This window comes from Flavonifractor sp. An91 (assembly GCF_002159225.1).
GTDB lineage: Bacteria > Bacillota > Clostridia > Oscillospirales > Oscillospiraceae > Flavonifractor > Flavonifractor avicola.
Genome location: NZ_NFHA01000007.1, coordinates 1 through 55,507, shown reverse-complemented (window position 1 = coordinate 55,507; position 55,507 = coordinate 1). Strand labels below are relative to the sequence as shown.

The window sequence follows — 55,507 nt, the reverse complement described above, 5'->3', positions numbered from 1 at the left end:
CCCTGCAACGAATGATCAATAGCATTAGATTGGAGGATACGACCATGGGCAAAGTGATCGCTGTCTGTGTCAGTGAACAAAAGGGTACCCAGAAGAAGAATGTGGGCTCCGCCCAGTTCGTGGAGGACTGGGGCATTCAGGGGGACGCCCACGCTGGCAAGTGGCACCGTCAGGTTTCCCTGCTCTCCCACGAGCAGGTGGAGGCCTTCCGGGCCAGAGGTGCCGTAGTGGACGACGGCGCTTTTGGTGAGAATCTGGTGGTGGAGGGCTACGACTTCAAGACCCTGCCCATCGGCACCAAGTTCAAGTGCAACGATGTGGTACTGGAGCTGACCCAGGTGGGCAAGCAGTGCTATGCCCACTGTGAGATCTACAAGGTCATGGGGGACTGTATCATGCCCCGGGAGAGTGTGTTTACCAAGGTGCTCCACGGGGGCACCATCTCGGTGGGAGATACCCTCACCATCGTGGAGGAGGGCTGAATATGCGGGTAGCCATCATCACCCTCAGCAACTCCGGCTATGCCGGACAGCGGGAGGACAAGAGCGGTCCCGTGATCCGGGAAATGGTGGAGGCGGCTGGCTATGAGGTGGGCCACACCGCCCGGCAGCCCTAAGGCGGTGCGGGAGTGCCTGGAGTTCATCCTCCCCGCCCTGGGCCACGGCCTGGAGATTTTACGGGGGACCGCGGGCAACTGCGCCCGATAAGTCCGCCTCCGTCAGCTCCATGACGGGTGGCCAGCTTGAAAAAAGGAAGACTACAACATGAAACTGATCGATACCCGGGACGCGGCGGGCCATGTGCTCTGCCATGACCTGACCCAGATCATCCGGGGGGTCACCAAGGACGCCCGGTTCCGCAAGGGCCATGTGGTCACCCAGGAGGATATCCCGGTGCTGCTCTCCATGGGCAAGGAGCACCTCTACGTGTGGGATAAACAGCCCGGCATGCTCCACGAGGACGAGGCCGCCTTCCGCCTCCAGGCCCTGTGCCAGAACGAGCACATGCACGCCACTCCCGTGAAGGAGGGCAAGATCGAGCTCATCGCCGATATCGACGGCCTGTTCCGGGTGGACGTGGCACGCCTCAACGCCCTCAACGGGGAGGACGAGATCATGATCGCCACCCGCCACACCAACACCGCCGTCCACCAGGGGGACAAGCTGGCCGCCTACGGCATTGAGGTGACGGAGCACTGCCTCCCCGGCGACGACAGGACCGCCATCACCGCCGCCGCCCTGGACTACAAGGCCAGGGGGGTGGGCCTGATCCTGTGTACCGGCGGCATGAGCGTGGACCCGGACGACAAGACCCCCAGGGCCAACAGGGACACCGGCGCGGAGATCGTGTCCTACGGAGCCCTGGTGCTCCCCCGCATCACCGCCGGGGTGCGGGTCAGCCGGGCCGACCTGAAGGCTCTGGGCACCGGCGGGCTGTGCCTGGGCTGTCCCCAGTGCCGCTACCCCGTCTGCCCCTTTGGTAAATCGTAAAACCGGAAACAGAGAGGTGCGAGCATGAAAACCGTTGCTGTACTTATGGCCGGAGGAAAATCAAGCCGCATGGGCAGCGACAAGGCGCTCATGTCCATCGGCAGCCGCCCTCTGGTCTCCATTCTGGCGGAGCGATGGCAAGGGGTATTTGACGCGCTGGCCCTTTCCGTAGATCATACGAAACGCTTTGCACACTTGGGGCTGGATGGTATTCAGATGGTGGAGGACGCCCGCCCCGGCGGAGGGCCTATGGCCGGGCTAGAGACCATTATGGGTGCCATCCCAGCCGACCGGTATTTTCTGATTGCGGTGGATCTGCCGTTTTCCTCCCCAAGCCTGGCTCATGTCATCTGCAAAGAAATTGGAAACTCTGACGTGTGTCTCATCCGGCGCCGGAACGGGAGGCTTGAACCGCTCTTCGCGCTATATTCCCGCCGGTGCTTTCCGCACATCGCGGCGTCTCTTGGCCGGGGAGAACGCTCCTTTCAGCACGGGCTGTTCCCCCATATCTCTGTTCGGGAAATCACGGAGGACCGCGGAGAGCGTGGTCTATGAAAAAGCACCTTTACATGAACGGACCTGTTGCAAAATGAATATGCTGCACAAAATCCCGTCATTCTGAGGAAACGGCCGCCCGGTGGGCGGCCGTTTTTCGTGGGAATCTGCCTTTCTTACAGGAATGTGGATTGTCACGCCAGTGTGCGCGCTGGCTCACAATGACAGGCATGTGCAAAATGTCAATTTTGCAACAGGCCCTATTTATGGACTCATTTTGCAGCGGGTCCCTGGTCCTGTATTCTGCTTTCCGTTGCCGGCTCTCTTGGCAGCCAACGCAGCATGGCTTACTTGCTGTAGTCGTAGAAGCCGATGCCGGTCTTGCGGCCCAGCTTGCCGGCCCGGACCATCTTCCGCAGCAGCAGAGAGGCGCGGTACTTGGGATCGTGGGTCTCGTTGTACAGGGTGTCCATGATGGCCAGGCACACGTCCAGGCCGATCAGATCGCCCAGAGCCAGGGGGCCCATGGGGTGGTTGGCGCCCAGCTTCATGGCGGTGTCAACGCCCTCCACGGAGGCCACGCCGGTGTATACCAGATCGATGCCCTCGTTGATCATGGGGATCAGGATCTTGTTGACCACGAAGCCGGGGGCCTCGTTAACCTCGACGGGCTCCTTGCCGATCTCCACGGACAGGTCCCGGATGGTGTTGAAGGTCTCATCGGAGGTGTGAGCGCCCCGGATGACCTCCACCAGCTTCATGACGGTAGCGGGGTTGAAGAAGTGCATACCGATGAACTTGTCGGGCCGCTTGGTGGCGGCGGCGATGGCGGTGATGGAGATGGACGAGGTGTTGGAGGCCAGGATGGTCTCGGGCTTGCAGATGCTGTCCAGCTCGGCAAAGATGCTCTTCTTGATGTCCAGGTTCTCAATGGCGGCCTCAACCACCAGGTCGGCGTCGGCAGCAGCCTTCAGATCGGTGGTGAAGGTCATGTGAGCCAGGATGTCGGCCTTCTTGGCCTCATCCATCTTGCCCTTGGCCACCAGCTTGTCCAGGCTCTTGTTCAGACGGCCCTCGGAAGCCTTGATGATGTCGTCGTTGATGTCGCGGACGGTAACATCAAAATCCTTCTTGGCGAAGACCTGAGCGATGTCCAGGCCCATAGTGCCGCCGCCGATCACAACAATCTTTTTCATAAAAACACTCCTTATTGTAAGGATTTATGTCCCATTATGCTGAGTCGCAAATAAAACATCTATTTCTTTTCCGCCGGAGCGCCTGTCCAAGTCACTGCACATCTCAGAAACTGTACCCATTTCTTTTTTGGTGGGAAACGGTCCTAACCCAATCCCCTGACTAACCATGTGCTCTGTCCGGCCAGTAGGTAAGCGCTGAAGCCGGGGTGCGCCCGGACAGCTCCCCCGGGCGCACCCGAACGTGATTCTCTCCGACTTGCAGAGGATGCTCCTCCTGGGCTGTGGACCTCCTCCATCTCAGGATACTGTGAGTGCCGCTACAGTATGATATATCGTCCGCTCTTGGTTTTTGGAGCCTTTGGGACATGCTCCGGATAACCCAGGGTAATCAGTGCAGCCAGCTCTCCCTGCTCAGGGGCGAACGCAGTACGCAGCTCTTCTGCCAGACCAGCTTCCAGCGGAGCGGTAAGCCAGCAGCTTCCGAGGCCTTCATTCCATGCCGCAAGCAACAGGTTTTCAATGGCCGCCGCCACACTCTGCAAAATGGTGGACTGGCTTCTGCCATGGGTATCCCCACCTGTCTGGAAGGCTAGGATGCAGACAGGCGCCCCTCCCAGCAGCTGGACAAAGCGTTTTGTCTCCAGCACCACCTGGGGATGGTTGGGAAAGCGCTGGGTCAGCTCCGCATCCAGGCGCTGGGTAGCCGGGCGCATTACCTCCAGAAGCCGGGCCATGGGCTCGGCGCTTTGAATTACGACAAAGTACCAAGGCTGCAGATTTAAAGCAGAGGGCGCAGCACAGGCCGCCGACAGGATATTGTTCAGTACGTTCTCCGGGATGGGCGCCGATTGATAATTGCGCACACTGCGGCGGGTCATAATCGCCTGTCTGCAATCCATATTCCACACTCCTTATTCGGGTTTTGGCCAGTATACAATAGACCTCCCGGGAAATAAGCCCCGTGTCCAACAGGCGGTGCCAAAGCGCTCAACCTCCGGCGCGCTTTCGTAGTTGAAGTTCTGTGGACCTATTGTTTTTTATGTCCGCAAGAGGTCTGACAGTTCCCTGATGAGGGCAGCCCGCCTTATCTGTTCCGGAAGTGCTTCTCGGTGCGCTTTTCTAAAAACGCTCCCATACCCTCGTTCTTGTCCTCGGTGCCGCAGCAGACGCCGAAGGCCTCGGCCTCAAAGGCAGAACCGGTGGCGATGTCGGTCTGCATGCCCATGCGAATGCAGCGCTTGGATTCGCACACGGCGATCTGGGCGTTGGCGCAAATCGCCTCTGCCAGCGCCACAGCCTTGCCCATCAGCTCCTCAGGGGGATAGACTTCGCTGACCAGGCCGATGGCCTTGGCCTCGGCGGCGCTGATGACCTTGCCGGTGAGGATCAGCTCCATGGCCTTGGATACGCCCACGATGCGGGGCAGGCGCTGACTGCCGCAGAAGCCAGGGGTGATTCCCAGACCTACCTCGGGCTGGCCGAACTTGGCTTTCTCAGAAGCCAGCCGGATATCGCAGGCCATGGACAGCTCACAGCCGCCGCCCAGGGCGAACCCATTGACTGCAGCAATAACCGGCTTGCTTAGATTCTCCAGCCGCAAAAAGACCTGGCCGCCCCGGGTGGCAAACCGTTTGCCATCTATGCAGGAGAACTGCTTCATTTCACCGATGTCGGCCCCAGCCACGAAGGAGCGGCCAGCGCCGGTGAGAATCACGACGTAGATCTCGCTGTCCTGCTCCACCTGAGTGATGGTCTCGTCCAGATCAGCCAGGACCTGACTGTTCAGCGCGTTTAAGGCCTCTGGGCGGCTGATTGTCAGAATACCAATATGTTCCCGTTTTTCAAGCGTTACAAATCCCATGATATTCCTTCCTCCTTAACATTTTCCAGCGCCACGGTGCCCAGATCGGCAGCGGGGGTATCCTTCAGGCTGCTCCCGAAGGAGCCGAAGGCGGTGCGGCAACAGTCTACAATGTATGTACAACCTCCAAATTTCCCGCAATCGCGTCCCATTGGCCCTCTGAGGGGCGATTGGGTTCTCCTCTGTTTGTCTGCGCTTTTATTTCACGCCCATCCAGCCGGAGATGACCATACGCTGCACCTCGCTGGTGCCCTCGTAGATTTCGGTGATCTTGGCGTCGCGCATATACCGCTCAAAGGGGTACTCACGGGTGTAGCCGTAGCCCCCCACCAGCTGGAGGCAGCGGCGGGTCACGTCGCTGGCCGCCTCGGAGGCGTACAGCTTGCCCATGGCGGCCAGGTGGCTGTAGGGCTCATGGTCCTGCTTGGCCTGGGCCGCCCGGTAGATCAGCAGCCGGGCCGCGTCCACCCGGGCCTGCATGTCGGCCAGCTGGAATTGGGTGTTCTGGAACTGGCTGATCCGCTTGCCGAACTGGATGCGCTGAGTGGTGTACTTGACGCACTCGTCGATGGCGGCCTGGGCGATGCCCAGAGCCTGGGCGCCGATGCCGATGCGGCCCCCGTCCAGGGTCATCATGGCGATCTTGAAGCCCTTGCCCAGCTCGCCCAGCAGGTTCTCCTTGGGCACCACGCAGTCCTCAAAGACCAGCTCACAGGTGGAGGAGCCCCGGATGCCCATCTTCTTCTCGTGGGCCCCCACCTTGAAGCCGGGGAAGCCCTTCTCCACGATGAAGGCGGAGATGCCCTTGTTGCCCTTCTCCTTGTCGGTCATGGCAAAGATCACAAAGGTCTCGGCATAGCCGGCGTTGGTGATGAAGATCTTGGAGCCGTTGAGCAGCCAGTGACCCCCCTTGTCCTCGGCCACCGTCTTCTGCATGGCCGAGTCGGTACCGGCGCCGGGCTCAGTGAGGCCGAAGGCCCCCAGCTTCTCGCCGCTGAGCAGGGGCGGCAGGTACTTCTGCTTCTGCTCAGCGGTGCCGAACTCGCTGATGGGCCAGCAGCACAGGGAGGAGTGGGCGGACACCATGACAGAGGTGGTAGCGCAGTGGCGGGCCAGCTCCTCGCAGACACCAATGTAGGTGAGATAAGACAGGCCGGCCCCGCCGTATTCCTCGGGGAAGGGAACGCCCATCATGCCCATCTCGGCCAGCTTGTGCCAGGTCTCCTCGGGAAAGCGCTCATTCTCATCGATCTCAGCGGCGATGGGCGCCACCTCCTTCAGTGAAAACTCATGCAGCATGTCCAGGATCTCCTGCTCTTCTTGGTTAAAGTGAAAATTCATTGTGTGCGCTCCTTTCCGTTTAAGCTCTGATATTTTTTTCACAATCCCTTAATACGGCTTTGAGCTGCCCGGCAAGAGGCAGCTCAAAGCGATATCCTATGAAACAGCCACGTGAGGAGGAAGGCAACACAGGGAAGGCTGCTTCACGCATTGGGAGGGGAGAGCCTCAGGCTCTCAGCTTTTTGATCTCCTCGGTGAGGACAGGAAGGACCTGGAACAGGTCGCCTACCACGCCGTAGTCGGCTACATCAAAGATAGGGGCGTCGGGATCCTTGTTGATAGCCACAATACAGTCAGAGCCGCTCATGCCCGCCAGGTGCTGGATGGCGCCGGAGATACCGCAGGCGATGTACAGCTTGGGCCCCACGGTCTTGCCGGTCTGGCCCACCTGGTGAGCGTGGCTGATCCACCCGGAGTCTACGGCAGCGCGGGAGGCGCCCACGGTGGCGCCCAGAACCTCGGCCAGCGCTTTGATGGGGGCAAAACCCTCGGGGCCGCCCACACCGCGTCCACCGGAGACGATGATCTCAGCACCCTCCAGGTCTACATTCTCGTCCCCCATCTCCTTCAGCAACTCCAGCACCTGCGTACGAATCTGCTCGGCCGACACCTTGATGTCCTCACGGATGATCTCGGCATGGGCCGCGCAGGGCTCGCACTTCTTGAACACGCCCGGACGCACGGTGCCAATCTGGGGCCGATGGTCGGGGCAAAGGATGGTTGCCATCAGGTTACCGCCAAAGGCGGGACGGGTCCAGGCCACGTTGCCTGTCTCTTCGTCGATGTCCAGGGCGGTGCAGTCGGCGGTGAGTCCGGTTTTCAGGCGGCAGGACACACGGGGCCCCAAATCCCGGCCGTTGTTGGTGGCGCCGATGAGCATGCTGGTGGGGCCATACTTCTCGACTAAGGTATACAGAGCGATGGTGTAGGCGTCGGTGGTGTACTGCTCATACTCAGGTCCGTCCACTACGATGATCTTATCTGCACCGTGGGCGGCGGCGGCCTCTACGGCGGCGTCGGTCTTGTAGCCCACCACAACTGCTACCAGGGCCCCGCCCTGCTTAGCAGCCATGTCCTTGCCGGGGGTCAGCAGTTCGATGCCCACGTTCTTGGCGCTGCCATCTTTATTGGTCTCTACAAATACCCAAAGGTCCTTGGTCTTGGCTTCCATAGTGCTTCCCCTCCTTTTTAAATGACTGCCGCGTCGCTGAGCACCTGGAACAGCTTCTTTGCGGAATCTTCGTTGGATTCTTCCTTAATCTTCATGCCGCCCTTCTTTTTCTGGGGCACAAAGGTCTTTTTGACGTGGGTGGGGGAGCCCTTGAGGCCGATGCGGGTGGTGTCTATCTCAGGAAAAGCATCGTCGCCGAGGACAGGGATCTGGGCCTTGTTGGCGGCCATCTTGCGCTTAATGGTGGGATAGCGGGGATCCCAGGCCGGCTTGGTGAAGGTCACCAGGCAAGGCAGGCTGACGCCGATGACTTCAACGCCGTCCTCAGTCTCCTTCTTCACCTTCAGACTGTTCCCGTCCAGCTCGGCCTCCAGGCCGTAGGTCACCTGGGGCAGGTCCAGATGCTCTGCCATCTCGGGGCCTACTTGGGCGGTGTCGCCGTCAATGGCCTGCTTGCCGCAGAAGATGGCGTCAAACTTGCCCTCAACCTCCTCGATCTTCTTTACCGCATTGGAGAGAATGTAACTGGTAGCCAGAGTGTCGGAGCCGCCGAAGGTACGGCCGGAGACCTGATATGCCTTATCCGCTGCGATAGCCAGGCACTCTTTCAGCACCGCCACAGACTGCGGCGGGCCCATGGTCACAGCGACAATCTTGGTATCCGGGTTCTTATCCTTGATCCGCGCCGCCGCCTCCAGGGCATAGCCGTCAAAGGGGTTGAGAATGCTGGGCACCCCGTCTCGGATGAGGGTATTCTTTACAGGGTCAATCTTGATCTCCGTCGTATCCGGCACCTGCTTGACGCAGACGAGTATGTTCATAGCTCTTTCCTCCCTCCTACTTTACGGCCAATCAGCAATAGTTTCCATGGCGCAACTCGCCGTCCTTGGCAATGACATCACGAACCAGGGTCAGGCGCTGCACAGTGCGGGGGCCTTCCTCCAGCCACATGCCGCGGGCATCCCGGTACATCCGCTCCAGGGGCCCATAGGGGTTGTCCTCAAAATAGCCGATGCCGCCCATGATCTCCAGTGCTCCGTCAGAGACCAACTTCACCGTGTCAATGCCGTGGAGCTTCAGCATGGAGGTAATCATCTCCAGGTCTTCCACACCGGCGTCGATCTGCTTGGCGCACTCGTTTGCAATCAGGCGCAGGGCCATCACCTGGGTGGCCATGTCGGCCAGCTGCTGCTGGATAGCCTGCCGCTGGGCAAGAGGCTTGCCAAAGGTCACGCGGTCCTTGGAGCGGGCAACCGCCATCTCCAGGAAACGCTGGGACATACCCAGCAGGCATACGCCGATGGAGGCGCGGGAGATAGCCAGCGCATGCATAAACACGGTCAAGCCCTCGCCGATCTCGCCCAGGCGGTACTCGTCTGGAATCTCCACATTCTCCAGAATTACATCACCGTGGCCGGCGCCGCGGCAGCCCATCATGTGGGGCATGTTCTCCACCCGCAGGCCCTTGGAATCAGCGGGGACGAAGAACGCGGTAAAACCGCCCTTTTTGCTCTTGCGCTTGCTCTCATCGGAGCAGGCGATGATGTAGTAGGCGTCACAGACATCGGTAAAGGAAATGAGGGTCTTGCTGCCGTTAAGTACCCACTTGTCCCCCTTCTGCTCGGCCTTGGTCCGGATATCGGCGCCGGAACCGCAGCCCTTCTCGGTCAGGGCAAAGGCTACAAAGTAATCGCCGGTGGCCATCTGGGGCAGATACTTGTTCTTCATGTCCTCTGTACCACGCTCACACAGGATCTCCCAGCTCAGGCCGTTGGCTACATGCCAGAACATACGCATACCGCCGTTGCCCCGGGCAATTTCCTCCAGCAGGGTGAAATACTGCTCAAAGCACAGGCCCATGCCGCCATACTGGGTGGGGATGGACAGGCGGAACATATCGTTCTTCTTACCGATTTCCCACATCTCCTTGGGAAACACATTGTCATGCTCACACTGAGGGGACAGAGCCTCCAGGTCCACCTCATTGACGCGACGGATCTTCATACGCAGGTCATACAGTTCCTTCTCACTTAGACGTACATTGTTTTCCATAAATATACTCCTTTCGCATCTTGTGCGTTAACATACTGTTATTCTGCGCAGACTTTTATCACCTTGTCCTGAAGCAGTTCCTCCACCTCTGCATCGGAGTAACCGGCCTGCTGAAGCAGGCTTGCGCTGTGCTCTCCCAGACCCGGACATTGAACGGCATCTTTCAGGGAGACGGGCAGGGTGGAGACCTGGATGGGAAGGCGGGTCTGCAGGGTCTTCCCGGTACGCGGGAAGTCCACATACTCCATTAATCCGGTTCCGGAGGAGAGGATTTCCCGGATTGCTTCCTCCTTTGTGTAGGCCACCATGGCGCAGGTGTCCATTTCCGCAAAAAATTCCTTCCACTCCAGCCTGGTTTTGGTTTTAAAGACCTTTTCCAGTTCCTCGTAAGCCCATGGAGCCTCCTCCCGGTGGCACAGTTTATACGGGATCAGGTCCTCCCTGCCTACAGCGGTCAGGAAGCGCACCCAGAATTTTTCCTCCAGCATACCGATGGAGACCTTGCCGCCATCCTTGGCCTCATAAATATTATAGGCCAGGGCTGGGTAGTCCAGCTTTTCCGTACACATCTTGTTGCCGTAGAAGTCGTATCTGGCATCGATGAGAGCGTTCCACCAGACGAAGGAATCGAACATCCTGATGTCGCAAAAAGCTCCTTCGCCTGTGTGTTCCCGCTGGAGCAGAGCGGCCAGAATGCTCTGGGCAGCCACCATTCCTGTGGAGACATCCACCATATGGATTGGGGTGATTTTCCCTCCATTCAGGGAGAGAAAGCCGGACAGAGCCTGGAAATTGATATCGTGCAGGGCCTTGAAGCTGCGGGGATCGTTCTGACCGAAGCTGCTGATGCTGCAGTGGATGATGTCCGGTTTGACTGCCTTTTCTGCATCATAGTCGATGCCCAGACGGGTCATAACGCCGGGGCGGAAGGTGTCGATCACCACATCTGCAGTCTTGACCAGGCGCAGATAGGCTTCCCGCCCCTTGGCAGATTTCAGGTCAATAGCGATGCTTTTTTTATTTCGGTTGAGGGCGGAGAAATAGTGGCTGACGCCGTTTCTCATGGGCTGTTCCTGCCGGCAGAAATCGCCGCCGTCCATGCTCTCCACCTTGATAACTTCCGCCCCCAGATCTGCCAACACCTGTGTGGCGTAGCCGCCCAGCAGATAGCGCGTGTGGTCCAAAACCCGCAGCCCGGCAAAATAGTTCTTTTCCATGGCGACCCCTGTGCGTTAATACAGCTTTGCCATCTCGCGGGCAATGACGATGCGCTGGATCTGGTTGGTGCCCTCGAAGATCTGGAAGATCTTGGAGTCCCGCATGATCTTCTCCACCGGATACTCCTTACTGTAGCCGTAGCCGCCCAGCACCTGCACCGCATCGGTGGCACACTTGACTGCGTTATCGCCGGCAAACGCCTTGCAGCAGGAGGCCTCCATGCTCACATGCTCCACGCCGGAATCCAGCAGCTTCATGGTGTTGTGGACCATGCAGCGGGCCGCCTCGGTATTCATCTGCATATCGGCCAGCATCATCTGGATGGCCTGATTGGCGATAATGGGCTTGCCGAACTGCTCACGGACCTTTGCATAGGCCGTGGCCTCCTCAATGGCATGCTGTGCAATGCCAACTGCGATGGCGGCATTGTACAGACGGCCCACATCCAGTCCATGAAGGGCAATCTTCAGGCCGTCGCCCACGTTGCCCAGCATATTGCCGGCTGGGACCCGAACATCGCTGAGATACATCGTCACCGTGTTGGACAGACGCAGGCCCATCTTGTTCTCGTGCTGCCCAATGGTCAGACCAGGGGTGCCCCCCTCCACCATGAAGGCCACGGTACCCTTGGAGCGCAGGGACTTGTCCACAGTGGCGATGATCACATACAGGTCGGCGTAGCCGCCGTTGGTGGCAAAGCACTTAGTCCCGTTGAGGATGTAGTCGTCCCCGTCCTTCACTGCGGTGGTAATCAGCCCGGCGGGGTCGGAGCCAGCGTTAGGCTCGGTCATGGCAAAGGTACCGTGGGCGCCGGGGATGATAATGTCGGCGGCCCGCTGCTTCTGGGCGTCGTTGCCGCCCACCAGCACATCGGTCAGGGTCAACGCGGTGCTGAGCACAGTAATGGCAAAGCCCGGATCAACCCGGCCCATCTCTTCCAGGGCCACCGCCATCGTGGTGTAATCCAGCCCCGCCCCGCCATACTCCTCGGGGATGGGAAGGCTGTGCAGGCCAAGCTCAAAAGCCTCTTTATAGAGCTCCTGGGGGAACTCGCCGGACTCGTCGTATTTGGCAATCTCGGGTTTGACCCGCTTCTCCATAAAATCCCGCACCAATTCCTTGATGGACTGCTGGTCCTCATTCAAAATGACTGCCATTTTTTGTGCTCCTTTCTAATCATCGTCTTGCTTTACCGTGCCGGGGGGCTGGACATCCCATAAAAAATGTGCGATAATGTCAAAAGATGTGGTTTGCCCCTCTGCTTCTCTATGTAAATTGTATGGTAGTTTGGCGAAAAAGTACAGGCACATTCACGCCCCCGATGTCCGATTCTTGACAGCCAAAATTAGTCTGTCCAGTTTATTACACGCATTTCAGATGTGTCCATTTGTGGACAATCATCTGTGATTGTCTATGGTTTGGAACCTCCACACCAAATGCCTACACTCACTTTTTTGAAGGAGGCAGTCGTATGGCCATTAACATAAAGCACTATCTTGCCGATGCACTCATCGAACTCTCGTTGGAACGTCCCCTGTCCAAAATTACGGTGCGTGACATCACTTCCAAAATCGGCGCCGGTCGTCAGACCTTTTACAATCATTTTAAGGACAAAAACGACCTCATTTACTATATCTTTCTACAGACGCTGGCTGGAGAGCGGGACATTTTGGAGACCTCCGGTTTCTATGCTTACCTGGTGGCGCTCTATGCCAAGGCGCAAAAGAACAGCCATTTCTTCAAAGAAGCTGTCAAGCTGACGGGGCAGAATTCCTTGGCGGAGGCCATCTATAATCAGACATACAAGTACTATAAGCGCTGCATCCAGAGGTATTCCGGTCAGACGGAAATAGATGACCAGATGGAATACGCACTGCAGTTCAACGCCTGCGGGGCCAGCAACCTCTATATCAAATGGGCCGAAGCTGGCATGCCTGGCTCCGCAACAGAACAGGCCAGCTATGCCCTGCACTGTATCCCGGAGTGCATCAAGCAGTATCTTCCCCTGGCTGACAAGGGCAATGATGAACTTTCTGTCTGGCCTATAGACGTACTCCAGAAGCCCTCTTAATTCCCGTTTTCCCCCAGCTTCAGGCGCATCAGACCGTGAAGGTTGCAATAAGCATAGACGACCATACCGCGTTTACATTGAAATTGGCAATGTTCCCGCCCCATCCGGCAGATCTCTCTGTCGCAGTATACAAAGGCGTCCTCATCTGCCAGAGAAAAGTTGGCAACGGCCCTTCTGTTCAGGGGCAGGTACTTCAGCTGCCCGCCCTGATAGGTACGCAGATACATCCACTCGATCCTGTGGTCCTTTCCCATAGGATGGCTCCCGCTATCCACAGCAAAGCGGATGGCATTATGCTCAAACCCCCCAAAAACCGTGAACGTGATTCTGTGCTGCGCCAACAGCTCCGCATCCTGACACAGAGGCAGCGGCTCCAGGGCGGCACCGCAGCAATGTATCACCGGCAGTTCTGCCTGGTTGGTCTGGTTTACGACAGTCACGGCGCCGCAGGCGCACCGGAAAAATACCGGCTCCACTGTGCGGAAGGGAGGGCGGTGGCTGATCAGGCACCGCGTACTATAGTGCTGCTCAGATGAATCTCGCATAATGTCTCTCCTCAATTTCGACAATACCCAAAATACACCTGCCTGCCCTGCGGGGAAGGGGGTATAAGACTGTCCCAGGTTTTGTGTAAACTTTTGATAAGTGGCCGGGCCATTTAGAAGAAGCGTTACACAAAACCTGGGACAGTTTGTATGGGATTGATTATTATCGGATATAAATCTTGTTGGGGTCTACCACCGTTCGCAGGACGCGCAGGTATTCCGGGTCCGGTTCCGGCGTGATTTCGTATTCACTGGGGATGATCAGGTCAAAGCCCGTATTCTCCTTGAGCTGCTCGATGGTGACGCCGGGATGCAGGGACTGGAGCTCCAGCTGACCGGATTCCGCCCCGGTCTTCATAATGCACAGGTTGGTAAAAACAGTCACACCCTGCGTGGCTGGAATACCCGCTTCCACCCGGGAATTACCGCCCCGATAGGCGCCAACGCTGGTGACAAAATCCACAGCAGCGCAAACCTTGCGGGCCTCGTGCTTCTGGATAATAAACACATTTTTGGACAGGTTCGCAATATCCGCCGCGCCGCCGGAACCGGTAAAATGGCGAATACTGCCGTCCGGATTGCGGATCAGGCTGGAGTTCAGATTGCCGAACCGATCGCACTGCAGCGCTCCCAGAAAGCCAACATCCACATGACCGTTGGCCAGCAGTTCGCCCAGGGCCTCCATGAATCCGGCATAATAGTCGCACTGATACCAGATGCGCGGGTCAGCCAGGCCAACGCCGGTGTCCTTCGGATAGGGGTTGTAAACGCCCAGCTCATAGAACATATTCAGGCCGGGTGCATGGGTGTACTTTGCCAAAAAGCATGCCATCTGAGGAAGGCCAACGCCCACGGCCACATTCATCCCGTCTTTCAGCCGTGTAGCCGCAGCAATACACATCATTTCATTGGTTGTATATTCCATAGTTCAGCCTCCTCCCGTCTTACTTGCCAGGTTTGGCCAGGTCCTGGATACGATAGCTCTTGGTGGAATCCACCTGCAGCTCCGCCAGCCGCTTCAAGCCGCCAACCTTTTCAATGAACTCGTAATGGTCCTTGGTACCATAGACATACTCCTTCATCATAGCGTCAAAGGTATCCTGCCTCTGATTGGCAGCGGCGTAATGCCACATGGCCTTGGCATCGAAGTCCAGCTCCCCAAAGATGGCTGTGGGGTAGCAGCCCGCGGGAAGAATGGCCGCAGCATAGGTGTATGCGCTGGGGATACGCACCTCCTCCGGGTGGGCCTTGACGTACTCATTGGAAACAAGGCGTTCGGCGGTGACGATGAGCTTCTTGCCGGCCTTGGCCAGATCCAGATCCCAGACGGCGCCGTGGATGATGACATTGCCGGTCTCATCCACCGCGTTGGCATGGATCACACAGTAATCAGGACGGCAGGCCTTCAGGAAAAGCCAGTCCTCGCCGGTCCAGGGGTCTTTACCCATGCGTACGGAGTCATCCTGATTTTCCAGCAGGATCTTTAACATATCGGTGCCCAGCAGAGCCTTGGTGGCTACAAAGGGGAGCCCGGCCGCGCCAGCCTGGAACATCTGCGCCAGGCTCAGAGCGGAGTATTCCTTTATGACAGTTGGCTTATTGCCGTTTTTGATGCTTTCATTAACGCGGTCCAGCCTGCCGAAACGGTCCAGGGACCCACCTGCATAGCTGTACTCCCTGACGCAGCCCGCACCTACCAGCATATCCGCTTCCATAGTGCCCATGATAGAGTAGCAGGTGAGATCCTTCTTTCCCTGGCGGATCAACTCAGCCGCAAAGGCCATGGGGCAGCGGGTGATGATAAACCCGCCCAGGCCGATGGAAGCACCATCCGGAATCTCACGAACGATATCACTCAATTCGCGGAGCTTGCTCATCAAAAAACTCCTTTCGCTTCCACAACGTCGTCATTGCCCATCTTGCCCAGGCCGATCTTACAGACGTCACCTTCCATGGCGATAGGGAGCGCCTCGGGAGTAAAGCCGGTTTTCAAATCAATGGCCTTCATCAGAACATTTACCAGAGGGCAACACACAGGCTCAGTCTCCTGCTTGATCTTATCGCAGATGGGCTTGAATATGCACTTGTGCACTTCCTCGTTGATCTGGAACTCGTCCTCGGTGGTCTTCACATCCTCGGCCAGTTTCTCTGTCTTGAAGAGGGCGATGATTTCCTCAGTGTCGGAAGGGTCTTTCAGATGCCTGGCAAAGAACTCAGTGCCCACCAGAGGCAGACGGAACCTGACCGCCATGCCTCGCTCATGATAAAACTCTCTCCAGGTATCGTACAGGACTTCGTCCTTCAGTTCATCAATAAAAGCCATGGTTATGCCTCCTTATTCAGCTTCTTTGGTTACCGGGGCATCGTAATAGGGGACGCCAAACTTCTCCCTGAACACAATCTCGGACAGGTCGTGGCGGGGACGGGCATGGGGATACCGAGTGGGCTCACCGATGGCAAGGATAGAAAAGCTCTTGTAATTGGAAGGAATGCCAAAATGCTCGTTCAGGATCCTCTCGTCGCGCACGTCCAGCGTTCCGGCGCCCACCCAGCAGGAACCCAGTCCCAGACTGGCAGCGGCCAAACTCATGTTTTCGATGGCGGCAGAGACATCATAGGGGGCATCCCACACATCCAGCCAGCCAGAGATGATGATAATTACGTCGGCCTGATTGACGAAGGCCGAAACATCGCCGCTGGTCAGCTTCTTAAACGCCTTTGCACGCTTTTCAGGATCCTTCAGCTTCGCAAACCGCTCCATGATGTGCCTTGACAGCAGGTCGGCAGTAAAGCGACGGCCGCTGGCGCCTTTGCCCAAGCGGGACAGGAAATCCTTGTTCTCCTTGTCGCGGACAACAGTGAATCTCCAGGGCTGATGGTTCTCTCCGGAGGGGGCTTGCTGACCTGCTTCCAGGATGGTACGCAAATCCTCTTCAGAGACCGGCGTGTCAGTATAATTGCGGATGCTGCGGCGCAGATGGATCAATTCCATCGCAGATTCCCTGGAAACAACAGAATCGCTCATAATAGCTTCCTCCTTTTTACAAATACTTGGTGTTTTTGTGTGTTGGATGAGTCACTTACGCAAAACATGGTAACGCTCGTCCTCTTTATGCTGCTCTCTGGCCTTTGCCCAGGCATCCTCCCGAAGCGCCCGCATATCCACTTTCCCGTTTGGCATGAGCGGGAAGGCTTCATACACCAGGAAAAAGACCGGAATCTTGTACTTGGCCAGTCTGACCTTCAGCATAGAGCGCAGTTCTTCCTCACAATAGGATTCTGGCTCGTCCAGCATCAGGCAGGCAATTACTTCTTCACCCAAAATGGGATGGGGTACACCTACGACTCGTGCACTTAGCACAGGCTCATAACGCATAATCTCCCTGCCGATCTCAACAGGCGTGATGTTTTCGCCGCCGCGGATGATGATGTCCTTGATACGCCCCACAACGGAGACACGTCCCTCCTCATCCATGACGCCCAAATCCCCGGTGTGCAGCCAGCCGTCACTGTCAATCGCCGAAACAGGCTGCTCGCCAAGCCGGGAAAAATACCCCTGCATAAGATTGTATCCCCGGGCGACGATCTCCCCCTGCTTGCCCGCAGGCAGAAACCTCTGCTCCCCTGCTTCCCAAATCTTCACTTCAATGTTGGGATAGGGCCTTCCCACACAGCGGGAAACGGTCCTGGGGCTGTCGGAATACTCGCTGTTACAAAGGTTGCAGCCTTCTGTCAGGCCGTAATTACGCAAGATGTGGGCCGCGGGAAACGCCTCCCGGATGCACTCATATTGGGATTCCGAAATGGTATCTCCGCCAATCGTTAACAGCCGGAGACTGTCTGTTTTAAAGTGATGAAACGCCTCAGAGGACATCATACACAGGAAGTTGGTGGGCACCCCGTTCAGGATGGTACAGCGATGGCGCTCTATCCAGTACAGGATGTTTTCGCTGCTGAAGCGGGAGAGCAAACAGAGGGTCAGTCCGCAGTAAAAGGATGTCAACAGACTTGCGCACAACGCAAAGACATGAAATAACGGCTGGGACATACAAATTCGATCATCGGAAGTCATATTTGCCCGCTCCGCAGTGGCAATGGCATTATTGACCAGGGAATAGTGGGTGTGTTGGACACACTTTGGCCTTATCGTCGTGCCGGAGGAGAAGAGCATACAGGCCAAATCATGACAGTTCTGCTCACCCAAGATCCGTTCACGCTTGCCTTCTCCCTGCCCCAGCATGCTCCGAAGCTCCAGTGTCTCTTCCCGGATATCCACAAGTCCCTGCATGCCCGCCCCCACCTGGCTGGCAGCTCTTTGGGGCAGACGCTCATCCATTTTCAGCCCGGGGGTATTGCCATAGCAGAGCCAGCAGAGGTCGCTGATGCGCATAACCTGGACCAGCTCCCGCTCTTTATAATTGGAATTGAGCAATACAGGCACTGCCCCCAGCTTTTGAAGCGCCACAAAGGTCACAATCCAGGTGGCGCTGTTCTCACTCCACAGCCCTACACGTTCGCCCCGGGCAATACCCTTGTCCGCAAAACGCTTTGCCATCATATTAGACAAAACATCCAGGTCGCGCCAAGTGTAAGTGTCCTCTTTATAGATAACAGCCGGTTTTTGCGCAAAGCGCCGCACTGCCCCGTCAAACAGCTCAGGAATGGTACACGCGATGAGTCCCATAAGCTCTCTGCCTTCCATTTCTTCTGCCTCGCATTGTACATATTTGCCTGGAATTATACCTCCGTGATCGCATTTGCAGCACATCCAATCTCGCAGACGCCGCAGTCGATACAGGCTTCCTGGTCAACCTGATAGTGATCCTCCCCCTCGAAAATTGCATCCGCAGGGCAGGTAGATGCACAGGCACCACAGCCAATGCAGTTATCATTGATTACTCTGGGCATAGTAAACTGACTCCTTTCTGCTGAACGAAACCACAATCCATATGGACACAGTTCCTTTTTTGCGCTGGGCCGAGACTGGACAGTCGGGAAACGCGGCTGTCGGGCGACCAAGCCGATGTCCTGGACAAACGACCTGGCGCCCGATTCCGCTTGGGGGAATAAATTGAATTCCTATGCACTACATGTGAGCCAACTACAGGCTTACGCAAAGTGTTAATTTAACTGCTCGTTCACAAACTTGATAGACTTCATAATCTTGCTGTCGCGCTCTTTGCGGGCCGCAACGGGGTCATCATACTGATAGAAGCCGTTGCCAGTGGGACCCTTCAAGCCGGTATTGCCAGCGGCGATCATATCCCGGAGCAGCTGAGGCGCCTCTGTCTGGTTGGAAAAGGTGGGGGCCAGCAGATCTTCCAGATGGGCAAAAATATCCAATCCGCAGAAATCACCCAGTTTGAAGGGGCCTTCAAACGTGTAGCGGACACCGAAGGTGGCTACAATGGCTTCGTCAATATCTTCGGGCGTAGTCCAGCCCTGCTCGACCATGTAGCAGGCCTCACGTACCAGAGCGAAGGTCATACGGTTCAGGATAAAGCCGGGACAGGGGACATTCAGCTTGGCAACGCGCTTTCCGTGGGAGCGGACCAGCTCTTCCACCTTGTTGGCAATCTCATCGGAGGTCTGGGGTCCTCTGGGCATCTCCATCAGGGGCATGATATAAGCTGGGACAAAGAAGTGGGTAATCAGGACACGCTCAGGGTGGCTGACCTCAACGATATCATAAATATTGAGCGTAGAAGTATTTGTGGACAGAACAACGTCCGGACCAACCAGCTTGTCAATTTTTGAAAAGATCTCCTTCTTAATAGCAGGGTCCTCCGCCACTGCCTCAATCACGAGATCGGCCCCCTCCACCGCCTCTTCCAGCGTAAAGACAGGGTGCAGATTTGCGATGGCGGCGGGAACGGCCTTCTCATCGTACATGCCATTTGACACCAAAGTCACATAGTCATTCTTGATCTGGTCCAGGGCGATATTCATTGTTTTTTGAGAGCGGGTATAAAGGTTGACAGAATGGCCATTCATTGCAAAGAACATTGCAATACTACGGCCCATGGTGCCGGCACCAATTACTGCTATGTTCCAGTCCTTGACGTTTGCCTTCATGTTCTTTCCTCCTGTAATATGTTTATTTGCCTGATGAGAACGTTATGGGTTAGCCCATAAAGGCACCACCGTTGATGTTGATGGCCTCTCCTGTGATCCAGGATCCCTCCTCCGTTGAGAGGAACAGGATCAGATTTGCAATATCCGTCGTGCTGCCCCATCGGTTCAGCTTGATGGTGCTCATCAGTTTTTCCTGGACCTCCTTGGAAAAGTCCCTGAACACCGCGGTGGGAATTGGCCCGGGGCAGACTGCGTTGACGCGGATACCGGAGGGTGCCAGCTGCTCTGCCAGGCACCGCGTCAGACCTACGATGCCAGCCTTGGAAGCGGCATAGGCGACGCTGACCGCCCGGCCGGTCATACCTGCAATGGAACCGATATTGACAATCGCGCCGCCGGTCCTCTGCTTCAGCATCCGCGCAGCGGCGGCGCGGCAGCAGTAAAATGCACTGTCCAGATTTGCGGCCATCAGCTCATGCCAGACATCAGTGGGGTGATCTTCAATATTACAGGTGCGGGACAGCCCGGCGTTGTTGACCAAAATGTCAACCTTCCCCAGTTCCTTGTCCGCAACCTCAAACAGGTGTAATACCTCTTCTTCCTTGGCGACATCGCAGCGCACGGCAACGGCCTTGCGGCCATATGCGGCAATCTTCGCCCGCGCCTCTTCCAAGGTTGTCTCGTTGCGGCCACAGATCAGAACATCCGCGCCCTCTTTCGCATACAGAATCGCAGTCTCACATCCAAAGCCGCCATTGCCGCCGGTGATGATAGCAGACTTGCCTTCCAGACGCAACATAGCTGTCCCTCCCGTCTTTTCAATATATCGTATCAGCTTGCCTGCTTACTGATAGTTGTTCTTGCGCATCTCGCCCTTCTTCGCGATGACGTCGCGCACCAGGGTCAGGCGCTGCACAGTACGGGGGCCTTCCTCGAACCACATGGCCCGGGCATCCCGGTACATACGCTCCACGGGACCGTATGGATTGTCCTCGAAGTAACCGATGCCGCCAAAAATCTCCAAACAGCTGTCGGAAACGATACGGACGGAGTCGATAGCCTCCAGCTTGAGCATGGAGGAGATCATTTCAATGTCCTCCCCATTATCAATCTGCTTGGCACACTCGTGGGCCAGCAGGCGCAGGGTGTAGACACGTGTGGCCATGTCGGCAATGGTCTGCTGGATGGCCTGGCGCTGGATGATTTTCTTGCCAAATGTGACCCGGTCATTGGCACGGGCAATGGCCATCTCCAGGAAGCGCTGGCACATGCCCAGCAGGCATACGCCAATGGAGGCGCGGGAGATCGCCAGCGCGTGGAGGAACTGGTTCAGGCCCTCGCCCACGGGGCCGATACGGTAGCTGTCGGGTACGATCATGTTCTTCATGCGCAAATGCGCGTGGCCGGTACCGCGGCAGCCCATCATATGGGGCATGGGGTCAATGACCAGGCCCGGTGTGTCAGCGGGGACAAAGAAGGCCGTCAGGCCGTTCTTGCGGTTCTTGTCATCCGTAACGGCGATGGTGAAGAAGCAGTCAGCAATATCGGTGAAGGAGATCAGGGTCTTGGTGCCGTTCAGAACCCAGTTGTCACCGTCTTTGACCGCGGTGGTCTGGATATCGGCGCCGGAGCCGCAGTCGGGCTCAGTCAGGGCAAAAGAGCCAAAATAGTCGCCTTTAGCCAGCAGAGGCAGATATTTATTCTTCAGATGCTCGGGGCCATACAGACCCAGGACTTCCCAGCCAAGGCCGTTGGTCTGGTGGAAGAACATACGGATGGCGGAGTTGCCGCGGCCGATCTCCTCCATAATGGTGAACCACTGCTCATAGCACAGGCCCATGCCGCCGTACTGTACGGGAATGGTCATGCGGAACAGATCCAGTTTCTTGCCAATATCCCACAGCTCTTTGGGATATACGTTGCTCTTTTCCATCTCAGGAGACAGAGCTTCCATCTCGCCCTCCACGGACTGGCGGATCTTCATACGCAGTGCATACAGTTCTTCCTCACTGATTCTGACGTTGTTAAGCGGCTTGCTCATTTCAAATCTCCCTCTTTTCTGAAATTAAAAATACGGTCCTGTCCAGTTAATTGCGTACACGGATTGCCTTGCTGGCGGCCATCTCGTCGATCTGCTCATCGGTATAGCCGTACTCTTTCAGCACCTCGCGGGTATCGGTGCCAACAGGCTTGGACAGCTTCCGGCGTTCGGCGCCGTCGCCTACACAGCCCAGCCGCGGGGGAATATTGACGTAAATGTGCTCGTTGCCACTGGCAGTGGTAGCCCTGAAGAGTACGTTAGCCGCCCACGCTTGTTCGTCATCCACGATATCCTCAAACATGGCACACAGCTGAACCGGGATCCCGTCTGCTTCAAAACGCCGGAGCCATTCAGCCGCCGGACGCTTCTTCATCTCGTTGCCGATGATCTCTTCCAGCTCTACGATCTTACCGTTCTTCTGAATGGTCTCCAGGTCATTCAGCTCCGGATTACCCACCAGATCATCTCGGCCAATGCATTTCATAACCTTATCATAATAGTTAATCCACACTGGACAACCAAACTGAATCCAACGGTCCGCAGTGGGATAGGCAATATTGCCGGGGTTGGTGGCCTGCGCACGGGATTGGGGATAAGGGGGCACGGGGTCATCTCTGTGGTACTCAGAGGCCATGGTGGCCCAACTGTTACCAAACACGCCGGCGTGGAACAGACTGATGCCAACCTTGTCGCCCTCCCCAGTACGGAGCTTGCGGTACAGGGCGGCTGAAACAGCGCCCGCCAGCATGATACCGCAGATATTATCCCCAAACGCAGCCATGGGGATCAGAGGTTCACTGCCCTTTGGATACCAGGTGCCGGAAATACCGCCGCGGGCAAAGAAACTGACTGTGTCATAGCCAGGGGCATCCTTGTCAGGACCGGTATCGCCAAAGCCGGTCACCCGGGCCCAAATCAGTCCGGGATACTTGGCATGCAGGGTGGGCCAATCCAGGCCCAGGCTCTCCAGCACCTGCTCGCGGTAATTTGTCAAAAAGACATCTGCGGTTTCCAAGAGATGGTGTATAACTGCAACACCTTCCTTGGAGCGGGCGTTTACACTGACAAAACGTTTGTTAAAGGAAGTGGAGTCCATCGTCGGGCAGTCATCTTCCTCGATCGGCATACCATTAATCAGGCCCTGCTCACGATTGTGGTCGCCCTCCAGGCTCTCGACCTTAATCACCTCTGCGCCCCACTCAGCCAGCGCGCGACCGCAGATAGGCGCCGCGACGAACTGAGCAAATTCGAGCACTTTGATTCCTTCAAAGGGAAGCATCCTATCACCTCATGGCTCTCAGTATTTTTCAAAAATCGTTTGGACTTTTTGCATACATCACAGAAGGTTTGATAAAGAGCAAATGACCCCAACATCAATAAAGGTCCTATCTCTGTACGCTCCGTCACATCCTGTATCTGCTTGAAGCATTTCTGCCACAGGAACTGCAGCAGGGTGCTGAGGTGCTGCTCCAGCCCACTGTTCCTGTCAGGCTCAGCGAATCAGACAACCCACTTGAATACCACACTCACCAGGTACGGCCAAAGGGCCATCAGGAGCGACCATATACAACTGTTGACCAGGCCTGCCTTAAACAGCTGGGGGATGCTGTAATATCCCGTCGCGTAGGTCATAACGGTCAGAGTATCGACCGGCAGCAGCATGACACAGCCGGCCATACAGGAAACCATGAAGCACATGGTCAGTGGGCTGAAACCGGCAACGGCTGCCACAGCGATCATGGGCGGCAGCAGAATGCTGCACAGGGAGGGGGCGGTAGGAAGGATCAGGTGAACAAAATTCAGGAAGAAAGCCAGGAAAATCAGGAAAAGCAGCGGGTTCCAACCGGCAACATCGGCAAAGATCCGGTCCACCATCCACTGGCTCAGACCGGTGGATACCACGGCATTGGCCAGCGCCATAACGCTGCCGACGGTAAGTATGGCATCCCAGCTGATGCTGGCGGCAAATTCTTTGAAGGTAAACACATTGACGCCGGGGAGGAAGAACACGACCATCGCCATAGTGGCCACTACGGTCATATCCAGGACCGGGATCCAGCTTCCGGCCACCCAGAGGATAAGCGTCGCAACGATAATGAAAGCGGCTTTTTTCTCGCGGACATCCCACTTATCCGGAACATCGGGGGGATTTTTGATTTTCTCAATGACCTCGGGAGGAATTTCTTCGGGCTTGAAGATTTTGATCAGAGTGATCCATCCCAGCGGCAGCAGAATGATGCAGAGGGGCAGGCCATAAATCATCCACTGGAAAAATGTCATGTTGTAGCCCGCAGATTTCAGCAGCTCTATCCCGATCACATTGACAGAGCTGCCGGCGGGGGTTACGATGCCGCCGCACATGGCCGCAATGGGGATACCGATCATCAGCACCCGACCCATGCGGCTTTTGCCGGGAGTGGCACCCATACCCTCCAGAATGACAAAGGAAACCGACATCATCATGGCGGTAGTGGGGATATTTGACATTATCGTGGAGATAAGCGCTGTTGTGATCATCAAAGCCAAGATTACCATATTTGTTTTGGTTCCTGCAATTCGAATCAGAGCACGCAGCAGGCGCTTGGCCAACGGGGTACAGGAAAGGCCGCAGGAAATCGCAAAGGATGCCACCACAAACCACGTTGCTGTTTTCATGAATTGGGACAGCGTGGTTTCAAAAGGCATAATGTTGAGCCAGTAGATCATCGCCATAGCGAGAACGGAACCGATGCCAATAGGGAAGCTGTCAAACACCCAGATACAGATTGCAAAGAGCATAATGCCCAAGGTACGCCATGCTTCTAGGGACAGTCCTTCTGGGGCGGGCATCATTATAACCGCAGCCATAATAACAATGCCTAAACCAAGCCCGAGATATTGTTTGAAATATCCGTTTTTAGACATAAAAATTGCGCCCTCCTTATTCTCATCTCTTATGATGTTGAGGTCATTATGCTGGAAACCGACCTGTTTATGGCTGAATCAATATCAAAAAAGCCTGAAACGCTCCCCGTGTCTCTGATACGATCAGCTGTATACGGGGAACATATTTGCCCATAAAGCCTCAGAATCCCAGCCCGCTTTTCACAACTGCCAAGTGCTGAGGTATTTTATAAGGCATATTCACTGCTTATTTGTCAAGGTGCAGGCTTTAGTGATACAATTTTCGCCTTTTTAGCAATGCATTGCGGGCAGCCCATACAGAAGACACCACAAAAAAGCGGCATCACAAAGAGCTGCCAATAGCTTTGATGTAATGGTCACCTCAGGCCGGCGAGGGCGTTCCTTTGTTTTTATTATAGCTGCTTTATACACGATGTAAAGCGACACCTATTCTCCCGGTGTCAACATCTGGACATCGGATTATAATGCGTCATAAAAAAGGTATTTATTCCAAAAAAATTTGTTAAAACAGCACAAATTAGGCAGGGAGAAAGAGTATCAAAAGGAATTAAATGGAATAATAATGTGACTGTCGCTCGCTATTAAGTTTTCTTGATCTCACACTTGAACTGCCCCAAGTTGTGTGGACAGTACAAAAAAGAGCCCCTGGCAGGAAATATTAAACTTTAGGCGGAGCGGCGTCTCCCCAGTCTTTAACTGGATACGCTCATGATTGTAGAAGTAAATATAACGGTCAATCATTTCGTTTGCTTCAGCAAAGGTCCACGATGCTGTTGTCATAGAGGTCTCGGATCATGGATAGGTACAGTACGCCCTGCCTGGTGTGGATGTAGGAGATGTCCGTGCCCCATCTGCTGCCATTTCCTGCGGCGGCGGATTTCAGACAGCAAATCGTACTTCTGCATGATCCGCAGTACAGTCTTGGGGTCGCGGTAAATCTTTTGACTTTTCAGCCACCTCCACATCCTTCGGTATCCGTATGTACAAAAGCAACGTTCACGTTGCTGAGCAATCAGTTCCGCAAGGGCTGCATCCTTCTCCGGACTGCCAAGGCGATGGACAAAAGCATAGTAGCCGCTTCTGGATACTCCAAAGAATTTGCACATGACTGCCACGGGATACTCTGTTTTGTGACGATAGATGATATGATATTTTACCGTCGACCTCACTTCCTTCCTGTGAAGCGCAGAAAATCCCGCAGCAACTGATTCTCCATGCCAAGCCGTTGGATCTCATAGACCTGCTCTACCACAATGTCTTTGGGTACAGCATTTTTCCTCGGCCTACCCTTAGGGCGTGGTACGATTCCTGCCTCCAGCTTTCGTTCTTTCCTGCGCTCCCGTATCAGCAGTTGTTTTACTACATATTTATCCTTAAATCCATAGTACTCTGCTACTTCCCGCTGCGTTTTCCCCTCTGCCAGCATAGTTTTAATCTCTGGCAGCACCGCTTGAACATGTGTGTAATTTAAATTTCTCAGTTAAAATTTCTATACCCCTTGAAAACACTGGCGTTTCCAGCGTTTTCACCGCCTCGGTTTGGCCCTTTTCCCTCATTTTTTCCCTTGCGAGAAGAAATGAGGGAAACTTTTTTCAGGCCGTCCCTACAACCTTATCCAGCAGCCTTGCGGAAGTTCGCTTGGCCTCTCTGGTGGCGTGGGCGTAAATGTTCATTGTGGTACTTACATCAGAATGTCCCAGCAGCTCCTGCACATCCTTGGGTGCGGCCCCGTGAGAGAGAAGATTGGTCGTATATGTATGCCTCAACAGATGGAAGTGAAAATCATCCATATCCCCGATTTTCTTTCGGGAGTATCGGCACACACTGCTGACCGTTGCAGGGGCTTCATAAGCTCCATCGGGCCGCAGGCAGACGAAGGAAACCTGGGTGTAACCTTCTGGTGGTGTCTCTGTCCGGGGCAGGGAATAGACCTCATAGTAGGTGCGGTTTTTTTCCTTGACGATGCGGTAGTAGTTTTGTGAGTACAGCGGTCCATATTTGATGCTGTTCAGCATTTGCTCCTTTTTGGCATCCCGCAGGATAGCCGCCAGGGTGTCGCAGAAATCCACAGTACGGATTTTCTTGCGCTTTGTGGGGCCGATCTGCGTTTTCTTCCTTACGGAGTCATACCGCATACTCCGGCGAATGGTGAGACACTGTTCCTTCAGGTCGATGTCCTGCCAGGTCAACCCGCACACCTCACCGATACGAAGCCCGGCGAAATAGGCGATCTGGATAGGCAGTAACGCGGGATTGTGTTTTTTCTTCAGAAGCTCGTTCAGTGCCAAATACTGCTCATGGGAGATTGTCGGCGTTTCAACGGGAAGGTCGCCTGCGCCATCCTCAGTGAACAGCTCATATTCATCGTCTTTGACCCGTTTCACCACATACTGCATCGGGTTGAAGGTAATCAGCCTTTTGGGGAAAACCGCAAATCGGAAGGAGTTTTGAAGCACTGCCGAATACTGGCCCAGCGAGCCTTTGCTCAAAGCCTCAACGGTTTTTCCATCGGGACTTGTTCCTCCGAAGCTCAACAAATCCATATAGCTTTGCAGATGGTCGGAAGTTACCGTCTTGAGCTTGCGCTTACCAATGGGGTGCTTCTTGATACGGGAAACAGTGTTGATGTAGGCCGTCACCGTCCCATCACTCAACGAGCCGGGTTTCAGTTCTTCCTCCACCCACATATCCAGCATATCTCCCAAAGTGATGTTCTTGGCCTGCGCCAGAAACATCTTGGTTTCATAGTCCTCCATCGCCTTGCGGAGCAGAGACTCGGTTTCACTCTTGCTTTCCGTTCCCGGAAATTCTTTCTGGACACGGTTGCCGCTGGCATCCTCTACATAAAAGCGATAGTACCACTTCTTTCCTTTCTTTCTTACAGATCCTTTTGCCATAGCAAACTCCTTTCTATGCTGGCAAACGGAACCGTAGTGATGTGTCACCCTGATTATAGCAAAGGGTGGCCAATCTATCAAACATACCGCTTGCTAAATTTCAAGGTTTCTATATTTACTTCACCGCAAGGACCTGATTGCGGTCCAGTAGGTCGCGGCCCTCGTTGATCTGCATGAAGCAGCAAATCACATCCACACGGACTATGGACTTACGCCCAATCCGCAGGACCGGGATTTTTCCCCAATCCACAAGGCGGCGGAGGGTGTTGCGTCCAATGCCGGTATAGTCGGCAGCTTCTTCAATCGTCATGCCGATCTTACCAAAGCCCGCAGGCTGAACAGTGGAGTATCTTTCTGTATGAGTACGCCCGGAAGTCCCGGACGGAATATTCGCATAACAAACAGGCGAATTTGAAGTCATAATTGTTCGCCTCCTTCGAGAACAAAAAAAGCAGCCGGGCCGATCTGGTTGGAGCCGTTGTAACATACGGCGCACTTCGGCGCGGCTGCCTTGACTTTTCAGTAACTTCAAGCCCGCTGTATTTGCCACGCATCCCCAGCGGTGGGGATATTACAGGCCGCCCCTGGCAGGGCTGTCATAACTCCGCAGCATCGTTCAAAGCGTGTGCCGCAGGGTTCCCCCTCAAGTCTGTGGGAGGTCGTGAGAAAGTATCTTTAACCCCCGCGCTGTCATCGCGCCCGGAGTGCCTGTCCGGGTCTAAGGTATGCGTTGATCGCTCAGATAGCTTGTCCCATCACCTCCTTGAAGCTATCGTCCTGGCGGCGCACCTTATGTCGCTCATCACGCGGGTTTCGTACCTGCAATACCGTATATTCAGTTGTCATGGTTCTGTGAAGGGTGAGGAAAATGTGTCCTTCACCTATCACATTTTTTAAGGCCGTTTGTTAGGTATTTTTAAGAGCTTTCGCAAACTTTTTTGAAATTTTTTTCATTGCCCCATCAAGGGAGAGGGAGATGCTGGCCTTCGTCACTCCTTCGAGCCGGGCAATCTCGGTGATGGACTTCTTTTCGGCAAGGTACAGCCAGACCCGGCGATACTGCTTTGCGTTCAGAACGGCTTTCAATGCGGTCAGTCGTTTCTCCCGCAAAGCCTTTTCCTCTGCCTGGGCATCCGCCTTCAGAAGCTCGGAGAAAAATTCATCCTCGGCAGACCGAACCGCTCCGACCACATCCAAGTAATCATCCAGAGCCACACGATTATCGTTGAAGCTCCGGCCTTCCTTTTCTGTCTGGTGGTAGTCTGCATCTGACCAGGCTTTCCATTTCAGAAATTCTTCCTCACTGGAAAAGTCCGCGCGGGTGAGCCGGATGCGGCCGCTAACGCTTATGTATATAATGCTGTCCTGATCGTATTTGTTCAGGGCGTATTCGCTTTTTTTATCAAACATACTTGTCCTCCATTTCAATTCAGGGGTTGACGGGTGAATTGAAATGGGGACGGTGGAGAGCGGCACCCTACGGAGAACCGCAGGATAGCCACCCTGAGTCTTGAAGATGGTCAGGCCATAGTCACCGCTCTGGATCATGGCATACCAGTCCATCATTTGCGCGGATTGCGGGGTCAGTTCAATACCGATCTTGCTGGCCTGGTCGCAGATGTAGACAACCATGTTGTCATCAGAGGCGGTGCCGGTTTGATACAGGAAAGCGGCGGACAGTTTGACTCCATCCTTCTCACGAATGCCATCGCCATCGGTATCTACATATCCGCGTCCATCGTGGCCGGGGGCTGGACGGGAAACAGCTCAAGCCCTGGACGGCCACCTTTGAGGTATCGCCCACATGGACGGAAAAAAGCGCAAGAAAAAAGGCCGAAGCTTTCGCCGCGACCTTTGAAAAAGAGTGCAAAGAGGGCATGACTTCTGACAGCCGCCAGAAGTTTGCCGCCTACTGCGATTATGTAATTGGTCTGAAAGAGCAACGGGGTGTGAAGCACTCCACCGTTGTGAGATACAAGGAGCTGACAGGTCGGATTTACCCACAGATAGGGCATATCAAGCTGCGGGAGCTGCGGGCCGACCACCTGAACGATCTCTATACCCTGTTGGGTCAGGATGGACAGAACAAGCGGGGCGGCAAGCTGTCCGCAAAGACGATCCTGGAGCATCACCGGCTGATTTCCACGGTGCTGGAGCAGGCGGTGAAGGAGGGCCTTGTCCCGTTCAACGTTGCTAGCCGTGCCACACTGCCAAAAGCAGAACACAAGGAAGTAAACTACTTCCAGCCGGAACAGGTGGCGGCGATCCGGGACGCACTGGAGTTGGAACCTATGAAGAGGAAAATGCTTGTCCACCTGCTGCTTATCACCGGCGTACGGCGTGGGGAAGTGCTGGGGCTGAAATGGGACAAGGTGGACTTTGAGGGGAACCGAATCTATATTTGCAACAGCATCCTTTACTCTCCGGATATCGGCATCTATGAGAGCACGCCCAAAACGGAACGATCCCGGCGTTACATCACACTGCCTGCTGAGACAATGCAGCTACTCCGGCGGTATCGGGCATGGCAGGCGGAGGAACGGCTGCGGCTGGGGGAGTACTACCAGAATCAGGACTTCGTATTCTCTCAGGACAACGGCAAGCCCATGCACCCGGACAGCGTGACCGACTATCTCAAGAAGTTCAGCAAGCGCCACGGACTCCCACACATTAACGCTCATGCTTTCCGGCATACAATGGCCTCTATGCTGTACTTCAATGGGGTGGACAGTGTGAGCATTTCCAAACGGCTGGGTCATGCCCAGGTCAGCACCACGGCCAATATTTACGCCCATGTAATGGAGGAGGCCGACCAGCGCAATGCCGACATTCTGTCCAGCATCTTTTTGAAAAAGGCTTGAATTTGAGAGGCGAGTTGAATTAAAGTTGAATTTCTCGACACGCCTTATTTTTGAAAATGGCAGAAAAGTAATAAAAAACACCTGATTCTCGTGGAATCAGGTGTTTTTTCTGGTTGCGGGGGGAGGATTTGAACCTCCGACCTCCGGGTTATGAGCCCGACGAGCTACCAAACTGCTCTACCCCGCGATATGGTGCCGGAGACCGGGGTCGAACCGGCACGGGATTACTCCCACGGGATTTTAAGTCCCGGGCGTCTGCCAATTCCGCCACTCCGGCGTGGAGGGCTCCAGTCTCGCGTTTTCTGAGTGCCTAAATAGAATACCACAGAGGGGATGGTATGTCAACCCCTGATTTAAAAAATAAAGAGAAAAAATTGACTGCTGGATAAAAAGCAAAAAAACAAAAGAGACACGCTTTTGCGTGTCTCTTTTGGTACGGCTGAAGGGATTCGAACCCCCGACCTTTTGGTTCGTAGCCAAACACTCTATCCAACTGAGCTACAGCCGCATATCAACTGAGGTGTTTCTCTCTCTCGCTGAAAGCTTAATTATATTAGCACAGCTTTAGACAGAATGCAAGACTTTTTTAAAAATTTTTCAAAAAATTTCAGAGGGCCTATTTATGCCCCTCTTCCGCGATAATGCGCTCCAGACAGCCCATCAGATCTGCCATGGTTTCCAGCCGCACCCCCATGTTGAGAATATGCTCCCGAAGGTGGGGCGGCATGGAGTCAAACTGGGGCCGGATTGCCGGATCGATATACGCCATTCTATCACCTCCTGCCGGTTAGTCTGCATAGCTAGTATAGCCGGCAGGAGAAAAAAGGATACAGCGGGCATCAAAAAACGCGCCTCTGAAACAGAGACGCGGAAATTTTGGTCTGTCCCCACCGCAGGGAGCGATTGCCGCCCTGCGGTGGGACAGTGGGTAGTGCGTTGAAAAGAGAGAGAGAAGAGAGGAGGAGTAATGTCATTGTTATCTCTGGTATCCTGACAATCTCTATGATACCAGATTCCGCACCGAAGTGGTGAACCGTTTCGGAACTTATTGTGAACGAATTATGAACGCATGAGTATGTTACAGCAGTGTGATAAATTGGCTGTTGGCCCAGCCCACCATGCCGTCCAGTCGGACCACATACCAGTCCTCACATTGGTTGAGGATGGTAAGGCGGGTACCGTCATAGGCCCTGGCCAGCACAGCGGCGGTGGTGGAGGGTTTATCGCGGATATTCAGATAGCCCCAGGAGACGTCCACAACGGCGGGACGGGGGGACTGAGGCTCCAGGAAGGGCAGACCAAAATACTCCGTCAGGGAGAGGACGATATTGCGGGCAATGGTGTCCAGGTTGTTCTGCACCCAGGCGGCGTCGTCCGGGTTATCGTGATAGCCCAGCTCCAGGAACACCGAGGGGGCACGCACCCGCCGTACCTCGCCGATGGAGGTGGTAGACTCGGCCCGAACCTTATTGGGCAGGGGGTAGATGGTTTTCAGGCCATTGGCAATGAGCTGGGCGGCCCGCTTGCCCTCTGTGGAGCTGGGATAATAGAAAACCACGATACCCCGGGCCTGACCGTATTGCTCTTCCGGTGCGGCGTTGGAGTGGAGAGCCAGGTGGAGATTGTAGTTCCCGGCGTTGGAGGCCCGGATAGAGGACAGGGCGGTCATGTCCGGGGTGTTGCGGGAAAAACGGATGCCGGCAGCGGTGAGGTAGGGCTCCATAGCGTCTGCCAGACGATTCATCCACTCCTCTTCCGTGCCGCCGTTGACGTACAGGTTGTTCTCCTGGGTGGAGGGGGAGAGGTAGATAATGGGCATAAAAATAACCTCCTTTTCCCCATGCTATGCGGGAGAAGGGAGGCCTGCGCACCAGAAACAGTCCCCGGTGCGTAAAACGCACCGGGGACGGCGAAAGGATGTATGTAAATAACTCAGTCTACCTTGGGACCGGCGGCTACCAGAGCCTTGCCGGCATCGTTGGTGGTGTACTTGGCGAAGTTCTTCACGAAGCGGGCGGCCAGATCCTTGGCCTTGGTGTCCCACTCAGTGGGATCGGCGTAGGTGTTGCGGGGGTCCAGAATGTTGGTATCCACGCCGGGCAGGGCGGTGGGGACAGCCAGATTGAAGTAGGGGATGGTCTTGGTCTCCGCCTTCAGAATGGAGCCGTCCAGGATGGCGTCAATGATACCACGGGTATCCTTGATGGAGATCCGCTTGCCGGTGCCGTTCCAGCCGGTGTTTACCAGGTAGGCCTTGGCGCCCGACTTGGCCATCTTCTTCACCAGTTCCTCGCCGTACTTGGTGGGATGGAGCTCCAGAAAGGCCTGGCCGAAGCAGGCGGAGAAGGTGGGGGTGGGTTCGGTGATGCCGCGCTCGGTGCCGGCCAGCTTGGAGGTGAAGCCGGACAGGAAGTAGTACTCGGTCTGCTCCGGGGTCAGGATGGACACAGGAGGCAGCACGCCGAAGGCGTCGGCGGACAGGAAGATCACGTTCTTGGCGTCGGGACCGGCGGATACGGGCCGGACGATCTTCTCAATGTGGTCAATGGGATAGGAGACACGGGTGTTCTCGGTGACGGAGTCGTCATTGAAGTCACAGTGGCCGTTCTCGTCCACAGTGACGTTCTCCAGCAGAGCGTTGCGCTTAATGGCATTGTAGATATCGGGCTCGGACTCCTTATCCAGGTTGATGACCTTGGCGTAGCAGCCGCCCTCGAAGTTGAAAATGCCGTTATCATCCCAGCCGTGCTCGTCGTCGCCGATGAGCAGGCGCTTGGGATCGGTGGACAGGGTGGTCTTGCCGGTGCCGGACAGGCCGAAGAACAGGGCGGTGTTCTCGCCATTCATGTCGGTGTTGGCGGAGCAGTGCATGGAGGCCATACCCTTCAGGGGCAGGAAGTAGTTCATCATGGAGAACATACCCTTCTTCATCTCGCCGCCGTACCAGGTATTCAGGATAACCTGCTCCCGGGAGGTGAGATTGAAGATGGCGGCAGTCTCAGAGTTGAGACCCAGTTCCTTGTAGTTTTCCACCTTGGCCTTGGAGGCATTGTAGGAGATAAAGTCGGGCTGGAAGTGTTCCAGCTCCTCCTCGGTGGGCTGGATGAACATATTTTTCACAAAGTGAGCCTGCCAGGCCACTTCCATGATGAAGCGGATGGCCATACGGGTATCAGCGTTGGCGCCGCAGAACACGTCCATAACATATAGCTTCTTATTGGACAGCTCCTGAATGGCCAGCTGCTTGCAGGTATCCCAAGCCTGCTGAGAAGCGGGCTTGTTGTCATTCTTGAATTCATCGGAGGTCCACCACACGGTGTCTCTGGAGGTGTCGTCCATAACGATGAACTTATCTTTAGGAGAACGGCCGGTATAGATGCCGGTCATGACGTTAACGGCGCCCAGATCCGTGACCTGGCCCTTATCATAGCCCTCCAGCTCAGGCCTGGTCTCTTCCTGGAACAGGACCTCATAGGAGGGGTTGTGGAGGATCTCGGTGACGCCGGTGATGCCGTATTGATTCAAATCAATGTTTGCCATAATGCATGACCTCTTTCCCGTATTGATCTCTCTGGGGCTCCGGCGGGGCGGACAAGCCCCGGAAGTTACAAATCCCATGGGATAATCATACACAGATTTGGGCACAATGTCAATTCCCCTGTGCCAGGCGATTTTGCAATTTTCTTTCCCGGCAGTTTCAATCTGCCTTTTGAAGTACCAGGAACTTCAAGCTCCAAGCGCCCGAAGCGCACGGGCCAGAAGGGCAAACTCTTGGATGCCCAGCCGCTCGCCGCGGACCCCCTCAGGCAGTCCGGCGTCGGCAATGGCCTGCCGCAGCTGATCCTTGCCCAGCTTGTCGCCGAAGGCGGCAGACAGGCCGTTGAGCAGGGCCTTGCGGCGCTGGGCAAAGGAGGCGCGCACCACCCGGAAGAAGAAGGCGTCCTCCACCAGGGTCTGGGCCGGCTCCGCCCGAGGCACCATGCGGATTACCGCCGAGGTCACCTTGGGGGCGGGCAGGAAGCACTCCGGGGGCACTTCAAAGAGGTATTCCGGCGTGGTGTAATACTGACAGAACAGGGAGAAGGCGCCGTAATCACTCGTACCCGGCCCGGCGCAGATCCGTTTGGCCACCTCCCGCTGGATCATCACCGTGATGGAGGCAAAGCAGCCTGCCTCAATGAGGGCGGTGATGACGGGGGTGGTGATGTTATAGGGCAGGTTGGCGCAGGCCACCGGGGTGAGGCCGGGAAACTGTTCCGCAGCCAGGGCGGCCAGATCCAGTTTCATGGCGTCCCCGGGGATGACAGTCACATTGTCAAAGGGAGAGAGGGTCTCCGCCAGAATGGGCAGCAGATCCCGGTCCAACTCAATGGCAGCTACCCTGCCTGCCCGGCGGGCCAGCTGAACGGTGAGAGGACCGATGCCCGGTCCGATCTCCAGAGCGCCGCAGGTCTCGTCGGCGCCAGAGGCGTCGGCAATGTCCTGGGGCACCCAGCCCTGAATGAGAAAATTCTGGCCCATGCTTTTGGAAAAACGAAAACCGTGGCGGCCCAACAGGGCCTTGATGTCATTGCTGTTGCAGAGATCCATAATCCACCTCGCACACGTATTGACACCAGTATACGGGAAACAGAATGAAAATACAAGCCTACCGCCGGGGCAGCAGGACGGTAAAGGTGGTGCCGCTGTCCGGGGTGCTGGTCACGGAGATCCTGCCCCGATGGGTTTCGGTAATGCTCTTGGCGATGGCCAGCCCCAGACCGTAGCCACCCTGAGCTCGGTCCCGGGCGGCATCCGCCCGGTAGAACCGCTCAAACAGGTGAGGCAAGTGTTCCGCCGGAATGGGAGCGCCGGTGTTGTGGACGCTGAGGCGCAGCTTGTCCTGCTGGCGGGTCAGCGTAATCCGGACCTCCGGGTTGGGTGGACCGGCGTATTTCACCGCATTGTCCAGCAAAATACGTACCAGCCGCCGCAGCTGCCCCTCATCCCCGGTGAGTGTCAGCTCTGGGTCGATGTGGGACTCCAGGGCCACCCCCGCCTCAAAGGCCACCGGTTCAAAGGGGAGCAGGCAGCCCTGAACCAGCTGGCTCAGATCCACCTGGGTGGGATGGGTAGGCAGCCGGGCGCTGTCCGATTTGGCCAAAAAGAGCAGGTCCTCCACCAGCCCCTTCATCTGGCGGGCCTCCTCCTGGGTGTAGCTGAGCCACTTGGACTGGCTTTTCACCGTGTCCGACGGATGGGCCAGAACGATCCCGGTATTGGCCAGAATTACGGTCAGCGGTGTTTTCAGCTCATGGGAGGCGTCGGCCACAAATTGCCTCTGCTGTTTCCAGGCCTTTTCCACCGGCCGGAGGGCCAGGGAGGCCAGAAACAGACTGACAAAGAAAAAGGCGGCCATGGCCAGCAGCCAGATCAGCAGGCAGGTGAGAAAGAGGTTGCGCAGGGTACTGCGTTCCCAGGACAGGTCGGCGAAGGCGATACGGATGGTGCCGTCAGGCATCTCCTCCATCAAAAAGCGCAGGCCCAGATCGGCCAGCACGCCACTGTCCTGTTCCGAGTCCATGGCCTCCTGAGCGGCCTGGGCGGCGGTCTCCTCCGATACATCCACATGGCCGCCGTCGTTGATGGAGGTGACCTGTCCATCCTCCATAGTAACGGAAAAAACGGGCACCATGGAGGCATTGCGGTCCCGGTCCATGCCGTCCTGCTCCGGCGGCGCGCCGATCTCAAACCGAGGGGGCATCTCGTCGGCGTCCCGGTTCAGCGCCATATGGAGGGCGGCGGTTCCCTGATCAGCCAGCCTCCGGGCGTTGGAGGAGAGCAACAGGGCAAAGACCACCGTTAAAACCAGCCCCACCAGCAACAGGTTGATGAGGATAAACTTCCACCGCAGCCGCCGGATCATGAGACGGGCACCTCCAGATAATAGCCCACCTTCCGAACGGTGCCGATACTCACATTGGATTCCAGAAACGTGAGCTTTTTGCGCAGAAAGGAGATATATACCTCCACATTGTTGTCCTCCGCATCGGAATCCAGCCCCCAGACCCGGGCGATGATATCCTCCTTGGGTACTACGGCCCGGGGATGGACCATCAGCTGCCGCAGTACATCAAACTCCTTAAAGCCCAGACGCACCGACTTGTCCCCCTGCCGCAGACAGCGGGTGGACAGCTCCAGGGTCAGGTCCCCGGCGGTGAGCTGCTCGCCGATGACCTCCCCCTGCCGCCGGGTGAGGGCCCGCACACGGGCCAGCAGCTCCCCGATATCAAAGGGCTTGGTCATGTAGTCGTCAGCACCGTGGTCCAGACCGGCGATCTTGTCGGGCATCTCATCCCGGGCGGTGAGCATGAGGATGGGGGTGGACACATGGGCGTGCCGCAGGCGGCTGGCTACCTCAAAGCCGTCCAGCTTGGGCAGCATCACGTCCAGCACGATCACGTCGTATTGCTCCGTCAGGGCATAGTCCAGCCCGTCGGCCCCGTCATATACCACATCCGTCTGATAGCGCTGCTCCGCCATGATCTGGCCCAGGGCCTCCGCCAGCCGGCGCTCATCTTCCACAATCAAAACTCTCATAGGTAAGATCCTTTCCTGTTTGGTATGCGTATTTGCTGAGCCAAGGATACTGTTCCATCCTGAAATTTATCTGAAAATATTATAGAAAAATGGAAAGAAAAAAGGATTTACAGAGTGTTAACAATTCCAGCGCTGGATTTTTCAGGGTAATTTCAGATTGACAAATTATACTGACCCAGAATCCGGAACAGACGGGAGGACCCACCATGGAATGTGCAGAAATCATGCCCCAGGAGACCCCACAGGTCCCAAAGAAGGCCCGGCGTAAGTTTCCCATCAAGCGAGCCGTGGCCCTGGTTGTGGCGGCAGCCGTTGTGGTAGGCGGCGGTTTTGGCATCAAGACCCTTTTCTTTCAGAATGAAACTCAGACGGCCCTGACCGAGACCACCACCTATGGCAGCCTGTCCACGGTCATTGAAGGAACAGGTACCACCATGCCGGCGGACAGCGTTACTTATACCACAGCCTCCACGGCGGAGATCACTGGGGTCTATGTGTCCGCCGGTGATACAGTGGCGGCGGGAGACCTGCTCTATACCCAGGACGACTCTGAGTTGGATGAGGAGATCGAGGGCTATCAGGACGAACTGACCGAGCTGGAGAATACCCTGTCTGACGCCTCCGATCAGCTGTCTGAATTGAATGAGCGGCTGGCTGACCTGACTGTGACCGCACCCTTCTCCGGAAGAATCACCGATGTGACCGTCCGGGCGGGGGACAGTGTGGGATCGGGTACAAAACTAGCCACCCTGGTGGACGACAGCAAGATGACCCTCACCCAGTATTTCAGCTATGCCTATGAGGACCAGATCTATGTGGGCATGAAGGCGGGGGTATCCATTGCCAGCCTCATGACTACCCTGGACGGCACGGTCACCGAGATCAAGAAGGTGGACCGGGTCACCGCCGAGGGTACCCGCTGCTTTGCAGTGACGGTGACGGTGGATAATCCGGGGGCCCTCAGTGAGGGTATGACCGGCGCGGGCTACCTGCTGACCGGCAGCGGGGAGAAACTCTACCCCGCTGTGGAGGGCACGCTGGAGCCCTATGCCAGCGAGGACATCACCGCCACTGAGAGCGGCAAGCTGACGGCGGTCAACGTGGACGACTATGAGACAGTGGCCGCCGGGGCTGCCCTCTTTATCATTGATGGCTCCGATCTGGAGGACCAGGTGGAGACCACCCAGCGGAGCATTACCCAGACCCAGGAAAAAATCACCCAGACCCAGGAGAAGATCACCGAAGCGGAGGAAAAGCGCTCCGACTACCAGGTGACAGCGGAGATCGACGGGAAGATCATCATGGTGGGGGTGCAGGAGGGGGAGGCTCCCCGGCAGGCGGGGCAGACCGCAGTGACCCTCTACAACCTGGACTCCATGACCATCACTGCCAACATCGACGAGCTGGACATTGACAGCATCACCATGGGCATGGAGGTGGACATCACCCAGTCCGGGGCGGAAAGCGATACCCACTACACCGGAACAGTGACCGCCATCAGCTATGAGGCCACTAATACCAACGGCGTGGCCTACTTCCCCATCACCATTACCATTCCCAGCGAAGGGGCCCTGTCCGCCGGCGTCAATGTATCCTACACCATCACCGTGGGTGACGAGTCGGAGGGCGTGCTGGCCCCCATCGCGGCGCTGAAGAGCACCAGCGAGGGCACCTGCCTCTTTGTGAAGGCGGATACCCGGCCGGACAACGCGGTGGACCTGGAGGACGGCGTGGTGCCCGACGGCTTCTATGCCGTGCCGGTGGAGACCGGGGTGTCCAACAGCCAGTATGTCCGCATCCTCTCCGGCGTGGAGGAGGGGGTGGAGGTATTCACCCGTTATCAGCAGACGGCCCCCTCCGGCGGCGATACCACCAGCCAGAGCGGTGAGGAGCAGGGCGGCCAGGGGATGCCCGATTTCGGCGGCGAGATGCCCGACTTCGGCGGCGGGATGCCCGACTTCGGCGGCGGGATGCCCGGCGGTAATATGGGCGGCGGTATGAGCGGCGGCCCCATGGGCTAGGAGGTGGCGAAATGAGTTTGATCCGACTGGACAATGTGTATAAGATCTACGGCGAGGGCAGGGAAAACCAGGTCAACGCCCTGGACGGCGTGACGCTGGAGATCAACCAGGGAGAGTTTGTGGCCATCATCGGTACCTCCGGCTCGGGCAAGTCCACCATGATGAACATTCTGGGCTGCCTGGATGTGCCCACCCGGGGAGAGTACTATCTGGACAGCATCCTCATCAGCCAGCGTGGGCGGCGGGAGCTGGAGCTCATCCGCTCCCGAAAGATCGCCTTCATCTTTCAGGGCTACAACCTGATCCCCTCCCTCAGCGTGTGGCAGAATGTGGCGCTGCCCATGCTCTACCAGAAGGTGCCCCTGGCCCAGAGGAAGGCGCGGGCTATGGAGGCCCTGGAGCGGGTGGAGATTGCGGCCAAGGCGGACTACCGGCCCGGCCAGCTCTCCGGCGGCCAGCAGCAGCGGGTGGCCATTGCCCGGGCTATTGCCGCCCGGTCTCCGGTCCTGATGGCCGACGAGCCCACAGGCGCCCTGGACTCCAAAACCGGCGCCCAGGTGCTGGCCCTTATGCGGGAAATGAACCGGACGGGTACCACCGTGATCCTCATTACCCACGACAACGGCATTGCCGCCCAGGCCGACCGGACGGTGCGGGTGAAGGACGGGAAGATCGTCCACGACAGCCTGTGGGACGGAGTGTTGGTGGACCTGGATGTGCCGGCAAGGCGGGTGGCGCCGTGAACGCACTGGGTATGGCCCTGGAGTCCATCCGGGAGAAGAAGGGGCGCTCCTTCCTCACCATGCTGGGCATCATCATCGGCGTCACCGCCGTGCTGGTGCTGGTGGCTCTGGTGTCGGGCTACAACGCCGACATCACCGCCTACTATGAGAAGCTGGGCGTCAACAAGGTCAATGTCACTGTGACCTGGTACGACACCAGCCGCAGCGTGGACGTGATGAGCGCCCTGTACGACTACTGCGACCAGGAGCTGAGCGACACGGTAGAAGGGGTGAGCCCCGACGTGTCCACCTCACTGCCTATGAAATACCGCACCACTACCCTGGACAGCAGTACCGTATATCTGGGCAGCGATGAGTACGCCGTGTGCAATAACTATACCCTGGAGAGCGGCCGGGACATCAATGCCTTTGACATTGAACAGCGCAACCGGGTATGCGTGCTGGGGTCCTACGTGGCGGACAGCCTGTTCCAGTACGCCGACCCCATTGGGGAGACGGTGTATCTGGGGGGCGAGCCCTTTACCGTGGTGGGTACTTACTACCAGAAGGACGGGGGCACCGAGGGGTCCATGGACGATATGGCGGTGATCCCTTACTCCCTGGATCGGGCCATCCTCCAGAGCGATGATCTCACCTCTTTTACGGTGAAGGTGGATAAATCGGACAACATGGACGCCGTCATGGCGGACCTGGAGGTCTTTCTGGCCGATACGGTATCCTCCACCGTGGGAGAATATGATCTGGAAAACGGCAACGCCGCCATGACCGAGTCCACCGAGGAGATGACCTCCATGAGCGTGGTGCTGGGCGGCATTGCCGGTATCGCCCTGCTGGTGGGCGGCATCGGCATCATGAACATCATGCTGGTCACCGTCACCGAGCGTACCCGGGAGATCGGCATTAAAAAGTCCATCGGCGCTCCCCGGGGGGAGATCATCGGCCAGTTCCTGGTGGAGGCCGCCATCCTCAGCGGCATGGGCGGGGTCATCGGCATATTGCTGGGTTACGGCCTGAGCCTGATCCTGGGCAAGGCCATGTACGACCTGATCCTCCTCCCGGACAGTCTGGTGACGGCGGGGGCCTTTGCCTTCTCGGTGGTCATCGGTATTGTGTTCGGCATCTACCCGGCGGTGAAGGCCTCCAACCTCCAGCCGGTGGACGCCCTCCGGGCGGATTGAACAGAAGGAGGAGATTCCAATGAAACGCAAACTCTTGTCCCTGCTGACCGCGGCGGGGCTGTGTCTGGGGCTGACCGGCTACGCCGGGGCGGCCTCCTTTCCCGACGTGAGCGACGCCGACACCGCCCTGGCGGTGGAGGTGCTGTCCGGCCTGGGCATCATCTCCGGCGGCTCCGGCGGCAACTACTACCCGGATCAGGGGCTGACCCGTGCCCAGTTCTGCAAGCTGGCGGTGCTGGCCGAGGGCCACGGGGACTAGGTGACGAGCAGCGCCTACCGCACCCTCTTTTCCGATGTAGCAGGAAGCCACTGGGCGGCTCCCTACATCAATCTGGCCTGTGAGGAGGGCCTGGTATCCGGCTACGGCAACGGCACTTTCGGCCCCGACGACCCGGTGACGGTGGGCCAGGCGGTGACGGTGGCCCTGCGGCTGCTGGGGTACACCGCCGAGGACGTGGGCCCCTTCTGGCCGGAGGACTACATGGCTCTGGGAGAGCAGCTGGGGCTGCTGGAGGGGGTGTCCGGTGACCCGGACCACGCCCTGACCCGGGGTGAGGCGGCCCTGATGCTCTACGCCCTGCTGGGCCAGAGCGACAGCACCGGAAAGGACTACATTGACAACCTGTGCGCCTCCAAGGTGGAAAACGCCGTTCTGCTGGACACCGACGCTGAGAGCGGCGACGGGAGCGAGGGCATGGTGGAGGTGTACGCCAACCAGAACCTGTCCTGGTATGAACCGGCGGCGGAGCTGGATGGACTGACAGGCAGCCGGGGCACTCTGCTGCTGGATCAAAACGGACGGGTGACTGGCTTTTTGCCCGACGGCACGGCGCGCTATACGCTCAACCCGGAGAGTGTTACCGCCAACCGCATCAACGGCAGCTATACCGTCAGCGGCAGCACGGCAGTGGTGATGGGAGATACCCTGACCACCTTTGAAAATTGCTGGTACGATCTGGCTGGCTGTCCCCAGCTGACCCTCTACTACAACCAGTCGGGTAATCTGGAACTGGTGGCGGCCACTGAAGGAAACGGCTATGAGGGCGTTACCCTCACAGGGTACTATGAATCTGCCAGTCCCAACACCTCCACACCTGATACCATTACCATACTGGGGATGGAATTGGAGGTGGAGGAGAGCGCTGTGGACAGCCTGAGCGGCTGTTCGGTGGGGGATAAGATTACCGTTACCCTGGACGGGGGCGGTGCGGTGATCTCCGCCGCCGCGGGTGGGCAGACTACCCTGTACGGGGTCCTGGGGGAGGGACAGGTGGAGCTGACCTGCGGTCTCACCGCCAAGGGTACGGTCAGTGGTTCCGCCGGTGCGGGGGACCTGGTGAAGGTCACCTCCAGCGGTGTGGGTAAGCTGTCGGTGTCCCAGGTGTCCGGCGGCAGCAGCCTGGATCTCAATGTGTCGGAAAAAACCCTGGGCTCCATCCCTCTGGCAGATAACGTGCGGATCTACGAGCGGGCTGGGACCAGCGTGGTCACGGAGATCGACCTGGAGGACATCCAGAGTGCCACTGTGAAGGCCTCTGACATTGATTTCTACGCCACCGACAGCAATGGCCTTGTCAGCGTGCTGCTGCTGGATGACGTGACGGGGAATGCCTACACCTATGGCCTGCTCACTATGGGCAGCAGGACGGAGGGCAGCGGCACCATGACCTACACCAACCGTACCGTTTCGGTGGAGAACGGCAGAGGTACCACCCAGGAGTATATCACCGGCCAGTCCGGGCGTACCGGAGACATGGGAGGCATCGCGGTATCTTCCGAGGGAAAGGCGGTGTCCGTTGTCACCCTTAGTGAGGCGGAGGGTGTAGACCAGAGTGCCTTTGACAGCCTGGATGCGGTGGTGATCGACGGGGTGCGGGTGCCCATCAGCGACACCGCCCAGGGCTATAACAGCGATACCGAGCGGTGGGTCACCCTGTCCCAGGCCCGGGCCTACAGCGATACCTTTGCCGTGTACTACAGCGGCACCCTGGGGGTGGACGCCGTGGTTCGGGTGGTCGCAGCTGAATAACAGGAAAAGAGCGTGCCAAAAAACGGCACGCTCTTTTTTGCGCAGCTCTTGACAAACTGATATTTGAGTGATATTATTTTGATATCAAAAAGAGAACGGGAGGCGTTCTTATGGAAGAGAAGATTTTAACCGGCAAGAAAAAAGGGATGCCCATGCTGCTGCTCATTCTGGCGCTGTATGCGCTGGCGGTGGTGGGCATCGTGTGGGCCGCCGTCCGGGATGAGACCGGCGGCATGGATGTAGGAACGGCAGCCATCCTGATTGTGAGCATCGTCTGGGCCTGCCTGGGCTGGATTCTTCTGTGCGGCCTGAAGGTGCTCAAGCCCCAGGAGGCCCTGGTGCTCACCCTGTTCGGCAAGTACATCGGCACCCTGAAAGGGGAAGGCTTCTACTACGTCAACCCCTTCTGTTCCGGGGTGAACCCGGCGGCCCAGACCAAGCTGAACCAGAGCGGCGACGTGGACGGCGGCAGCAAGGCGGAGAAGAAGGCGGAGGCCCAGTCGGCCGGCAAGAAAATCTCCCTGAAGATCATGACCCTGAACAACAACCGCCAGAAGATCAACGACTGCCTGGGCAACCCGGTGGAGATCGGCATCGCCGTCATGTGGCGAGTGGTGGACACCGCCAAGGCGGTATTCGACGTGGACAACTACAAAGAGTACCTGTCCCTCCAGTGTGACAGCGCCCTGCGGAACATTGTGCGTATCTACCCCTATGACGTGGCCCCCAACGTGGACACCACCGGCGACGGCATTGCCGACGAGGGCAGCCTGCGGGGCTCCAGCGAGGTGGTGGCCTCCCGCATCAAGGATGAGATCCAGAGCAAGGTGGCTCAGGCCGGACTGGAGATCATCGAGGCCCGCATCACCTACCTGGCCTATGCCCCCGAGATCGCCGCGGTGATGCTACAGCGGCAGCAGGCATCCGCCATCATCGATGCCCGGAAGATGATCGTGGACGGGGCCGTGGGCATGGTGGAGATGGCTCTGGAGCGGCTCAGCGAGAAGCAGGTGGTGGAACTGGACGAGGAGCGGAAGGCCGCCATGGTGTCCAACCTGCTGGTGGTACTCTGCGGCAACCGGGACGCCCAGCCGGTGGTCAACTCCGGCAGCCTGTACTGATATGGCGGGCGACGGCAAGAAGCAGGTGCCTCTGCGCCTGTCCCCCAAGCTGTATGCCGCCATTGCGGCCTGGGCGGAGGACGATTTCCGCTCGGTAAACGGACAGATCGAGTACCTGCTTACCGAGTGTGTCCGGCAGCGGAAAAAGAACGGCAAATATGTGTCCGATGAGATCGACGTGCCCCCGGAGCTGGATATCGAATGAAAAAGAGGACGCGCTGCCATGCAGCGCGTCCTCTTTATACTGTGTCAGGCTTCGGCGGAGCCCAGCCGGACCTCCGGCATCAGCTCCTTGCTGATGATGGAGAGCATCTCCTCCAGCTTGGCGCACTCGTCGGGGGTGAACCGCTCTCTCATCCGCTCGGTGACCACATGGACATAGTCGTTGCTGATGTTGTAGTACTCTTTGTACTTCTGGGTCACCTGCAGGTGGTACTCCCGCTTGTCATGCTCCGACTGGATCTTCTGGACATAGCCCTTGCGGATGAGACTGTTGATCTTATAAGCCGCGTTGGGCGGCGAGATCCGCATGAAGGAGGCAAACTCGTTGATGGTGGGGGACCCCAGGGCCTGGATGGTCTCCATGGCGAAGGTCTCCACCGTGGTCAGGCTGGCCTCCCGATTCTGGAACCGCTCGAAGATCTCCTGATAAAAGTGAAGTTTAAATTTCGTATACACTATTTCAAATTTCTCTTCCAGCATACCCGCGCCTCCGCATTTTTGATCTTTTTCTTATTATAACAAACGGCGGAGGGGAGGGCAATCAGGAATCCTTACCCAGGGCAAAGGTGAGCTCCGCCGTGGCCGCCACCAGTCCGTTGACGGTGGCCTTGGCCTCCCCGATGCCCACCGGCCCTTTCTGCTTGGTGAGGGTACATTCCAGCTCCAGCACGTCGCCGGGGGTCACCTGGCGGCGGAACCGGGCGTTCTTGATGCCGCCGAAGAAGGCGATCTTGCCCCGGTTCTCCGGCAGGGACAGCAGGGCCACCGCGCCTACCTGGGCCAGGGCCTCCAGAATGAGGACGCCGGGCATGACGTGGTACTGGGGAAAGTGGCCCTGGAAGAAGGGCTCGTTGACGCTGACGCACTTGATGCCCTTGGCCCACTTGCCCGCCTCGCCGTCCACGATGCGGTCCACCAGGGCGAAGGGGTAGCGGTGGGGCAGGATCTCAGCGATCTGATTGGAGTTGAGTTCCATGGCTTAACCCTCCCACTTCTTGAACAGCACGCAGGCGTTGTGACCGCCGAAGCCCAGGGAGTTGGACAGGGCGTACTGTACGTCGGCATTCCGGCCCTGGTTGGGCACATAGTCCAGGTCGCAGGCCGGATCGGCCTCCTGATAGTTGATGGTGGCGGGCAGGTAGCCCTCCTTCAGGGTGAGGGCGGAGAAGATGGCCTCCACCGCGCCGGCGGCCCCCAGCATATGGCCGGTCATGGACTTGGTGGAGCTGACCGCCAGCTGGTAGGCGTGGTCGCCGAACACCGCCTTGATGGCGTCGGTCTCACCGGAGTCGTTCAGGGGGGTGGAGGTGCCGTGGGCGTTGATGTAGCCCACCTGCTCGGGGGCCACGCCGCCGTCGGACAGAGCCTGGGCCATGGCCCGGGCGCCGCCCTCCCCGTGGGGAGCGGGGGCGGTCATGTGGTAGGCGTCGCAGGTGGCGCCGTAGCCCACCACCTCGGCGTACACCTTGGCCCCACGAGCCTTGGCGTGCTCATACTCCTCCAGCACCAGAATACCGGCGCCCTCGCCCATAACGAAGCCGGAGCGCTGGGCGTCAAAGGGGATGGAGGCCCGGTTGGGGTCGTCCCCCACATGGAGGGCCCGCATGGTGGTGAAGCCGCCGATGGACAGGGGGGTGATGGCGGACTCGGCGCCGCCGCACAGCATCACCTCGGCATAGCCGTCCCGGATGTGGCGGAAGGCGTCGCCCACGGCGTTGGAGCCGCCGGCACAGGCGGTGACAGGGCAAGTACACATACCCTGGAAGCCGAAGGCGATGGCGATGAGACCAGCGCCCATGTTGGCAATGGTGGAGGGGATGTAGAAGGGGGAGGCCCGGTCAAAGCCCTTCTCGGAACAGCGGGTCTGCTCGGCCTCGGTGTTGCCGATGCCGCCGATGCCGCTGGAGACGATGACGCCGCAGCGGGTGCGGTCGATGGACTCCAGATCCAGACCGCTGTCGGCCACCGCCTCCTTGGCGGAGGCCATAGCCAGCTGGGCGTAGCGGGCCATGTGGCGCACTTCCTTCTTATCCAGCACGGAGGTGGGGTCCCAGTCCTTTACCTCGGCGGCCAGATGGACCTTCTGAGGGGCGGCGTCGTACTGGGTGATGGGGGCGATGCCGCACACGCCGTTACGGACGGCCTGCCAGGTGTCGGCCACGTTGTGGCCCAGGGGATTCACGGTCCCCATGCCGGTAATGACGACTCTGCGTTTTTCCATAATTGATCTTGTTCCTCCTCACATACCCATACCGCCGTCGACGGAAAGGACCTGTCCGGTGATGTAAGCCGCCTCATCGGAGGCCAGGAAGGCCACGGCGGCGGCCACGTCCTCGGGGGTGCCGGCCCGGCCGGCGGGGATGGTGGACAGCATGGCCTCCCGGGCGGCGTCGGGGAGGGCGGCGGTCATGTCGGTGGCGATGTAGCCGGGAGCAATGGCGTTGACGGTGACACCCCGTCCGCCCAGCTCCTTGGCCAGGGACTTGGTCATGCCGATGACGCCTGCCTTGCTGGCGCAGTAGTTGATCTGGCCGGGATTGCCCCGGAGGGCCACCACGGAGCTGAGGTTGATGATGCGGCCCCAGCGGGCCTTCATCATGGGCCGGGCGGCGGCCTTCATGCACAGGAAGGCCCCCTTCAGGTTGGTCTCAATGACCGCGTCGAAGTCCTCCTCCTTCAGCATCATGGCCAGGTTGTCCCGGGTGATGCCGGCGTTGTTCACCAGGATGTGGAGGCCGCCCAGCTCTTTCACGGCGGTGTCCATCAGGGCCTTCACGGCGGCGGGGTCGGCCACGCTGCCCTGAACGGCACGGGCTTCCACACCCAACTCCTTGAGGGCGGCCAGGGTTTCCTCGGCGGCGGCAGTGTTGCCGGCGTAGGAGAACACCACGTTGGCCCCCCGGCGGGCCAGCTCCAGGCAGATAGCCTTGCCAATACCCCGGCTGCCGCCGGTGACTACGGCGATTTTTCCATTCATGCTCATACAGTTATCCTTTCAAAGCAGCGGAGAGAGCCTCGATGTCGGCGACGGTCTCCACAGCGTAGGTCTTGATGGAGGGAGCGGTCTTTTTCACAAAGCCGCTGAGGGCCTTGCCCGGGCCGATCTCCACGATGGTGTCCACACCCAGCGCCTCCAGGCGGCGGATGGTGTCCTCCATGTAGACGGAGGACTGGACCTGCTTCTCCAGCAGAGCGGGGATGGTGTCGTTTTCGCCCATCTCATGGCCCAGGCAGTTGAAGAGTACCGGGAAGGCCATCTGGCCAAAAGTAACGCTCTGGAACTTCTCCCGCAGGGCGTCGCCGGCGGGGGCCAGCAGAGAGGTGTGGAAGGGGCCGCTGACCTTCAGAGGGAGACAGCGCTTGGCGCCCAGCTCCTTGGCAATGGAAGCGGCCTTGTTCACCGCCTCCTGGGCACCGCCGATGACCAGTTGGCCGGGGCAGTTGTAGTTGGCGATCTCCACCACGCCCGCGTCGGCGGCCTGATCGCAGGCCTGCTGCAGCTTCTCACGGTCCAGACCCAGTACGGCGGTCATGCCGCAGGGGATACCGGCAGCGGCGGAGGCCATGGCCTTGCCGCGGAAAGCGGCCAGGGAGATGGCCTGGGCGGGGGTAAACACCCCGGCGGCCTGGAGGGCGGAATACTCGCCCAGGCTGAGACCGGCGGCGTAATCGGGCCGGATGCCCATCTCATACAGGATGGCGGTCATACCGGCGGCAAAGGCCACCATGCAGGGCTGGGTATACTCGGTCTGGTTCAGCACCCCGTCGGGGTCGGTGAAGGAGACGGTTTTCAGGTCAAAGTCCACATCGGCGCTGTCCAGCACGGCTTTGAATACAGGGTAGGCCTCATAGAGGTCGGCCCCCATGCCGGGATGCTGGCTGCCCTGTCCGGCGTACAAAAAGGCGAGGCTCATACGTTCAGTCCTTTCACAACGGCCTGACAGCCGCTCATCATGTCCTCAAAGATGGCCCGCAGGGGACGGACCTCCTTTACCATGCCGGCCACCTGACCGGCCATAAAGCTGCCGGTGTCCAGGTCGCCGTCAAACACCGCCCGGCGGAGGGAACCCAGGGTCAGCTTCTCCATCTCTTCCAGAGGCAGGTTCTGCTTCTCCATGCGCAGGTACTCCCGGGCCATCTTGTTCTTCAGCACCCGGACGGGGGCGCCGCCGGTGCGGCCGGTGACGGTGGTATCGTTGGCCCCGGCCTTCACCACGGCCTGCTTGTAGTTGTCGTGGATGGGGCACTCCTCACTGGCCAGCAGGCAGGTGCCGATCTGCACGCCGCAGGCACCCAGGGCGAAGGCGGCGGCCATCTGGCGGCCGTCGGCAATGCCGCCGGCGGCGATGACAGGCACGCTCACCGCGTCCACCACCTGGGGCACCAGGGCCATGGTGGTCATCTCGCCCACATGGCCGCCGCTCTCGGTGCCCTCGGCGATGATGCCGTCAATGCCGTACCGCTCCAGCCGCTTGGCCAGGATGGGGGCGGCCACCACGGGGAACACCTTGATGCCCGCCGCCTTCCAGGCGGGGACGTACTTGCCGGGGTTGCCGGCGCCGGTGGTCACCACCTGGACGCCCTCCTCCACCACCACGCGGGCCAGGTCCTCGATGTGAGGATTCATCAGCATCAGATTGACACCGAAGGGCTTATTGGTGGCAGCACGGGCGGCCTGGATCTCACAACGCAGTGCGTCGGCGTCCATGCCGCCGGAGCCGATGAGGCCCAGCGCGCCGGCATTGGACACGGCGGCGGCAAAAGCACCAGTGGCCACGTTGGCCATGCCGCCCTGGATAATGGGGAATTCGATCCCCAGAAGTTCATTCAATTTCATAATATACTCCTTATGAGCCTTCCCCTGGGGGAAGGTGGCTGGCCGAAGGCCAGACGGATGAGGGAAGCGGTATGTATGATGGCGGACGGCCATAAAGGCCGCCCCTACGGGGTAGCGACTTTGCGTAGGGGCAACCCTTGTGGTCGCCCGTTTTTTTACGCCAGTTCCAGCAGTGCTCCCGCCCAGGTCAGGCCCCCGCCGAAGCCCACGCACAGGGCCTTCTGGCCGGAGGTCAGCTGACCGGAGGTGACCAGCTCATCCAGCAGCAGGGGCACGCTGGCGGCGGAGGTGTTGCCGGTGCGGGCGATGTTGCCGGTGCACTTGGCGGGATCTACTCCCAGCTTCTTCACCGCAAAGTCAATGATGCGCTGGTTGGCCTGGTGGAACACGAAGCGGTCCACGTCCTCCAGGGTGAGGCCCGCCTTTTTGAGCACCTCTTTGGCGCAGCGGGGCAGGGCCTCTACCGCGAAGCGGAACACCGCCTTGCCGTCCATATGGATGTAGGAGGGATCGGCGCAGTTGGCCCCGGGGACGTACAGGGCTTCCTGATTGCCCCGGCAGCCCAGCACTCCGCAGAGGGAAGGATAGTCCGCCCGCCACTCCACCACGGCGGCTCCCGCGCCGTCTCCAAAGAGAACGCAGGTGGAGCGGTCGGTGAAGTCGGTGATGCGGCTCAGGGCCTCCACGCCCACAATGAGGCCGTACTTCCGTTCTGAGGCGGCCAACAGGCATTCCGCTGTATGGAGACCGTACACAAAGCCGGAGCAGGCGGCGTTCAGGTCGAAGCACACCGTGTCCTCCGGAAAGCCCAGATCCCGCTGGAGGATGCAGGCGGCGGCAGGGGTGAGAAAATCCTGGGACAGGGTAGCCACGATGCATACCCCGATCTGTTCCGGGCTGATGCCGGAGCGCTCCAGAGCCTGTTTGGCGGCGGCCAGACACAGGGAGGTGTGGCTCTCGCCTTCGGTGCAGTGGTAGCGGCTGCGGATACCGGTGCGGGTGGCGATCCACTCGTCGTTGGTGTCCACGATCTTGGACATATCGTCGTTGGTCACCGCCCGGCGGGGCAGGGCGGAGCCGGTGCTCAGCAGTTTGATTCCGTTCATGGGCGCTCCTTTCTCAGGGCCTTGCTGCCCATTAAGCGGAATTTTTTGTAGCGCTGGGTGGCCAGAGCCTGACCGTTCAGCTTGTTCAGTGCCGCCAGCTCCTTGGCCAGGGCGGCGTCCAGGGCGCGGCAGACGGCATGGAGGTCGGTATGGGCTCCCTGGGTGGGCTCGGGGATCACGGCATCGATGACGCCCAGCTCCAGCAGGTCGGCGGCGGTGAGCTTCATCACGTCGCAGGCCTCGTCGCTGCGGGAGGAATCCTTCCACAGGATGGCGGCAAAGCCCTCGGGGGAGAGGACGGAGTAGACGGCGTTCTCCAGCATGAGCACGCGGTTGCCCACGCCCAGGGCCAATGCGCCGCCGCTGCCGCCCTCGCCGGTGACCACAGAGATCACCGGGACGGTGAGGGCGGAGGAGAGGGCCAGGGTGCGGGCGATGGCCTCTCCCTGGCCTCTGGCCTCGGCCTCCAGGCCGGGGTAGGCGCCGGGGGTGTCGATGAAGGTGATGACGGGGCGGCGGAACTTCTCCGCCTGCTCCATCAGCCGCTGGGCCTTGCGGTAGCCCTCGGGGGAGGGCATGCCGAAGTGGTAGGCCAGGTGTTCCTCCAGGGTGCGGCCCTTCCGGTGGCCGATAACGGTGACCGGCTGGCCGTGGAAGAGGGCCACGCCGCCCAGGATACTGCCGTCGTCGGAACAGAGCCGGTCTCCCCGCTGCTCAAAGAAGTCAGTGAAGAGGGCGGCGATGAAGTCGGCAGTACCCGGCCGGTCCTGATGGCGGGCCAGCGCCACCCGCTGGGCGGGGGTCAGGTTATTTGCCACGGTCGCTCCCTCCTTTCCCGTGCAGTTTCAGCAGCTGAATCAGGGTGTCCCGCAGCTGGGCCCGGGGCACGATGGCGTCCAGGAAGCCATGCTCCAGCAGGTACTCGGCGCTCTGGAAGCCCTCGGGCAGCTTCTCGCCGATGGTCTGTTCAATGACCCGGGGGCCGGCAAAGCCGATGAGGGCGCCGGGCTCGGCCAGCATGATGTCGCCTAGGCTGGCAAAGCTGGCGGTGACCCCGCCGGTGGTGGGGTGGGTGAGCACAGAGATGTACAGCCCGCCCTGGCGGGAGAACCGCTCCAGAGCGGCGGAGGTCTTGGCCATCTGCATCAGGGACAGAATGCCCTCCTGCATCCGGGCTCCGCCGCTGGCGGAGAAGAGGATGAGGGGCAGCTTATATTTTTCGGCGTACTCCACCAGCCGGGTGACCTTCTCGCCCAGGGCGGCGCTCATGCTGCCCATGAAGAACCGGCTGTCCAGAGCACCAATGGCCACTTTCTGGCCATTGATACGGCCGGTGGCAGTGACCACCGCCTCGTTCATGCCGGTACGGCGGCGGGCCCCATCCAGCTTGGCAGAATAGCCGGGGAAGGACAGAGGATCGTTGGAGGACAGATTGGCGTCCAGCTCCCGGAAGGTGCCTTTGTCCAGCACCAGGCTGAGGCGGTAATAGGCCCCGACGGGGTAGTGATGGCCGCACAGGGGGCAGACGTACCGGGCAGTCACCAGATCCTTGCGGCGGAAGGTGCCGCCGCAGGCGGGACAGGTCTCCTCGGTATGGGCGGGGGCGGGGGAACTGCCCCGGAGGGCCTTCAGGGAGAGCAGCTTCTGACGCCGCTGGGCAAAGACGTTGCTCATGCCTTAGGTTCCTCCTCTCCGCTGCGGCTCCAGGCCAGCAGGGTGTCCATGTTGGCCTCCAGGTAGCCGGTGTTATAGTTGCCCCGGATGAAGTCGGGGTGGTGCATGATCTGATGGAGCAGATCGGCGTTGTTGGCAGGACCCTCGATGATGAGCTCCTCCAGGGCCCGGCGCATCCGGCGGATGGCGTCCAGCCGGGTGGGGGCGTGAACAATGAGCTTTGCCATCAGGGAGTCGTAGTAGGGGGGCAGGGTGTAGCCGGTATACAGGCCGGTGTCCACCCGCACCCCGCAGCCGCCGGGTAGGTGCACGAAATCGATCTTGCCCGGGCAGGGGCGGAAGTCGTTGGCCGGGTCCTCGGCGTTGATGCGGCACTCGATGGCGTGGCCGTTGAGGGTGACCTCCTCCTGGGTGCGGGACAGGGGGAGACCGGCGGCAATACGGATCTGCTCCCGCACCAGGTCCATGCCGGTAACCAGCTCGGTGACCGGGTGCTCCACCTGGATCCGGGTGTTCATCTCAATGAAGTAGAAGTTGCCCTCCGGGTCCAGTACGAACTCAATGGTGCCGGCGTTCTCATAGTGGGCGGCCCTGGCGGCGGCCACGGCGGCGGCGCCCATGCGCTCCCGCAGCTCGGGAGTGAGGGCCTTGGAGGGGGACTCTTCCAGCAGCTTCTGGTTGCGCCGCTGGATGGAGCAGTCCCGGTCCCCAAGCTGGATTACATGGCCCTGGGAATCGGCCAGGATCTGGAACTCGATGTGCCGGGGGTTGAGGATCAGCTTCTCCAGGTACATCTCTCCGCTGCCGAAGCAGGCCACCGACTCGCTGCGGGCCTCCTCAAAGAGGGGGATCAGCTGGTCGGGCTCAAACACCCGGCGCATACCACGGCCGCCGCCGCCGGCGGCAGCTTTGATGAGCACAGGGTAGCCGATGGAGTCGGCCAGGGCTTTGGCCTCCTCGGCGGTGTCCACTGCTCCGTCGGAGCCGGGGACCACCGGCACACCGGCGGCTACCATCAGCTTGCGGGCGGAGGCCTTGTTGCCCATGGCCCGGATCACATCGCCGGAGGGGCCGATGAAGGCAATGCCCGCCTGGGCACAGGCGTCGGCGAAATCGGCGTTTTCCGACAGGAAGCCGTAGCCGGGGTGGATGGCGTCGCACCCGGTGGCCTGAGCCACGGTGAGGATGGCGTCCACATTTAAGTAGCTGTCCGCCGAGCGGGCGGGGCCGATGCAGTAGGCCCGCTCCGCCAGCTGGACGTGAAGAGCCTCCGAATCGGCCTGGGAGTAGACCACCACAGGCTCGATGTCCAGCTCCCGGCAGGCCCGGAACACCCGGACGGCGATCTCGCCCCGGTTGGCGATCAAAATACGCTTGAACATGGAATCACCCTTCCCGGTAACGAATGAGGGGGTCCCCAAAGGACACCAGAGCCCCGTCCTCCTGAAGAATGGCCTCGATGGTGCAGTCGCAGGGGGCGTGGACCTCATTCATCATCTTCATGGCCTCCATGAGGCAGACGGTCTGGCCCTTCTTCACCTTGTCGCCCACCTTGACGAAGGGCTCGGCGTCGGGGGCGGAGGCGGCATAGAAGGTACCCACCAGGGGGGCGGTGATGCAGGGACCATCGGGCTGAGCCGCCGGGGCGGGCGCAGCAGCGGCAGGTGCGGGTGCGCCCACGGGAGCGGCGGGAACGGCAGCGCTGCCGCCTTTGCCCAGCTCCAGGGTAAAGTCCTTGGTATTCAGCTTGAAGGTGGTGATGCCGCTCTGGTCAAAGCGGGCCATCAGATCAAAAATCTCTTGGTTGGTCATAGCGGCTCCTTTCGGAAAAAAGGCATCGGTTTGCACCGATGCCCGTTTTCTCCTCTTACTCAGCGTGATCCTCGATGTACTTCATCAGGTCGCCCACGGTCTTCATGTTGGGCAGGTCCTCGTCGGCGATGGTCACGCCGAAGGCCTCCTCCAGAGCCATGGACAGCTCCACGGCAGCCAGGGAATCGGCCTCCAGGTCCTCGGCCAGGCGGGCGTCGGGGGTCACCTTGTCGGCGTCGCAGCTCAGGGTCTCCACAATGATATCCTTAATCTTCTCGAAATCCATGGTAATGCTCCTCACAAAACAATTCAAAAATTTTAGTTAAATCATTTTACTTAAAAATTTTTAAATAAAATAATTTAAGCATATTTTAGCAGGCGGAAGTGATTTGTCAAGACTTTTTTTGGAAACTCCAGAGGATAATCTTCAGAACTGTTCAAATTCACGAAAAAAGCGCAAAAAAAGCGCCCTGCGATTGGATCGCAGGGCGGGGATTGGGGGTAAGTAGCCGCCCTGAAGGGGGCGGCGTGGGGCTCAGCAGCAGCGACAGCAGCCGCAGCCGCAGGAGGTGTCTTCCTCCTCCTGATCGGCAGCCCACAGGAAAGCCGGGATGGTGAGATAGACCTGACGGCCGCCGGCGGTGCCGGACAGGTCGGACAGGGTCAGGCCGGAGAACAGGTCACTGGAAGTGGTCCTGTTGTTCTCAGAGGCGCCGCAGCAGCAGCGGCAGCAGCGATTCCGGTTGTTACAACACATGATGAAGTACCCCCAATCAAAATCGTGACGGGCCTTTGCCCCCCACAGCCCAGTATACGCAGGGTGGGGACGGGAGGTACCGAAAAAGAAAAAAGCGAGACAACCGAAGTTGTCTCGCTTTGGCAGCGGGAGAAGGATTCGAACCCTCACATACAGAGTCAGAGTCTGCTGTGCTACCCTTACACAATCCCGCTATTTGTTTGCCGCTCTCGTGAGCGCAGATGTTATTATAGCAAACTACAGAGAAATGTCAAGAGGAAAAATGAAAAAAATAAAAAATTGTGGGCCGGATATTCCGGCCCACGAAAAAGGGGTCAATGACGGTTGGGATCACCGGTCTTATCCTGGGGCTGCTCCTGCTTCTTGCTCTGGGGATGCTTGCAGTCCTGGGGAGCGGGATTCTGGTTTCTGGACTTCTTCTGCTCGTTATGCTGGTTCTGCATGGTGCTCACCTCGCTTTCACCGTTCCTAGCTTGCCCCGGTGTTTCCTGATTTATACAAAAACTTTCTCATTTCAGGGATACCAACGGGCAACAAAGTATGGTATAATAACACGACAGAAGCTACTATATTTTGCCTGGGCCTGGCCTGGAGCTGTGTTTCAAAGGAGGGCTGCCGCTGTGAGATGTCCGTTTTGTGCTCACCCGGAGAGCAAGGTTGTGGACTCCCGTCCATCCGACGAAGGGTCCAGCATCCGCCGCCGCCGGGAATGTCTGGCCTGCCATAAGCGTTTTACCACTTATGAGACCATGGAGAGTCTGCCCCTGATGGTAATCAAAAAGGACGGCAGCCGTCAGACCTTTGACAAGACCAAGCTGCTCAACGGCATGATCCGGGCCTGTGAAAAACGGCCGGTGGCTTTTGCCACCCTGGAAGATATGGCCAATGAGATCGAACAGGTCCTGCAAAACGACATGGACCGGGAGATCCCCTCCGCCCGCATTGGCGAATTGGTGATGGAGCGGCTGAAAAAGGTGGACGAGGTGGCCTATGTCCGTTTCGCTTCGGTCTACCGTCAGTTTAAGGACATCAGCACCTTTATGGAGGAACTGAACAAGCTTCTGGCGGAGAAGTAATGACCTAATCCCCTAAAAAACGGCGGCTTGTCCGCCAAGTTTGACCCCAAACATGAGCGAGAGTGCGTTGGAAAAAATCCGACGCACCCTCGCTTTTTTCATCCCCTGACGCCGCAAAGCTGTTTCTGAAAATG

Annotated in this window: 58 protein-coding genes, 4 tRNA genes and 2 pseudogenes; 14 read left to right on the top strand and 50 right to left on the bottom strand. The window is 58.2% G+C overall.

Annotation, left to right across the window (positions count from 1 at the left end):
- Positions 1–44 precede the first annotated feature (44 nt).
- The 4 genes and pseudogenes from B5G42_RS06170 (at position 45) to B5G42_RS06155 (ending at position 2,045) form a co-directional block, all read left to right on the top strand.
- Positions 45–482, top strand: a complete 438-nt coding sequence (locus B5G42_RS06170; protein WP_087267958.1) for an MOSC domain-containing protein — start codon at positions 45–47, stop codon at positions 480–482.
- 2 nt (positions 483–484) lie between these two features.
- Positions 485–707: pseudogene (locus B5G42_RS06165) on the top strand (hypothetical protein).
- A 57-nt stretch (positions 708–764) separates the two neighbouring features.
- Positions 765–1,490 carry a molybdopterin-binding protein gene (locus tag B5G42_RS06160; RefSeq protein WP_087267955.1) on the top strand — a complete coding sequence of 242 codons (726 nt, stop codon included), beginning with the start codon at positions 765–767 and terminating at the stop codon, positions 1,488–1,490.
- Between the two features lie 24 nt (positions 1,491–1,514).
- Complete coding sequence (locus tag B5G42_RS06155; RefSeq protein WP_087267952.1) at positions 1,515–2,045, top strand: molybdenum cofactor guanylyltransferase; 531 nt, start codon at positions 1,515–1,517, stop codon at positions 2,043–2,045.
- A 287-nt stretch (positions 2,046–2,332) separates the two neighbouring features.
- Here B5G42_RS06155 and B5G42_RS06150 read toward each other — a convergent pair whose 3' ends face one another.
- The 10 genes from B5G42_RS06150 to B5G42_RS06110 form a co-directional block, all read right to left on the bottom strand.
- A complete protein-coding gene (locus B5G42_RS06150) occupies positions 2,333–3,181 on the bottom strand; it encodes a 3-hydroxybutyryl-CoA dehydrogenase (protein WP_087267949.1) in 849 nt (282 codons plus the stop codon).
- A 317-nt stretch (positions 3,182–3,498) separates the two neighbouring features.
- On the bottom strand, positions 3,499–4,080 hold the full coding sequence (locus B5G42_RS06145) for a nitroreductase family protein (RefSeq protein ID WP_087267946.1): 582 nt from the start codon (positions 4,078–4,080) through the stop codon (positions 3,499–3,501).
- A 185-nt stretch (positions 4,081–4,265) separates the two neighbouring features.
- The gene (locus B5G42_RS06140) at positions 4,266–5,042 is read right to left on the bottom strand and encodes an enoyl-CoA hydratase-related protein (protein WP_087267944.1); all 777 of its coding nucleotides are present in this window, start codon (positions 5,040–5,042) and stop codon (positions 4,266–4,268) included.
- A complete protein-coding gene (locus B5G42_RS18105) occupies positions 5,030–5,194 on the bottom strand; it encodes a hypothetical protein (protein ID WP_162611052.1) in 165 nt (54 codons plus the stop codon). Before B5G42_RS18105 ends, B5G42_RS06140 begins: the two co-directional genes overlap by 13 nt.
- A gap of 46 nt (positions 5,195–5,240) precedes the next feature.
- Positions 5,241–6,383: an acyl-CoA dehydrogenase gene (locus tag B5G42_RS06135; RefSeq protein ID WP_087267941.1), complete on the bottom strand. Its 1,143-nt coding sequence runs from the start codon at positions 6,381–6,383 to the stop codon at positions 5,241–5,243.
- 166 nt (positions 6,384–6,549) lie between these two features.
- Positions 6,550–7,554, bottom strand: coding sequence for an electron transfer flavoprotein subunit alpha/FixB family protein (locus B5G42_RS06130; RefSeq protein ID WP_087267938.1), 1,005 nt, complete (start codon positions 7,552–7,554; stop codon positions 6,550–6,552).
- A gap of 17 nt (positions 7,555–7,571) precedes the next feature.
- Entirely contained in the window at positions 7,572–8,375 is an 804-nt protein-coding gene (locus tag B5G42_RS06125) for an electron transfer flavoprotein subunit beta/FixA family protein (protein ID WP_087267935.1), read from the bottom strand.
- A 31-nt stretch (positions 8,376–8,406) separates the two neighbouring features.
- On the bottom strand, positions 8,407–9,606 hold the full coding sequence (locus tag B5G42_RS06120; RefSeq protein WP_087267932.1) for an acyl-CoA dehydrogenase family protein: 1,200 nt from the start codon (positions 9,604–9,606) through the stop codon (positions 8,407–8,409).
- Between the two features lie 38 nt (positions 9,607–9,644).
- Complete coding sequence (locus B5G42_RS06115) at positions 9,645–10,823, bottom strand: CaiB/BaiF CoA transferase family protein (protein ID WP_087267928.1); 1,179 nt, start codon at positions 10,821–10,823, stop codon at positions 9,645–9,647.
- Between the two features lie 15 nt (positions 10,824–10,838).
- Positions 10,839–11,981 (bottom strand): acyl-CoA dehydrogenase family protein, encoded by a 1,143-nt coding sequence (locus B5G42_RS06110; RefSeq protein WP_087267925.1) that lies wholly within the window; start codon positions 11,979–11,981, stop codon positions 10,839–10,841.
- A gap of 314 nt (positions 11,982–12,295) precedes the next feature.
- Here B5G42_RS06110 and B5G42_RS06105 point away from each other — a divergent pair, with 314 nt between their 5' ends.
- A complete protein-coding gene (locus tag B5G42_RS06105) occupies positions 12,296–12,895 on the top strand; it encodes a TetR/AcrR family transcriptional regulator C-terminal domain-containing protein (RefSeq protein WP_087267922.1) in 600 nt (199 codons plus the stop codon).
- On the opposite strand, the gene B5G42_RS06100 is transcribed toward B5G42_RS06105, so the two are convergent.
- The 16 genes and pseudogenes from B5G42_RS06100 to B5G42_RS18465 all read right to left on the bottom strand — a co-directional run.
- A complete protein-coding gene (locus B5G42_RS06100) occupies positions 12,892–13,440 on the bottom strand; it encodes a desulfoferrodoxin family protein (protein WP_087267919.1) in 549 nt (182 codons plus the stop codon). The two genes, B5G42_RS06105 and B5G42_RS06100, sit on opposite strands and share 4 nt — an antisense overlap.
- A gap of 163 nt (positions 13,441–13,603) precedes the next feature.
- Complete coding sequence (locus tag B5G42_RS06095) at positions 13,604–14,365, bottom strand: CoA-transferase subunit beta (protein WP_087267915.1); 762 nt, start codon at positions 14,363–14,365, stop codon at positions 13,604–13,606.
- Positions 14,366–14,384: 19 nt separating this feature from the next.
- Positions 14,385–15,317, bottom strand: coding sequence for a CoA transferase subunit A (locus tag B5G42_RS06090; RefSeq protein ID WP_087267912.1), 933 nt, complete (start codon positions 15,315–15,317; stop codon positions 14,385–14,387).
- Positions 15,317–15,763, bottom strand: coding sequence for a hypothetical protein (locus B5G42_RS06085; protein ID WP_087267908.1), 447 nt, complete (start codon positions 15,761–15,763; stop codon positions 15,317–15,319). Before B5G42_RS06085 ends, B5G42_RS06090 begins: the two co-directional genes overlap by 1 nt.
- A 12-nt stretch (positions 15,764–15,775) precedes the next feature.
- Positions 15,776–16,465: a nitroreductase family protein gene (locus B5G42_RS06080; protein WP_087267905.1), complete on the bottom strand. Its 690-nt coding sequence runs from the start codon at positions 16,463–16,465 to the stop codon at positions 15,776–15,778.
- A gap of 51 nt (positions 16,466–16,516) precedes the next feature.
- Positions 16,517–18,124 (bottom strand): class I adenylate-forming enzyme family protein, encoded by a 1,608-nt coding sequence (locus B5G42_RS06075; protein WP_162611054.1) that lies wholly within the window; start codon positions 18,122–18,124, stop codon positions 16,517–16,519.
- A 53-nt stretch (positions 18,125–18,177) separates the two neighbouring features.
- Positions 18,178–18,348: a DUF362 domain-containing protein gene (locus tag B5G42_RS06070; protein WP_087267899.1), complete on the bottom strand. Its 171-nt coding sequence runs from the start codon at positions 18,346–18,348 to the stop codon at positions 18,178–18,180.
- A 213-nt stretch (positions 18,349–18,561) separates the two neighbouring features.
- On the bottom strand, positions 18,562–19,515 hold the full coding sequence (locus B5G42_RS06065; RefSeq protein WP_087267896.1) for a 3-hydroxyacyl-CoA dehydrogenase family protein: 954 nt from the start codon (positions 19,513–19,515) through the stop codon (positions 18,562–18,564).
- Between the two features lie 49 nt (positions 19,516–19,564).
- Complete coding sequence (locus tag B5G42_RS06060) at positions 19,565–20,314, bottom strand: SDR family NAD(P)-dependent oxidoreductase (protein WP_087267893.1); 750 nt, start codon at positions 20,312–20,314, stop codon at positions 19,565–19,567.
- Positions 20,315–20,359: 45 nt separating this feature from the next.
- Positions 20,360–21,556, bottom strand: coding sequence for an acyl-CoA dehydrogenase family protein (locus B5G42_RS06055; RefSeq protein ID WP_087267890.1), 1,197 nt, complete (start codon positions 21,554–21,556; stop codon positions 20,360–20,362).
- Between the two features lie 46 nt (positions 21,557–21,602).
- Positions 21,603–22,835 carry a CaiB/BaiF CoA transferase family protein gene (locus B5G42_RS06050; RefSeq protein ID WP_087267885.1) on the bottom strand — a complete coding sequence of 411 codons (1,233 nt, stop codon included), beginning with the start codon at positions 22,833–22,835 and terminating at the stop codon, positions 21,603–21,605.
- 221 nt (positions 22,836–23,056) lie between these two features.
- Entirely contained in the window at positions 23,057–24,460 is a 1,404-nt protein-coding gene (locus B5G42_RS06045; RefSeq protein WP_087267882.1) for an SLC13 family permease, read from the bottom strand.
- A gap of 1,165 nt (positions 24,461–25,625) precedes the next feature.
- Positions 25,626–25,886, bottom strand: a complete 261-nt coding sequence (locus B5G42_RS06035; protein WP_242961145.1) for an imidazolonepropionase — start codon at positions 25,884–25,886, stop codon at positions 25,626–25,628.
- Between the two features lie 166 nt (positions 25,887–26,052).
- Positions 26,053–27,357 (bottom strand): tyrosine-type recombinase/integrase, encoded by a 1,305-nt coding sequence (locus B5G42_RS06030; RefSeq protein WP_087267877.1) that lies wholly within the window; start codon positions 27,355–27,357, stop codon positions 26,053–26,055.
- 115 nt (positions 27,358–27,472) lie between these two features.
- Positions 27,473–27,667, bottom strand: coding sequence for a helix-turn-helix domain-containing protein (locus B5G42_RS18645; protein ID WP_072849340.1), 195 nt, complete (start codon positions 27,665–27,667; stop codon positions 27,473–27,475).
- A gap of 1,184 nt (positions 27,668–28,851) precedes the next feature.
- Positions 28,852–29,088 (bottom strand): annotated as a pseudogene (locus B5G42_RS18465) (nickel ABC transporter substrate-binding protein); the annotation flags it as partial.
- A 146-nt stretch (positions 29,089–29,234) separates the two neighbouring features.
- Between B5G42_RS18465 and B5G42_RS06010 the strand changes: the two are divergent.
- Positions 29,235–30,218: a tyrosine-type recombinase/integrase gene (locus B5G42_RS06010; RefSeq protein WP_087267866.1), complete on the top strand. Its 984-nt coding sequence runs from the start codon at positions 29,235–29,237 to the stop codon at positions 30,216–30,218.
- A 110-nt stretch (positions 30,219–30,328) separates the two neighbouring features.
- On the opposite strand, the gene B5G42_RS06005 is transcribed toward B5G42_RS06010, so the two are convergent.
- From B5G42_RS06005 to B5G42_RS05970, 9 genes are all read right to left on the bottom strand, one after another.
- Positions 30,329–30,405 (bottom strand) — tRNA-Met (locus tag B5G42_RS06005).
- 3 nt (positions 30,406–30,408) lie between these two features.
- Positions 30,409–30,495 (bottom strand) — tRNA-Leu (locus B5G42_RS06000).
- Positions 30,496–30,649: 154 nt separating this feature from the next.
- A tRNA-Arg gene (locus B5G42_RS05995) sits at positions 30,650–30,726 on the bottom strand.
- Positions 30,727–30,834: 108 nt separating this feature from the next.
- On the bottom strand, positions 30,835–30,987 hold the full coding sequence (locus tag B5G42_RS18100) for a hypothetical protein (RefSeq protein WP_158094697.1): 153 nt from the start codon (positions 30,985–30,987) through the stop codon (positions 30,835–30,837).
- Between the two features lie 309 nt (positions 30,988–31,296).
- Complete coding sequence (locus tag B5G42_RS05990; RefSeq protein ID WP_087267863.1) at positions 31,297–32,037, bottom strand: N-acetylmuramoyl-L-alanine amidase; 741 nt, start codon at positions 32,035–32,037, stop codon at positions 31,297–31,299.
- A gap of 113 nt (positions 32,038–32,150) precedes the next feature.
- Complete coding sequence (gene pckA, locus B5G42_RS05985) at positions 32,151–33,758, bottom strand: phosphoenolpyruvate carboxykinase (ATP) (RefSeq protein ID WP_087189053.1); 1,608 nt, start codon at positions 33,756–33,758, stop codon at positions 32,151–32,153.
- A 186-nt stretch (positions 33,759–33,944) separates the two neighbouring features.
- Entirely contained in the window at positions 33,945–34,808 is an 864-nt protein-coding gene (gene rsmA / locus B5G42_RS05980; protein ID WP_087267860.1) for a 16S rRNA (adenine(1518)-N(6)/adenine(1519)-N(6))-dimethyltransferase RsmA, read from the bottom strand.
- A gap of 58 nt (positions 34,809–34,866) precedes the next feature.
- Positions 34,867–36,123, bottom strand: coding sequence for a sensor histidine kinase (locus B5G42_RS05975; RefSeq protein ID WP_087267856.1), 1,257 nt, complete (start codon positions 36,121–36,123; stop codon positions 34,867–34,869).
- The gene (locus B5G42_RS05970; protein WP_087267853.1) at positions 36,120–36,797 is read right to left on the bottom strand and encodes a response regulator transcription factor; all 678 of its coding nucleotides are present in this window, start codon (positions 36,795–36,797) and stop codon (positions 36,120–36,122) included. The genes B5G42_RS05975 and B5G42_RS05970 overlap by 4 nt, the downstream gene beginning before the upstream one ends.
- 206 nt (positions 36,798–37,003) lie before the next feature.
- Here B5G42_RS05970 and B5G42_RS05965 point away from each other — a divergent pair, with 206 nt between their 5' ends.
- The 7 genes from B5G42_RS05965 to B5G42_RS05940 all read left to right on the top strand — a co-directional run bounded on the left by B5G42_RS05965 (position 37,004) and on the right by B5G42_RS05940 (position 44,094).
- Positions 37,004–38,818 carry an efflux RND transporter periplasmic adaptor subunit gene (locus B5G42_RS05965; RefSeq protein WP_087267850.1) on the top strand — a complete coding sequence of 605 codons (1,815 nt, stop codon included), beginning with the start codon at positions 37,004–37,006 and terminating at the stop codon, positions 38,816–38,818.
- A gap of 11 nt (positions 38,819–38,829) precedes the next feature.
- A complete protein-coding gene (locus B5G42_RS05960) occupies positions 38,830–39,561 on the top strand; it encodes an ABC transporter ATP-binding protein (protein ID WP_087267847.1) in 732 nt (243 codons plus the stop codon).
- Positions 39,558–40,739, top strand: a complete 1,182-nt coding sequence (locus B5G42_RS05955) for an ABC transporter permease (RefSeq protein WP_087267844.1) — start codon at positions 39,558–39,560, stop codon at positions 40,737–40,739. The genes B5G42_RS05960 and B5G42_RS05955 overlap by 4 nt, the downstream gene beginning before the upstream one ends.
- A gap of 19 nt (positions 40,740–40,758) precedes the next feature.
- Positions 40,759–40,998, top strand: a complete 240-nt coding sequence (locus tag B5G42_RS18640) for an S-layer homology domain-containing protein (RefSeq protein ID WP_242961144.1) — start codon at positions 40,759–40,761, stop codon at positions 40,996–40,998.
- Positions 40,999–42,768 (top strand): S-layer homology domain-containing protein, encoded by a 1,770-nt coding sequence (locus B5G42_RS05950; RefSeq protein ID WP_242961143.1) that lies wholly within the window; start codon positions 40,999–41,001, stop codon positions 42,766–42,768.
- Between the two features lie 110 nt (positions 42,769–42,878).
- A complete protein-coding gene (locus B5G42_RS05945) occupies positions 42,879–43,889 on the top strand; it encodes an SPFH domain-containing protein (RefSeq protein WP_087267841.1) in 1,011 nt (336 codons plus the stop codon).
- A gap of 1 nt (position 43,890) precedes the next feature.
- Entirely contained in the window at positions 43,891–44,094 is a 204-nt protein-coding gene (locus B5G42_RS05940) for a PTS ascorbate transporter subunit IIC (RefSeq protein WP_087189043.1), read from the top strand.
- Positions 44,095–44,138: 44 nt separating this feature from the next.
- Here the strand turns inward: B5G42_RS05940 and B5G42_RS05935 are convergent, their stop codons facing one another.
- From B5G42_RS05935 to B5G42_RS18850, 15 genes are all read right to left on the bottom strand, one after another.
- Positions 44,139–44,591, bottom strand: a complete 453-nt coding sequence (locus B5G42_RS05935) for a MarR family transcriptional regulator (protein ID WP_087267838.1) — start codon at positions 44,589–44,591, stop codon at positions 44,139–44,141.
- Positions 44,592–44,652: 61 nt separating this feature from the next.
- Positions 44,653–45,087: a 3-hydroxyacyl-ACP dehydratase FabZ gene (gene fabZ, locus B5G42_RS05930; RefSeq protein WP_087267834.1), complete on the bottom strand. Its 435-nt coding sequence runs from the start codon at positions 45,085–45,087 to the stop codon at positions 44,653–44,655.
- Between the two features lie 3 nt (positions 45,088–45,090).
- Entirely contained in the window at positions 45,091–46,332 is a 1,242-nt protein-coding gene (fabF, locus tag B5G42_RS05925; protein ID WP_087267831.1) for a beta-ketoacyl-ACP synthase II, read from the bottom strand.
- Positions 46,333–46,350: 18 nt separating this feature from the next.
- Positions 46,351–47,094: a 3-oxoacyl-[acyl-carrier-protein] reductase gene (gene fabG, locus B5G42_RS05920; protein WP_087267828.1), complete on the bottom strand. Its 744-nt coding sequence runs from the start codon at positions 47,092–47,094 to the stop codon at positions 46,351–46,353.
- Between the two features lie 4 nt (positions 47,095–47,098).
- Positions 47,099–48,025 (bottom strand): ACP S-malonyltransferase, encoded by a 927-nt coding sequence (gene fabD / locus B5G42_RS05915; RefSeq protein WP_087267825.1) that lies wholly within the window; start codon positions 48,023–48,025, stop codon positions 47,099–47,101.
- Positions 48,022–48,948 carry a DUF561 domain-containing protein gene (locus tag B5G42_RS05910; protein WP_087267822.1) on the bottom strand — a complete coding sequence of 309 codons (927 nt, stop codon included), beginning with the start codon at positions 48,946–48,948 and terminating at the stop codon, positions 48,022–48,024. The genes fabD and B5G42_RS05910 overlap by 4 nt, the downstream gene beginning before the upstream one ends.
- A gap of 155 nt (positions 48,949–49,103) precedes the next feature.
- Complete coding sequence (locus tag B5G42_RS05905; RefSeq protein ID WP_087267819.1) at positions 49,104–50,054, bottom strand: beta-ketoacyl-ACP synthase III; 951 nt, start codon at positions 50,052–50,054, stop codon at positions 49,104–49,106.
- The gene (locus B5G42_RS05900) at positions 50,051–50,872 is read right to left on the bottom strand and encodes an acetyl-CoA carboxylase carboxyltransferase subunit alpha (protein WP_087267815.1); all 822 of its coding nucleotides are present in this window, start codon (positions 50,870–50,872) and stop codon (positions 50,051–50,053) included. Before B5G42_RS05900 ends, B5G42_RS05905 begins: the two co-directional genes overlap by 4 nt.
- Complete coding sequence (gene accD, locus B5G42_RS05895; RefSeq protein ID WP_087267812.1) at positions 50,862–51,728, bottom strand: acetyl-CoA carboxylase, carboxyltransferase subunit beta; 867 nt, start codon at positions 51,726–51,728, stop codon at positions 50,862–50,864. The genes B5G42_RS05900 and accD overlap by 11 nt, the downstream gene beginning before the upstream one ends.
- The gene (accC, locus tag B5G42_RS05890; protein ID WP_087267808.1) at positions 51,725–53,110 is read right to left on the bottom strand and encodes an acetyl-CoA carboxylase biotin carboxylase subunit; all 1,386 of its coding nucleotides are present in this window, start codon (positions 53,108–53,110) and stop codon (positions 51,725–51,727) included. Before accC ends, accD begins: the two co-directional genes overlap by 4 nt.
- Positions 53,111–53,114: 4 nt before the next feature.
- Positions 53,115–53,540 (bottom strand): acetyl-CoA carboxylase biotin carboxyl carrier protein, encoded by a 426-nt coding sequence (gene accB / locus B5G42_RS05885; protein ID WP_087267805.1) that lies wholly within the window; start codon positions 53,538–53,540, stop codon positions 53,115–53,117.
- Between the two features lie 55 nt (positions 53,541–53,595).
- Positions 53,596–53,826, bottom strand: a complete 231-nt coding sequence (acpP, locus tag B5G42_RS05880; RefSeq protein ID WP_087267802.1) for an acyl carrier protein — start codon at positions 53,824–53,826, stop codon at positions 53,596–53,598.
- Between the two features lie 249 nt (positions 53,827–54,075).
- Positions 54,076–54,297 (bottom strand): hypothetical protein, encoded by a 222-nt coding sequence (locus B5G42_RS05875; RefSeq protein ID WP_087267799.1) that lies wholly within the window; start codon positions 54,295–54,297, stop codon positions 54,076–54,078.
- Between the two features lie 120 nt (positions 54,298–54,417).
- A tRNA-Gln gene (locus B5G42_RS05870) sits at positions 54,418–54,491 on the bottom strand.
- A gap of 120 nt (positions 54,492–54,611) precedes the next feature.
- Positions 54,612–54,740 (bottom strand): hypothetical protein, encoded by a 129-nt coding sequence (locus B5G42_RS18850; protein ID WP_255396452.1) that lies wholly within the window; start codon positions 54,738–54,740, stop codon positions 54,612–54,614.
- A 177-nt stretch (positions 54,741–54,917) separates the two neighbouring features.
- Here B5G42_RS18850 and nrdR point away from each other — a divergent pair, with 177 nt between their 5' ends.
- Complete coding sequence (gene nrdR / locus B5G42_RS05865; RefSeq protein WP_087267797.1) at positions 54,918–55,373, top strand: transcriptional regulator NrdR; 456 nt, start codon at positions 54,918–54,920, stop codon at positions 55,371–55,373.
- Positions 55,374–55,507: the final 134 nt, after the last annotated feature.

Bases quoted from the DNA above. Each gene is read 5' to 3' on its own strand.
- B5G42_RS06080 (WP_087267905.1), bottom strand. From the start codon at position 16,465: ATGAGCGATTCTGTTGTTTCCAGGGAATCTGCGATGGAATTGATCCAT.
- B5G42_RS05990 (WP_087267863.1), bottom strand. From the start codon at position 32,037: ATGCCCATTATCTACCTCTCCCCCTCCACCCAGGAGAACAACCTGTAC.
- fabG (WP_087267828.1), bottom strand. From the start codon at position 47,094: ATGAGCATGAATGGAAAAATCGCCGTAGTCACCGGCGGCAGCCGGGGT.
- B5G42_RS06090 (WP_087267912.1), bottom strand. From the start codon at position 15,317: ATGAGCAAGCTCCGCGAATTGAGTGATATCGTTCGTGAGATTCCGGAT.
- accC (WP_087267808.1), bottom strand. From the start codon at position 53,110: ATGTTCAAGCGTATTTTGATCGCCAACCGGGGCGAGATCGCCGTCCGG.
- B5G42_RS06055 (WP_087267890.1), bottom strand. From the start codon at position 21,556: ATGAGCAAGCCGCTTAACAACGTCAGAATCAGTGAGGAAGAACTGTAT.
- fabD (WP_087267825.1), bottom strand. From the start codon at position 48,025: ATGAGCCTCGCCTTTTTGTACGCCGGACAGGGCAGCCAGCATCCCGGC.
- B5G42_RS18105 (WP_162611052.1), bottom strand. From the start codon at position 5,194: ATGGGACGCGATTGCGGGAAATTTGGAGGTTGTACATACATTGTAGAC.
- B5G42_RS05945 (WP_087267841.1), top strand. From the start codon at position 42,879: ATGGAAGAGAAGATTTTAACCGGCAAGAAAAAAGGGATGCCCATGCTG.
- pckA (WP_087189053.1), bottom strand. From the start codon at position 33,758: ATGGCAAACATTGATTTGAATCAATACGGCATCACCGGCGTCACCGAG.
- B5G42_RS05935 (WP_087267838.1), bottom strand. From the start codon at position 44,591: ATGCTGGAAGAGAAATTTGAAATAGTGTATACGAAATTTAAACTTCAC.
- B5G42_RS06105 (WP_087267922.1), top strand. From the start codon at position 12,296: ATGGCCATTAACATAAAGCACTATCTTGCCGATGCACTCATCGAACTC.
- B5G42_RS06150 (WP_087267949.1), bottom strand. From the start codon at position 3,181: ATGAAAAAGATTGTTGTGATCGGCGGCGGCACTATGGGCCTGGACATC.
- accD (WP_087267812.1), bottom strand. From the start codon at position 51,728: ATGAGCAACGTCTTTGCCCAGCGGCGTCAGAAGCTGCTCTCCCTGAAG.
- accB (WP_087267805.1), bottom strand. From the start codon at position 53,540: ATGACCAACCAAGAGATTTTTGATCTGATGGCCCGCTTTGACCAGAGC.
- B5G42_RS06035 (WP_242961145.1), bottom strand. From the start codon at position 25,886: ATGCTGGCAGAGGGGAAAACGCAGCGGGAAGTAGCAGAGTACTATGGA.
- B5G42_RS05875 (WP_087267799.1), bottom strand. From the start codon at position 54,297: ATGTGTTGTAACAACCGGAATCGCTGCTGCCGCTGCTGCTGCGGCGCC.
- B5G42_RS06045 (WP_087267882.1), bottom strand. From the start codon at position 24,460: ATGTCTAAAAACGGATATTTCAAACAATATCTCGGGCTTGGTTTAGGC.
- B5G42_RS06160 (WP_087267955.1), top strand. From the start codon at position 765: ATGAAACTGATCGATACCCGGGACGCGGCGGGCCATGTGCTCTGCCAT.
- B5G42_RS06135 (WP_087267941.1), bottom strand. From the start codon at position 6,383: ATGAATTTTCACTTTAACCAAGAAGAGCAGGAGATCCTGGACATGCTG.
- B5G42_RS05940 (WP_087189043.1), top strand. From the start codon at position 43,891: ATGGCGGGCGACGGCAAGAAGCAGGTGCCTCTGCGCCTGTCCCCCAAG.
- B5G42_RS18100 (WP_158094697.1), bottom strand. From the start codon at position 30,987: ATGGCGTATATCGATCCGGCAATCCGGCCCCAGTTTGACTCCATGCCG.
- B5G42_RS06060 (WP_087267893.1), bottom strand. From the start codon at position 20,314: ATGTTGCGTCTGGAAGGCAAGTCTGCTATCATCACCGGCGGCAATGGC.
- B5G42_RS05970 (WP_087267853.1), bottom strand. From the start codon at position 36,797: ATGAGAGTTTTGATTGTGGAAGATGAGCGCCGGCTGGCGGAGGCCCTG.
- B5G42_RS06070 (WP_087267899.1), bottom strand. From the start codon at position 18,348: ATGCCCAGAGTAATCAATGATAACTGCATTGGCTGTGGTGCCTGTGCA.
- acpP (WP_087267802.1), bottom strand. From the start codon at position 53,826: ATGGATTTCGAGAAGATTAAGGATATCATTGTGGAGACCCTGAGCTGC.
- B5G42_RS05905 (WP_087267819.1), bottom strand. From the start codon at position 50,054: ATGAACGGAATCAAACTGCTGAGCACCGGCTCCGCCCTGCCCCGCCGG.
- B5G42_RS06145 (WP_087267946.1), bottom strand. From the start codon at position 4,080: ATGGATTGCAGACAGGCGATTATGACCCGCCGCAGTGTGCGCAATTAT.
- B5G42_RS06110 (WP_087267925.1), bottom strand. From the start codon at position 11,981: ATGGCAGTCATTTTGAATGAGGACCAGCAGTCCATCAAGGAATTGGTG.
- B5G42_RS05960 (WP_087267847.1), top strand. From the start codon at position 38,830: ATGAGTTTGATCCGACTGGACAATGTGTATAAGATCTACGGCGAGGGC.
- B5G42_RS06100 (WP_087267919.1), bottom strand. From the start codon at position 13,440: ATGCGAGATTCATCTGAGCAGCACTATAGTACGCGGTGCCTGATCAGC.
- fabF (WP_087267831.1), bottom strand. From the start codon at position 46,332: ATGGAAAAACGCAGAGTCGTCATTACCGGCATGGGGACCGTGAATCCC.
- B5G42_RS05975 (WP_087267856.1), bottom strand. From the start codon at position 36,123: ATGATCCGGCGGCTGCGGTGGAAGTTTATCCTCATCAACCTGTTGCTG.
- B5G42_RS06140 (WP_087267944.1), bottom strand. From the start codon at position 5,042: ATGGGATTTGTAACGCTTGAAAAACGGGAACATATTGGTATTCTGACA.
- B5G42_RS06010 (WP_087267866.1), top strand. From the start codon at position 29,235: ATGACTTCTGACAGCCGCCAGAAGTTTGCCGCCTACTGCGATTATGTA.
- B5G42_RS06085 (WP_087267908.1), bottom strand. From the start codon at position 15,763: ATGGCTTTTATTGATGAACTGAAGGACGAAGTCCTGTACGATACCTGG.
- B5G42_RS06130 (WP_087267938.1), bottom strand. From the start codon at position 7,554: ATGGAAGCCAAGACCAAGGACCTTTGGGTATTTGTAGAGACCAATAAA.
- B5G42_RS18640 (WP_242961144.1), top strand. From the start codon at position 40,759: ATGAAACGCAAACTCTTGTCCCTGCTGACCGCGGCGGGGCTGTGTCTG.
- B5G42_RS06050 (WP_087267885.1), bottom strand. From the start codon at position 22,835: ATGCTTCCCTTTGAAGGAATCAAAGTGCTCGAATTTGCTCAGTTCGTC.
- B5G42_RS06115 (WP_087267928.1), bottom strand. From the start codon at position 10,823: ATGGAAAAGAACTATTTTGCCGGGCTGCGGGTTTTGGACCACACGCGC.
- B5G42_RS06170 (WP_087267958.1), top strand. From the start codon at position 45: ATGGGCAAAGTGATCGCTGTCTGTGTCAGTGAACAAAAGGGTACCCAG.
- B5G42_RS06075 (WP_162611054.1), bottom strand. From the start codon at position 18,124: ATGGGACTCATCGCGTGTACCATTCCTGAGCTGTTTGACGGGGCAGTG.
- B5G42_RS06155 (WP_087267952.1), top strand. From the start codon at position 1,515: ATGAAAACCGTTGCTGTACTTATGGCCGGAGGAAAATCAAGCCGCATG.
- B5G42_RS06030 (WP_087267877.1), bottom strand. From the start codon at position 27,357: ATGGCAAAAGGATCTGTAAGAAAGAAAGGAAAGAAGTGGTACTATCGC.
- B5G42_RS05910 (WP_087267822.1), bottom strand. From the start codon at position 48,948: ATGAAATTGAATGAACTTCTGGGGATCGAATTCCCCATTATCCAGGGC.
- B5G42_RS06095 (WP_087267915.1), bottom strand. From the start codon at position 14,365: ATGGAATATACAACCAATGAAATGATGTGTATTGCTGCGGCTACACGG.
- fabZ (WP_087267834.1), bottom strand. From the start codon at position 45,087: ATGGAACTCAACTCCAATCAGATCGCTGAGATCCTGCCCCACCGCTAC.
- B5G42_RS18850 (WP_255396452.1), bottom strand. From the start codon at position 54,740: ATGCAGAACCAGCATAACGAGCAGAAGAAGTCCAGAAACCAGAATCCC.
- B5G42_RS05965 (WP_087267850.1), top strand. From the start codon at position 37,004: ATGGAATGTGCAGAAATCATGCCCCAGGAGACCCCACAGGTCCCAAAG.
- B5G42_RS06065 (WP_087267896.1), bottom strand. From the start codon at position 19,515: ATGAAGGCAAACGTCAAGGACTGGAACATAGCAGTAATTGGTGCCGGC.
- B5G42_RS18645 (WP_072849340.1), bottom strand. From the start codon at position 27,667: ATGACGATTGAAGAAGCTGCCGACTATACCGGCATTGGACGCAACACC.
- rsmA (WP_087267860.1), bottom strand. From the start codon at position 34,808: ATGGATCTCTGCAACAGCAATGACATCAAGGCCCTGTTGGGCCGCCAC.
- B5G42_RS06120 (WP_087267932.1), bottom strand. From the start codon at position 9,606: ATGGAAAACAATGTACGTCTAAGTGAGAAGGAACTGTATGACCTGCGT.
- B5G42_RS06125 (WP_087267935.1), bottom strand. From the start codon at position 8,375: ATGAACATACTCGTCTGCGTCAAGCAGGTGCCGGATACGACGGAGATC.